This window comes from Dorea sp. AM58-8, from assembly GCF_003464045.1.
Lineage (GTDB): Bacteria > Bacillota > Clostridia > Lachnospirales > Lachnospiraceae > Claveliimonas > Claveliimonas ammoniilytica.
The window spans coordinates 1-51413 of the sequence record NZ_QSDM01000018.1 but is presented as its reverse complement, the minus strand read 5'-3'; the positions used below and the strand labels follow the sequence as shown (position 1 = coordinate 51413).

General features: G+C 44.4%; 41 protein-coding genes and 6 pseudogenes. 12 read left to right on the top strand and 35 right to left on the bottom strand.

The window, feature by feature from the left end:
- Nucleotides 1-113: 113 nt before the first annotated feature.
- The 10 genes and pseudogenes from DXA18_RS12285 to DXA18_RS12240 form a co-directional block, all read right to left on the bottom strand.
- Nucleotides 114-1325, bottom strand: coding sequence for an aspartate kinase (locus DXA18_RS12285; protein ID WP_118384140.1), 1212 nt, complete (start codon nt 1323-1325; stop codon nt 114-116).
- 9 nt (nt 1326-1334) lie between these two features.
- Entirely contained in the window at nt 1335-2537 is a 1203-nt protein-coding gene (locus tag DXA18_RS12280; RefSeq protein ID WP_118384139.1) for a cofactor-independent phosphoglycerate mutase, read from the bottom strand.
- A gap of 3 nt (nt 2538-2540) precedes the next feature.
- Nucleotides 2541-3761: a homoserine dehydrogenase gene (locus DXA18_RS12275; RefSeq protein ID WP_118384138.1), complete on the bottom strand. Its 1221-nt coding sequence runs from the start codon at nt 3759-3761 to the stop codon at nt 2541-2543.
- Between the two features lie 5 nt (nt 3762-3766).
- Nucleotides 3767-4877 (bottom strand): peptide chain release factor 2 gene (gene prfB / locus DXA18_RS12270; RefSeq protein ID WP_118384137.1). Its coding sequence is split into 2 segments (ribosomal slippage): nt 3767-4801 and nt 4803-4877, totalling 1110 coding nucleotides; the frame shifts between segments, so codons are not numbered across the junction.
- Between the two features lie 43 nt (nt 4878-4920).
- Nucleotides 4921-7483, bottom strand: a pseudogene (gene secA / locus DXA18_RS12265) (preprotein translocase subunit SecA).
- A 142-nt stretch (nt 7484-7625) separates the two neighbouring features.
- Nucleotides 7626-8399 (bottom strand): phosphoribosylformimino-5-aminoimidazole carboxamide ribotide isomerase, encoded by a 774-nt coding sequence (gene hisA, locus DXA18_RS12260; protein ID WP_118384136.1) that lies wholly within the window; start codon nt 8397-8399, stop codon nt 7626-7628.
- A 71-nt stretch (nt 8400-8470) separates the two neighbouring features.
- Nucleotides 8471-8746, bottom strand: a complete 276-nt coding sequence (locus tag DXA18_RS12255; RefSeq protein ID WP_118384135.1) for a hypothetical protein — start codon at nt 8744-8746, stop codon at nt 8471-8473.
- Nucleotides 8747-8871: 125 nt separating this feature from the next.
- Nucleotides 8872-9630 (bottom strand): 4-hydroxy-tetrahydrodipicolinate reductase, encoded by a 759-nt coding sequence (gene dapB, locus DXA18_RS12250; protein WP_118384134.1) that lies wholly within the window; start codon nt 9628-9630, stop codon nt 8872-8874.
- A gap of 80 nt (nt 9631-9710) precedes the next feature.
- The gene (gene dapA / locus DXA18_RS12245) at nt 9711-10601 is read right to left on the bottom strand and encodes a 4-hydroxy-tetrahydrodipicolinate synthase (protein ID WP_118384133.1); all 891 of its coding nucleotides are present in this window, start codon (nt 10599-10601) and stop codon (nt 9711-9713) included.
- A 116-nt stretch (nt 10602-10717) separates the two neighbouring features.
- Nucleotides 10718-11356 carry a single-stranded DNA-binding protein gene (locus DXA18_RS12240; protein WP_118384132.1) on the bottom strand — a complete coding sequence of 213 codons (639 nt, stop codon included), beginning with the start codon at nt 11354-11356 and terminating at the stop codon, nt 10718-10720.
- 235 nt (nt 11357-11591) lie between these two features.
- On the opposite strand from DXA18_RS12240, the gene typA reads away from it, so the two are divergent.
- From typA to hpf, 3 genes are all read left to right on the top strand, one after another.
- A complete protein-coding gene (typA, locus tag DXA18_RS12235; protein ID WP_118384131.1) occupies nt 11592-13424 on the top strand; it encodes a translational GTPase TypA in 1833 nt (610 codons plus the stop codon).
- A gap of 16 nt (nt 13425-13440) precedes the next feature.
- Nucleotides 13441-13866, top strand: a complete 426-nt coding sequence (locus tag DXA18_RS12230) for a hypothetical protein (RefSeq protein ID WP_118384130.1) — start codon at nt 13441-13443, stop codon at nt 13864-13866.
- Between the two features lie 118 nt (nt 13867-13984).
- Nucleotides 13985-14521: a ribosome hibernation-promoting factor, HPF/YfiA family gene (gene hpf / locus DXA18_RS12225; protein ID WP_118384144.1), complete on the top strand. Its 537-nt coding sequence runs from the start codon at nt 13985-13987 to the stop codon at nt 14519-14521.
- A gap of 105 nt (nt 14522-14626) precedes the next feature.
- Here the strand turns inward: hpf and DXA18_RS12220 are convergent, their stop codons facing one another.
- Nucleotides 14627-15229, bottom strand: a complete 603-nt coding sequence (locus tag DXA18_RS12220) for a YigZ family protein (RefSeq protein ID WP_118384129.1) — start codon at nt 15227-15229, stop codon at nt 14627-14629.
- 141 nt (nt 15230-15370) lie between these two features.
- Here DXA18_RS12220 and DXA18_RS12215 point away from each other — a divergent pair, with 141 nt between their 5' ends.
- The gene (locus DXA18_RS12215; protein ID WP_118384128.1) at nt 15371-17983 is read left to right on the top strand and encodes a transglycosylase domain-containing protein; all 2613 of its coding nucleotides are present in this window, start codon (nt 15371-15373) and stop codon (nt 17981-17983) included.
- Nucleotides 17984-18036: 53 nt separating this feature from the next.
- Here the strand turns inward: DXA18_RS12215 and DXA18_RS12210 are convergent, their stop codons facing one another.
- From DXA18_RS12210 to ftsH, 4 genes are all read right to left on the bottom strand, one after another.
- Entirely contained in the window at nt 18037-18969 is a 933-nt protein-coding gene (locus DXA18_RS12210) for an ROK family glucokinase (protein ID WP_118384127.1), read from the bottom strand.
- Nucleotides 18970-18973: 4 nt separating this feature from the next.
- Complete coding sequence (hprK, locus tag DXA18_RS12205; RefSeq protein WP_118384126.1) at nt 18974-19903, bottom strand: HPr(Ser) kinase/phosphatase; 930 nt, start codon at nt 19901-19903, stop codon at nt 18974-18976.
- Nucleotides 19904-20002: 99 nt separating this feature from the next.
- Nucleotides 20003-21850: an excinuclease ABC subunit UvrC gene (gene uvrC / locus DXA18_RS12200; RefSeq protein WP_118384143.1), complete on the bottom strand. Its 1848-nt coding sequence runs from the start codon at nt 21848-21850 to the stop codon at nt 20003-20005.
- Nucleotides 21851-21953: 103 nt separating this feature from the next.
- A complete protein-coding gene (gene ftsH, locus DXA18_RS12195) occupies nt 21954-23984 on the bottom strand; it encodes an ATP-dependent zinc metalloprotease FtsH (protein WP_118384125.1) in 2031 nt (676 codons plus the stop codon).
- A 171-nt stretch (nt 23985-24155) separates the two neighbouring features.
- Here ftsH and DXA18_RS17475 point away from each other — a divergent pair.
- Together DXA18_RS17475 and DXA18_RS12185 are read left to right on the top strand one after the other, a co-directional pair.
- A pseudogene (locus DXA18_RS17475) lies at nt 24156-25635 on the top strand (DUF1846 domain-containing protein).
- A 64-nt stretch (nt 25636-25699) separates the two neighbouring features.
- A complete protein-coding gene (locus DXA18_RS12185; protein ID WP_118384124.1) occupies nt 25700-27310 on the top strand; it encodes a CTP synthase in 1611 nt (536 codons plus the stop codon).
- 173 nt (nt 27311-27483) lie between these two features.
- Here DXA18_RS12185 and hemW read toward each other — a convergent pair whose 3' ends face one another.
- From hemW to argC, 15 genes and pseudogenes are all read right to left on the bottom strand, one after another.
- Nucleotides 27484-28632 carry a radical SAM family heme chaperone HemW gene (hemW, locus tag DXA18_RS12180; RefSeq protein WP_118384123.1) on the bottom strand — a complete coding sequence of 383 codons (1149 nt, stop codon included), beginning with the start codon at nt 28630-28632 and terminating at the stop codon, nt 27484-27486.
- Nucleotides 28632-30446, bottom strand: coding sequence for a translation elongation factor 4 (gene lepA, locus DXA18_RS12175; protein WP_118384142.1), 1815 nt, complete (start codon nt 30444-30446; stop codon nt 28632-28634). Before lepA ends, hemW begins: the two co-directional genes overlap by 1 nt.
- A gap of 62 nt (nt 30447-30508) precedes the next feature.
- A complete protein-coding gene (gene holA / locus DXA18_RS12170) occupies nt 30509-31504 on the bottom strand; it encodes a DNA polymerase III subunit delta (protein ID WP_118384122.1) in 996 nt (331 codons plus the stop codon).
- Nucleotides 31488-32339, bottom strand: a complete 852-nt coding sequence (locus DXA18_RS12165; protein WP_243007125.1) for a ComEC/Rec2 family competence protein — start codon at nt 32337-32339, stop codon at nt 31488-31490. Before DXA18_RS12165 ends, holA begins: the two co-directional genes overlap by 17 nt.
- A 159-nt stretch (nt 32340-32498) precedes the next feature.
- Nucleotides 32499-33754, bottom strand: a pseudogene (locus DXA18_RS12160) (ComEC/Rec2 family competence protein); the annotation flags it as partial.
- Between the two features lie 53 nt (nt 33755-33807).
- Nucleotides 33808-34281, bottom strand: a complete 474-nt coding sequence (locus DXA18_RS12155) for a GerMN domain-containing protein (RefSeq protein ID WP_118384119.1) — start codon at nt 34279-34281, stop codon at nt 33808-33810.
- A gap of 9 nt (nt 34282-34290) precedes the next feature.
- Nucleotides 34291-35756: pseudogene (locus DXA18_RS12150) on the bottom strand (sensor histidine kinase).
- Complete coding sequence (locus DXA18_RS12145; protein ID WP_118384141.1) at nt 35713-36399, bottom strand: response regulator transcription factor; 687 nt, start codon at nt 36397-36399, stop codon at nt 35713-35715. The pseudogene DXA18_RS12150 and the gene DXA18_RS12145 overlap by 44 nt, the downstream one beginning before the upstream one ends.
- A 17-nt stretch (nt 36400-36416) precedes the next feature.
- Nucleotides 36417-36656, bottom strand: coding sequence for a ComEA family DNA-binding protein (locus DXA18_RS16200; RefSeq protein WP_243007124.1), 240 nt, complete (start codon nt 36654-36656; stop codon nt 36417-36419).
- A complete protein-coding gene (locus DXA18_RS12140) occupies nt 36593-37072 on the bottom strand; it encodes an SLBB domain-containing protein (protein WP_243007123.1) in 480 nt (159 codons plus the stop codon). The genes DXA18_RS16200 and DXA18_RS12140 overlap by 64 nt, the downstream gene beginning before the upstream one ends.
- Nucleotides 37073-37138: 66 nt before the next feature.
- Nucleotides 37139-37570 (bottom strand): DMT family transporter, encoded by a 432-nt coding sequence (locus DXA18_RS12135; protein WP_118384118.1) that lies wholly within the window; start codon nt 37568-37570, stop codon nt 37139-37141.
- A 59-nt stretch (nt 37571-37629) separates the two neighbouring features.
- Entirely contained in the window at nt 37630-38526 is an 897-nt protein-coding gene (gene argB, locus DXA18_RS12130; RefSeq protein WP_118384117.1) for an acetylglutamate kinase, read from the bottom strand.
- Between the two features lie 11 nt (nt 38527-38537).
- Nucleotides 38538-39761: a bifunctional glutamate N-acetyltransferase/amino-acid acetyltransferase ArgJ gene (gene argJ / locus DXA18_RS12125; protein WP_118384116.1), complete on the bottom strand. Its 1224-nt coding sequence runs from the start codon at nt 39759-39761 to the stop codon at nt 38538-38540.
- Nucleotides 39762-39790: 29 nt separating this feature from the next.
- Nucleotides 39791-40240, bottom strand: a complete 450-nt coding sequence (locus DXA18_RS12120) for a GNAT family N-acetyltransferase (protein ID WP_118384115.1) — start codon at nt 40238-40240, stop codon at nt 39791-39793.
- A 53-nt stretch (nt 40241-40293) separates the two neighbouring features.
- Nucleotides 40294-41334, bottom strand: coding sequence for an N-acetyl-gamma-glutamyl-phosphate reductase (argC, locus tag DXA18_RS12115; RefSeq protein ID WP_118384114.1), 1041 nt, complete (start codon nt 41332-41334; stop codon nt 40294-40296).
- Nucleotides 41335-41640: 306 nt separating this feature from the next.
- On the opposite strand from argC, the gene DXA18_RS12110 reads away from it, so the two are divergent.
- From DXA18_RS12110 to metF, 4 genes and pseudogenes are all read left to right on the top strand, one after another.
- Entirely contained in the window at nt 41641-42867 is a 1227-nt protein-coding gene (locus DXA18_RS12110) for an argininosuccinate synthase (protein ID WP_118384113.1), read from the top strand.
- A gap of 355 nt (nt 42868-43222) precedes the next feature.
- Nucleotides 43223-43939 (top strand): gamma-glutamyl-gamma-aminobutyrate hydrolase family protein, encoded by a 717-nt coding sequence (locus DXA18_RS12105; RefSeq protein ID WP_118384112.1) that lies wholly within the window; start codon nt 43223-43225, stop codon nt 43937-43939.
- A 160-nt stretch (nt 43940-44099) separates the two neighbouring features.
- Complete coding sequence (locus tag DXA18_RS12100) at nt 44100-45386, top strand: aminotransferase class I/II-fold pyridoxal phosphate-dependent enzyme (RefSeq protein ID WP_118384111.1); 1287 nt, start codon at nt 44100-44102, stop codon at nt 45384-45386.
- Between the two features lie 154 nt (nt 45387-45540).
- A pseudogene (gene metF / locus DXA18_RS17470) lies at nt 45541-46409 on the top strand (methylenetetrahydrofolate reductase [NAD(P)H]).
- A 170-nt stretch (nt 46410-46579) separates the two neighbouring features.
- On the opposite strand, the gene DXA18_RS12090 reads toward metF, so the two are convergent.
- The 4 genes from DXA18_RS12090 to DXA18_RS12075 all read right to left on the bottom strand — a co-directional run bounded on the left by DXA18_RS12090 (nt 46580) and on the right by DXA18_RS12075 (nt 48858).
- Nucleotides 46580-46963 carry a hypothetical protein gene (locus DXA18_RS12090; RefSeq protein ID WP_199665580.1) on the bottom strand — a complete coding sequence of 128 codons (384 nt, stop codon included), beginning with the start codon at nt 46961-46963 and terminating at the stop codon, nt 46580-46582.
- A 238-nt stretch (nt 46964-47201) separates the two neighbouring features.
- Nucleotides 47202-47441, bottom strand: a complete 240-nt coding sequence (locus DXA18_RS12085) for a helix-turn-helix domain-containing protein (RefSeq protein ID WP_005946862.1) — start codon at nt 47439-47441, stop codon at nt 47202-47204.
- Nucleotides 47442-47445: 4 nt separating this feature from the next.
- Nucleotides 47446-47865 carry an RNA polymerase sigma factor gene (locus tag DXA18_RS12080; RefSeq protein ID WP_008728841.1) on the bottom strand — a complete coding sequence of 140 codons (420 nt, stop codon included), beginning with the start codon at nt 47863-47865 and terminating at the stop codon, nt 47446-47448.
- Between the two features lie 336 nt (nt 47866-48201).
- On the bottom strand, nt 48202-48858 hold the full coding sequence (locus DXA18_RS12075; RefSeq protein WP_330424566.1) for a conjugal transfer protein: 657 nt from the start codon (nt 48856-48858) through the stop codon (nt 48202-48204).
- Between the two features lie 177 nt (nt 48859-49035).
- Here DXA18_RS12075 and DXA18_RS12070 point away from each other — a divergent pair, with 177 nt between their 5' ends.
- The gene (locus DXA18_RS12070; protein WP_005946872.1) at nt 49036-49593 is read left to right on the top strand and encodes a TetR/AcrR family transcriptional regulator; all 558 of its coding nucleotides are present in this window, start codon (nt 49036-49038) and stop codon (nt 49591-49593) included.
- Between the two features lie 274 nt (nt 49594-49867).
- On the opposite strand, the gene DXA18_RS12065 is transcribed toward DXA18_RS12070, so the two are convergent.
- Nucleotides 49868-50503, bottom strand: a complete 636-nt coding sequence (locus DXA18_RS12065) for a helix-turn-helix domain-containing protein (RefSeq protein WP_005946876.1) — start codon at nt 50501-50503, stop codon at nt 49868-49870.
- 538 nt (nt 50504-51041) lie between these two features.
- Between DXA18_RS12065 and DXA18_RS12060 the strand changes: the two are divergent.
- Nucleotides 51042-51413 (top strand): annotated as a pseudogene (locus tag DXA18_RS12060) (replication initiation factor domain-containing protein); the annotation flags it as partial.

Below are 51413 nucleotides of genomic sequence, written 5' to 3'. Positions count from 1 at the left end.
TATTAGCCACCTTTTTCTCTTTTTATAGATAAAATTTAGGGGAGACAGATGAATCATTTCGATTCATCTGCCTCCCCCGTTTAGAACTGCCATTAACCGACAGCCCCTTTTCTTTATTCCAGCTGTCCGGCAAATCCGTCGTGTACAGCATTCAATGCTTTCTCTACATCCTTTTTGTCAACCAGTACTGTAATACGGATCTCAGATGTAGCAATCATATTGATGTTAATTCTCGCATTATAGAGAGTCTCGAACATCTTAGCAGCCACACCAGGATTACTCATCATACCGGCACCGACTACAGAAATCTTAGCCACATCTCTATTGCTTGTGATTTCTTTAATCGTCAGTGCTTCTTTGTGATCCTCCAGAATATGGATTGCATCATCCAGATCATCCTCGGATACAGTAAATGAAATATCCTTAGTTCCATCTCGTCCCACTGACTGCAGGATGATATCTACGTTCATATTATTCTTTGCAAGTGTATTGAAAATGCGGAATGCAGTTCCCGGCTGATCGTCTACTCCGATCACTGAGATTCTTGCAGTATTCGTGTCGGCTGCAACGCCTGTGATTAACATTTTTTCCATTTTGACTTTCTCCTTGATCACTGTACCTTCTGAACGGTTCAGGCTGGATCTTACCACCAGCTCTACGCCGTATTTTTTAGCCATTTCCACTGATCTGTTATGTAAGACTTTCGCTCCAAGAGAGGCTAACTCCAGCATCTCATCATAGGTCACTTCATCCAGTTTCATCGCATTCTTTACGATTCTCGGATCAGCTGTGTAGACACCGTCGACATCCGTAAATATCTCACACCTGTCAGCATGTAACGCTGCTGCCAGTGCCACTGCTGTGGTATCAGATCCACCTCGGCCAAGTGTCGTCAGATCATCATATTTATTAACGCCCTGAAAACCAGTCACGATTACAATCTTTCGTGAATCCAGCTCGTGGGTAATACGATCTGTATCAATCCTCTTGAATCTTGCATTGCCATACCGTTCTGTAGAATGCATCTGCACCTGAAACGCATTCAGCGATACTGCAGGTACATCCAGGCTCTGCATAGCCATAGCCATCAGGGATACGGATACCTGTTCTCCTGTGGTCAGGAGCATATCCAACTCTCTTTTCTTTGGATTAGCATGAATGCTATGTGCCATAGCGATCAGATCATCGGTCGTATCTCCCATTGCTGACAATACTACTACTACATCATGACCGGCTCTATAATCTTCGATGCACCTCTCTGCCACGCGAAATATTCTTTCTTTATTAGCCACAGAACTTCCGCCAAACTTCTTTACAATTAACATAGCTCCTCCTTAGCATTCCAGAAGATGATCGATCAATCGATAACCATCCTTCCAGATGCATGTGCTCTTTGCTGCTTCTTTTTCATTATATGTATAAATTCCGTCAATTGCCTTTCTACTGTCGTAAATCATATACGGAACCGGCTCAGATGTATGTGTTCTCACACAGATCGGCGTCGGATGATCCGGAAGTATCATTAGTCTGTAATCTTCTCCCGACCGGTCCATTGCTTCCGTGATCCTTGCCACAACACGACCGTCCACATTCTCAATCGCTGTAATCTTATCCGTCATAGAACCCATGTGTCCCATCTCATCCGGTGCTTCTACATGTACATAAGCAAAATCATAACCATCCTCTAACAATGCGTGGATTGCCGCATCTGCTTTGCCCTCATAATTGGTATGCAGTCCACCATTGGCACCTTCTACGATAATACGATCCATATCTGCACCGACTGCAATTCCTTTCAACAGATCCACCGCCGAGATCATCACACCCTTTTTGCCGGTCTTTTCTTCAAATGATGCAAGTGCCGGTCTGGTACCTGCACCCCAGAACCATGCAGAATTAGCCGGGTTCAGTCCCTGCTTCTTACGCTCTACATTGATCGGATGATCTTTCAATATCTCATAGCTCTTCTTCATCATGTCAAGAAGTACTGAATCCTTCGGCAGGTATTCTCCAACGGTCTTTGTCAGGATATCATGCGGCGCCGTAAGCTCTAACACTTTACCATGTTTCCAGATCAGAAGATGACGGTAACTGGTACCTGCGTAGAATTCATAACCTTCTCTTTTCAGGCCTTCTTTTAATGCCTCTAACAAAACGGTAGAATCTTCGGTACTGATCTCACTGGAACTATGATCGATGATCTTCTGATCTTCGTAAGCACCACCATCTTCCGTCAGTGTCACAAGATTACAGCGGAACGACACATCATCTGCTGCCATATCTACACCGATACTGAGTGCTTCTAACGGTGATCTTCCGGTATAATAAATCTTCGGATCATATCCCATTACTGACAGATTGGCAGTATCACTTCCCGGTGCCATTCCTTCCGGCACCATAGATGCCAGTCCGATCTCCGCTTTCTCTGCAAGGCGGTCAAAATTCGGTGTATCAGCAGCTTCCAGCGTTGTCTTACCGCCCAATTCCTCCAGCGATCTTCCTGCCATTCCGTCACTTAACACGATGATATATTTCATAAACTAGTCCTCCACGCGAATCATGCTGATAATATCTTCTGTATAATCAGACACTTTTTTCTCATATAAGCCCTCTTTCATGGATTCTGTCACAAATCCGAACTCTCCAGCAATCTCCGGAACTTCAACATACTGTAGCATTCCGAAGGATGCTTCCAGTTTCTGCTGAAGTTCTTCTTTCTTACCTTTGATACGCACAAAGAAACGATGCTCAACTTCTTCCTGTTTCTGAATTTGAAGTTTCTCCTCGCTCCATCCATAGCCAAGGTTATGACCGATATTCTTAACTGCTTCGACTATATCACCAACTACAGCACTGGCCGTTGGAAGCTTGCCTGCGCCACTTCCGTAAAACATCGCATCGCCCAGCATATTGCCATGTACAAATACTGAATTAAAGACTCCGTTAACACTGAACAGTGGATGAGCCTGACTCAGGAGACACGGAGATACCATGGCACTAAGCGTCTCACCATGTCTCTTGCATGTTGCAAGAAGCTTCACCGTTCTTCCCATTACCTTTGCATACTGCATATCTTCTACTGTTACTTTCGTAATACCTTCACAGTAAAGGTCTTCAAAATCTACCTGCTTACCGGAAATAATAGACGCCAGGATTGCAATCTTACGGCAGGCGTCATAGCCTTCCACATCTGCCTCCGGATTACGCTCTGCAAATCCATTGTCCTGTGCCTCTTTTAAGACATCATCGTATCCGGCGCCTTCATAAAACATCTTAGTCATCATATAGTTAGTTGTTCCATTCAGAATTCCCACAATCTCTTCGATCACGTCTCCGGTCAGAGATTCATACAAGCTTCTGAGGATTGGAATGCCTCCACCCACACTTGCTTCATAGAAGAAATTCACATTCTGCTCTTTTGCAACACGGATCAGCTCTGCGCCATGCTTTGCTACCAGTGCCTTATTCGAAGTAACAACATTCTTTCCTGCCAGAAGACTTCTCTTTACAAATGTATAAGCCGGTTCAATACCACCCATCACTTCTACAATGATCTGAACTTCTTCGTCATTTATGATCTCTTCAAAATCATGAGTGATTAACTCCTGTGCCGGATCTCCCGGAAAATCTTTCCGATCCAGTACATATTTTACTTCCAGTTCTTCTCCTGCTCTCTGTGCGATCACTTCACGGTTGGCACGGAGTACCTCATAGACTCCGGATCCTACTGTTCCATATCCAAGCACTGCTATCTTTGCCATATCTTCTACCCTTTCCTCTGTTCCTGTAAAAAAGCATTAATAAATGGTTCCAATGCTCCGTCCAGCACTGCGCCAACGTTGCTGCTCTCCGCACCTGTCCGGTGATCCTTCACCAACGTATACGGCTGCATAACGTATGAACGGATCTGATTGCCAAATCCGATCTCTTTGATCTCACCACGGATATCTGACACCTTATCCGCCTGCTCCTGCTCTTTCAGAAGCTTTAACTTCGCTTTCAGCATCTGCATTGCCTTATCACGGTTATGATGCTGTGAGCGTTCATTCTGGCACTGTACCACAATTCCTGTCGGCAGATGCGTGATACGGATTGCCGATGATGTCTTATTGACATGCTGACCACCCGCTCCACTGGCTCGATAGGTATCGATCTTCAGTTCATCATCACTGAGTTCAATATCATCAATATTATCCTCAATATCCGGAATCACATCACAGGATGCAAATGATGTCTGTCTCTTTCCTGCAGAATTAAATGGCGAAATACGCACCAGGCGGTGTACACCTTTTTCAGACTTAAAATATCCATAGGCATTCTCACCACTGACCTCAAACGTAACCGTTTTAATCCCTGCCACATCTCCTTCCAGAAAGTCCAGCACCTTCACACCGAATCCTTTGCGCTCTGCAAATCTGCTGTACATACGGTACAGCATGCTCGCCCAGTCACAGGACTCCGTTCCGCCAGCTCCTGCATGAAGTGTTACAATTGCATTATACTTATCATATTCGCCCGACAGAAGTGTCTGGATGCGCAGGCTCTCATAACCCTCTTCAAATGCATTCAGCTCTTCTTCTATCTCAGGAAGTACCGATTGGTCTTCTTCCTCATACGCCATCTCAATCAACAATCCAATATCTTCATAGCTCTGTTCCAGATGTCCCACTGTCTCCACCTGATCTTTCAGGTCTTTGAGCTCCTTCATAATCTTCTGGCTTACTTCCGGTTCATCCCAGAATCCCGGTTCTTCCATCTTACGTTCTAATTCTTCAATCCTCTGTTTCTTTCCAGGGATGTCAAAGTGAATCCCTCATTTCAGCAAGTGGGCTCTCGTAAGCACTGAGCCGTCCTTTATACTGGTCCAGTTCTACCACACTATCACCTCTTTCTACTTAAATACATGAAATACCGGGACGTTTATTTACGTCCGCAGCACTGTTTATACTTTTTACCACTTCCACATGGACATGGATCATTTGGATAGATTTTCTTATTCTCACGCTTTTTCGGTGCACGTACGGCACTTTCATCCTTATTCGTACCGGTTACCTTGGCTACTTCTTCGCGTTCTGCTTTCTGCTCGATCTTCACACGGTATAATGCACGGATCGTATCAGCAGAAATTGCTCTTGTCATCTCATCAAACATCTCATATCCGATCATCTTGTACTCAACCTTCGGATCTCTCTGACCATATGCCTGCAATCCAATACCCTGACGCAGCTGATCCATGTCATCGATATGATCCATCCATTTATTATCGATAACCTTCAGAAGAACCACTCGCTCCAGTTCACGGATATGCTCTGGTTCCGGGAACTCTGCTTCTTTCTGCTCATACAGCTTCACCGCACGCTCTTTCAGCATATGCTTCAGCTTCTTAGCATTCATATCCTTAACTTCTTCCGGTGCAACCGGCTTCATCGGGATCACATTACAGAGGCTTACATTAAAGTTCACCAAATCCCAGTCTTCCGGATCTGCATCTGCAGGAATATCACTGTCTACCAGATTCTCCACATATTCTGTGATCATATGGATGATAGAATCACGCATACTCTCGCCGTCCAGGACCTTCTTTCTCTCAGAGTAGATGATCTCTCTCTGCTCATTCATTACCTGGTCATATTCCAACAGGTTCTTACGAATACCAAAGTTGTTATTCTCAATCTTCTCCTGCGCCTTCTCAATTGCACTGGATAACATCTTATGCTCAATCTGTTCGCCATCTTCTACACCAAGTGCATTAAACACGCTCATCAGACGTTCAGAACCAAACAAACGCATCAGATCATCTTCCAGAGAAATGTAGAATCTGGATTCACCCGGATCTCCCTGTCGTCCGGCACGTCCACGGAGCTGATTGTCAATACGTCTGGACTCATGACGCTCTGTACCGATGATCTTAAGACCGCCAGCCTTTCTTGCCGCATCGTCCAGCTTAATATCCGTACCACGACCGGCCATATTAGTAGCGATCGTTACCGCTCCATGCTGACCTGCCTGCGCTACAATCTCAGCTTCCATCTCATGAAACTTGGCATTCAATACATTATGCTGTACACCTCTTCGCTTCAGCATACCACTCAGAAGTTCCGATACCTCGATCGTGATCGTACCAACCAGCACCGGCTGTCCTTTGGCATGTGCTTCTTCTACTGCATCGCAGACTGCTCTGTATTTTTCCTTTTGCGTCTTATATACGGCATCATCCAGATCCTGACGGATGACCGGCTTATTGGTCGGGATTTCTACAACGTCCATTCCGTAGATCTCACGGAACTCCTTCTCCTCTGTCAGCGCGGTACCTGTCATACCACTCTTCTTCTCGTATTTATTAAACAGATTCTGGAATGTAATGGTCGCCAGCGTCTTACTCTCACGTTTCACCTTTACATGTTCCTTCGCCTCAATCGCCTGATGCAGACCATCAGAATAACGGCGTCCCGGCATGATACGTCCGGTAAATTCATCTACGATCAGTACTTCATCATCCTTAACCACATAATCCTGGTCACGGAACATCAGGTTATGCGCACGGAGTGCCAGGATAATATTATGCTGGATTTCCAGGTTCTCCGGATCAGCCAGATTGTCCAGATGGAAGAACTTCTCTACCTTCTTCACACCATCTTCTGTCAGGTTGATGTTCTTTTCCTTCTCATCTACGATAAAGTCTCCGGTTTCCTCAATCTCTTCTCCCATGATGGCGTTGATCTTGGAGAACTCTCCGCTGGCTTCACCTTTTTCCATCTGTCTTGCAAGAATGTCACATGCTTCATAAAGCTTCGTTGACTTGCCGCTCTGTCCGGAAATGATCAGTGGTGTACGTGCTTCATCGATCAATACAGAGTCGACCTCATCGATAACAGCAAACTTCATGCCGCGCTGTACCAGCTGTTCCTTGTAAATGACCATGTTATCTCTCAGATAATCAAATCCGAGTTCGTTATTTGTTACGTAAGTAATGTCGCAGTTATAAGCAGCACGACGTTCTTCTTTGTCCATACTGTTCAGTACTACGCCGACTGTCAGTCCCAGAAATTCATGTACCTGTCCCATCCACTCTGAGTCACGCTTTGCCAGATAGTCATTGACCGTAACGATATGTACGCCTTCTCCTGTCAATGCATTCAGATATGCCGGAAGGTAGATACCAGTGTCTTACCTTCACCAGTCTTCATCTCAGCAATACGTCCCTGATGAAGAACGACACCGCCGACTAACTGTACACGGAAATGACGCATGCCAAGTACTCTGACAGACGCCTCTCTCACCGTCGCGTACGCCTCTGGAAGCAGGCATCCAAAGACTCTCCTTCTGCATAACGTTCTTTGTATTCACGGGTTTTGTCCCGAAGCTCTGCATCCGACAGCTTCTGCATCTCCGGCTCCAGTGCTTCTATGCGATCCACGATAGGATAAATTCGCTTTAATTCATTTTCACTATGTGTTCCAAACAACTTTTGTAATAAGCCCATATTGGTAACTCCTCGTTTTCATTAATTCTATAAAATAACTATTTTATTGTACCACTAACCTTCATCCAATTCAATCATTTCAACTACTGAAAGTACAGGATCAACCGTACAGATTCAGGGCATCAGACTCCCGCTATCATTCTTAATAATAATTCTTAACAACATTGTAAGCAACCTTTCCGCCAAAAAGGTCCAAAGCGCTGCCAATGGTAAAATCCAGTTTTCCTCCGGACTGCACTCGGAATCGTTCCAGATCTTCCAGAGTTCCGATTCCTCCCGCATAAGTAATCGGTCGCCCCTCACAGGATGCCAGAATGCTCACCAGATCCTCCGGTGCACCCGCTGATTTTCCTTCCACATCTACACCATGGATCAGAAATTCATCACAATAAGCGCCAAGCTTTCCCATGAGTTCCGAAGTAAGCTTCTCATCCGTAAATGTCTGCCAACGGTCAGTCACAATATAATATGCACCATCTTCCCGCTTCCTGCAGCTGAGATCCAGAACCAGATGCTCCCTCCCTGTTACCTGCAGAAGTTGTTCTAGCCTGTCCCAACGGATTCTTCCTTCTCGGAACACATAAGATGTCACAATCACGTGGCTTGCTCCTGCATCCAGATATTCTTTTGCATTCTCCGCTGTCACACCGCCACCGATCTGCATCCCTCCTGGGAATGCTTGAAGTGCTGCCAGTGCCTGCTTACGGGTTGCCTCGTAGTATTCGGATCCTGCCGGATTCAGCAGGATAATGTGTCCACCTCTCAAATTGTCCTTTTTGTACATTTTTGCATAAAAGGTACTGTCCTGTTCCGAAATATAATTCTCTTCTGCCTGATCTCCGGCATCTTTCAGGCTTCCGCCCACAATCTGTTTCACCTTTCCATTATGTATATCGATACATGGTCTGAACCGCATTCTCTTTCTCCCAATCTTTTTCCTTATATAAAGACAGACGGAGGAGCACATCCTCCGTCTGCTTAACTCTCTTATCTGTTAGTTCTGTTATCACTGTTGTTGTTCTGCACATCGCCATCCAGATCATCTGCGCCGTCACGAACTGCATCACCAGCATCGTCGACACCGTCCCGGATTGCATCACCAGCATCATCGGCACCGTCCCGAATCGCATCACCGGCATCATCAATTGTGCCATCATTTACCGTGCCGTTATCTGCAGCATCGCCACTGTTTCCACAACCGGTAAGTCCACACATCAATCCTGCACACAGCAGAATTGCCAGCGTTTTCTTTAACTGTTTCATAGATTAAATCTCCCTTTCATGTATATTCTTTGATAATCAAGTAATACTTGGTACCAGTAATATCTGCATTTTTTAAGAATATATACCATATCAGGCTCATTCCATGAATGGAAGTATCTGGAAAACTAGAACTGGATCACATCTGACATATCATAAAGTCCCGGCTCTTTTCCTGCCAGAAATGCTGCTGCGGACACTGCTCCCTTTGCAAAAATAGCTTTGGAATATGCAGTATGTTTGAATTCGATCACTTCATCTTCACCGGCGTAGATTACTTCATGTTCGCCTACGATCGTACCGCCGCGTACTGCCGCGATACCAATTTCCTTATCAGAACGTTTCTTTCTCTCCTGACTTCTATCGTAGGTATATGAGTATACATTGTCCATCGCTTCATTGATAGAATCTGCCAGCGCCAGTGCTGTACCGCTCGGTGCATCTACTTTCTGATTGTGATGTTTCTCTACGATCTCAATGTCATATCCTGCCGGAGCAAGCACCTTAGATGCATCCTTCAGAAGCTTCATCAACAGGTTCACTCCCAGAGACATATTAGCAGAACGAAGCACTGCAACTTTTTCCGAAGTCTTCTTAACCTTTGCTATCTGTTCTTCACTCAGTCCTGTAGTACACAGAACCACCGGTAGCCCTTTCTTCGCACATGCTTCCAGCAGGTCATCTACTGCTGCCGCATTGGAAAAATCGATCACTACATCTACCGGCACATCACACGCTTCCACGCTTTCAAATACCGGATATGGATTCTCTCTTCCAAGGAATCTGTCCACACCTGCAGCCAGTTCCATTCCTTCTGTCTCATCCACCATGCGGCTGACTACCTGTCCCATCTTGCCGTTACATCCATGCATTAATACTTTTATCATCAGAATCCTCCTATATGCTATGTAAGGACAGAGGGCGATCATCCCGCCGTCTGTCCTTGTTATATGACTTATTAACTCACTTATACAAGCTGAATACCAAAATCCTTCATGGCTTTTGCCAGGCTCTTCTCATGCTCTGCTGAAATATCTGTCAGAGGCATACGAAGTCCTCCGCATTCCATTCCCATCAGGTTCACTGCCTTCTTAACCGGGATCGGATTCACCTCACAGAATAACTGCTCAATCAACGGAATCGCCTTAAGTTGCATATCACATGCAGCCTTTACATCTCCCTCAAAGAACTTCGCACAGATATCGTGTGTATACTGTGGGGCTACATTAGAGAGTACCGAGATCACACCAATACCACCCAATGAAAGAAGCGGAACAATCTGATCATCATTACCGGAATACAGATCTATCTTTCCGTCTGTCAGATTCATGATCTTAGCCACCTGGCTGATATTACCGGATGCTTCTTTGATCGCTACGATATTATCCGTCTCTTTTACCAGTGTTGCTACCGTCTCAGGAGCAATATTCATGCCTGTACGGCTGGCTACGCTGTACATAATGATCGGAGCCTTTGCTTCCTTTGCAACTGCCTTATAGTGTGCGATCAAGCCATCCTGTGTCGCTTTGTTATAATATGGTGTCACCAGAAGAAGTCCGTCTACGCCATACTCTACTGCTTCTTTCGACATATCAATCGTTGTATAAGTAGCGTTGGAACCGGTACCTGCAATTACCGGAAGTCTCTTCCTGGTACGTTCTACCGCGAAGCGGATGCACTCCATATGTTCTTCTTCCGATAAAGTAGAAGATTCTCCTGTTGTTCCACATATAATAATACTGTCTGTACCATGTTCGCAATGGTAATCAATCAGCTCATCTAATTTGTCATAATTAACGCTTCCATCTTCATGAAAAGGTGTGACCAGTGCCACTCCTGCGCCTGTAAATATTGCCATATTATCCCTCCTGAACTGCTGAATATTTATATATGTACGAAATTTTAACATTATTCTTTTTTCGTGTCAATGGAGCGATTATGGCGTCTCTGTGACCGGAGCGAATTTAATCTTTATCATTCCTCTGCATCATCCATACATTCCAGCTTGCTGACAGATACTTCATAAGCCGTCCGTTTCTCTGTCTCAGTCTCTGACAGACGTTTCACATACTCTCTGCTTTGAATCCTTCCAAGCACCTGTACATGCTCTCCTACCTCAAAAGCGGAAGCGTACCTTGCATTGCGTCCCCAACAGATACACGGAATATAATCCGACTTACCATATGGTCTGTTAACTGCCAGTAACAGATCTGCGATCTCACGTCCTAACGGTGTTTTTCGATAGATCGGCTGTTTACAGATATAGCCATCAAGCAGCACTGAATTCGTCTTAGCACCGTCCGGTTCCTCACTGATAAATTCCACTTCCCGCACAAATACCGACAAGATCAGCCGGTTCTTCTGCTCTTCGTGACGATTATAGGAACGGAACTGTCCATTTACCATAATGTATTCACCCGTATAGTCCTGCGTCACATCCAAAAGTCTCTCTGAGATCATAAGCGGAATCTGATCTTCCGAGTTACTGAGTCGTCTGACCAACACATCTACCATATAAAAGCCTTCTCCGAAAACCTCATGGCTGAATACAAATTTTCCTGCGATCTCTCCGATAATTGTCACCTGGTTGTTTTCAATAATCTTATCTGACATCAATGTAATTCTCCCTTCCTCCGAAATGTATTTCAGGCTTCTTTGTCTCCCGGCATTACTCTGTCATTCACCGGGGTAATACCTAGTTTATGCATTCACATTTCTCTTTAGAACTGCTTTTCTTCCGGTTTTTCTTTTCTTTGATTAGTAGTTGTAATTTCAAAAAAATATGATACAATACTAAAGTTGAACACATTAAATAGGTAAAAGTATTGAATTGTAAAGGAAGATATTTATGAGACAAAAAAGAGAAGACGTCCGCAATATCGCGATCATTGCCCATGTCGATCATGGCAAGACGACACTTGTGGATGAATTGCTGAAACAGAGTGGTGTATTCCGTGAGAATCAGGAAGTTGCGGAACGTGTCATGGACTCCAACGACATCGAACGCGAGCGTGGTATTACCATCCTCTCCAAGAACACCGCCGTATATTATAAAGATACCAAAATCAATATCATCGACACACCGGGACATGCCGACTTCGGCGGCGAGGTAGAGCGTGTTCTCAAGATGGTAAATGGTGTTGTTCTGGTAGTAGATGCATTTGAAGGTGCCATGCCACAGACCAAGTTTGTACTGCGCAAAGCTCTGGAACTGAAACTGCCGGTTATCGTGTGCATCAATAAGATCGATCGTCCGGAAGCAAGACCGGAGGAAGTCATCGATGAAGTACTGGAACTCTTTATCGATTTGGATGCTGACGAGGAGCAGCTTGAATGCCCATTCGTATACGCTTCCGCTAAAAATGGTTACGCGATCCTGGAGCTGGATGACAGCCCGGACAACATGATTCCACTGTTCGAGACGATTCTGGACTATATTCCTGCACCAGAAGGTGATCCGGAAGCCGGCACACAGGTACTGATCAGCACCATCGATTATAACGAATACGTAGGACGTATCGGAATCGGTAAAGTTGATAACGGAACCATCCGTGTAAACCAGGATATGGTCGTAGTCAATGAACACAATCCGGATCGCCAGGAAAAGGTACGTATCAGTAAGCTGTACGAATTCGACGGACTGGACAAGATTGATGTCAAGGAAGCTACCATCGGTTCTATCGTGGCTGTATCCGGTATCTCAGACATTTCCATTGGTGATACCTTGTGCTCACCGGAGAATCCGCAGGCAATCCCATTCCAGAAAATCTCTGAGCCTACGATTGCAATGCAGTTTATCGTAAACGACAGTCCACTCGCAGGTCAGGAAGGTAAATACGTAACTTCCCGTCACATTCGTGACCGTCTGATGCGCGAGTTGAATACTGACGTCAGCCTCCGCGTAGAAGAGACAGACAATATGGATAGTTTTAAAGTATCCGGACGTGGTGAGCTTCACCTGTCTGTCCTGATCGAGAATATGCGCCGTGAAGGATATGAATTTGCAGTAAGTAAAGCTGAGGTTCTGTACAAAAAAGATGAAAAAGGCAAACTTCTGGAGCCAATGGAACTTGCATATATTGACGTACCGGACGAATTTACCGGAACTGTCATTGAGAAATTAGGTCAGCGAAAAGGTGAACTTCGCAACATGGATGCCAGCAGCGGTGCTTATACCCGTCTGGAATTTTCTATCCCTGCCCGTGGTCTGATCGGTTACCGTGGCGAATTCATGACTGACACCAAGGGAAATGGTATCATGAACACACTGTTCGACGGATATGCTCCATACAAGGGCGACATCCAGTATCGTAAACAGGGCTCCCTGATCTCATTCGAGACCGGAGAATCTGTTACTTACGGTCTGTTCAATGCTCAGGAACGTGGTACTCTCTTCATCGGTGCTGGTGAAAAAGTATACTCCGGTATGGTCATCGGACAGAATGGCAAGACTGACGACATCGAAGTAAATGTATGCAAGACCAAGCACCTGACCAACACCCGTTCATCTGGTGCTGATGACGCGCTTCGTCTGACCACACCAAAGGTACTGAGTCTGGAAGAAGCTCTGGACTTCATCGACACCGATGAATTACTGGAGGTAACACCTAAGAGTCTTCGTATCCGCAAGAAAATCCTGGATCCAAGACTCCGTAAGCGTGCTAACATGAAACAGAGTTAATCTGTGGAGGATGCCTATGAAAGAAAAATGTACTCTTATCATTTCCAGTCTTGCTTATGCACTGGAAATGATCATCACCATAGCCATGCTGATCGGCACCGGGCTCCTCTGCTTCCGTCTGATCTGTTCCATCTTTCACCTGATGGATGCTGATCCGTTCGAAGCATATGAGCATCTCCTTTCTTACAGCATGAACCTGATAATCTGTGTAGAACTGATCCGCATGATGTATTATCACACTTCTGATATGGTATTCGAACTGCTGGTATTTGCACTGGCAAGGCAGGTCATTATCGACCACACCTCAGCGATTACCAGCCTGATCGGTGTATGCGCCATTGCCGTACTGTTCGCCACAAGAAAGTTCCTGTTTACCACTCATGTACTCTCTGCCGATACCGATGACGAAGGCGACAAAAAGAGTGAAAAAGAAAATAAATAAAAACTATACAATGTCTGACAAACGTGCTATACTCAACATATCAGAAAGATTGTTGTTTGAAGTATCAATTGTCAGACATTTTATTTTTCTGAAAATCACTGTTAAAGGAGTGGATTTTATGAATTTTATCATCAGTGGAAAGAACATCGAAGTAACCCCTGGTCTGAAAGACAGCGTCATCAATAAGCTTGGTAAGCTGGAGAGGTATTTTACACCTGACACAGAAATCATCGTAACCTTAAGCGTTGAAAAAGACCGTCAGAAGATCGAGGTAACCATTCCGGTCAAAGGTGATATCATCCGTTCTGAGCAGACAAGCACAGATATGTATGTATCCATTGACCTCGTAGAAGAAGTGATCGAGCGTCAACTTCGCAAATATAAAAACAAACTGATAGCAAGGCATCAGGAAGGCGGAGCTTTCAAGCAGGAATTCTTTGAAGAAGAACCTGCCATCGACAGCAATGACGAGATTCAGATCGTGCGCACCAAGAAGTTTGGTATCAAGCCAATGTTCCCTGAAGATGCTTGTGTACAGATGGAACTTCTCGGACACGATTTCTTCGTATTCTCTAACGCAGAGACAGAAGAAGTTAATGTCGTGTACAAGAGAAAGAACGGTACATTTGGTCTGATCGAGCCTGAATTTCAGTAAACAATATGCATAATCGTTCAGAGATAATCCCTGATATCAAAAATCCTGGAGATCATTTCTCCAGGATTTTTATCTGTCCATTTATCTCTGCATAAAAGCAGGCTCCTATCTCTTCCATGGAGCTCTTGCTCCCGTCCCTTCTGTAATCTCTTCCTGTACCGCAGTAAGTTCCTCTACAGGAATCACGCAGGTCAATTGCACTTTGTCTGTGTACACAGAATCCAGAATGGTAATCTTTCGCTCCCCTAATATATATTGAATCTTACCAAGGTCTCCGTACTCGGTATCTACGGAAAGCTTTATTCCCCGAATCCGGGATATAATCTGTGAATGGGCCAGTCCCTCTTTCGTTGCTCCGGAATATGCTCTTACCAGTCCTCCCGTACCAAGCAGTGTACCTCCAAAATATCTGGTCACTACCACTGCTACATTATGGATATCCTCTCCCATCAGCACATCTAACATCGGCTTTCCCGCCGTACCTCCCGGCTCTCCGTCATCACTGAATCTGGCAAGTTCATGTCGGTCACCGATCACATATGCAAAGCAGTGATGTCTGGCATCCCAGTATTTCTTTTTAATATCAGCAATAAATGCCTGTGCTTCATCTTCACTTGACACCGGCATTACATCTGCGATAAAACGAGACTTTTTTTCTACAATTTCACCTGTTCCGCCTCTGTAGGCCAACTTGTATTCTTCTGGCATATTTTCACCTTTCCTTCTTGTCCTGAATACTACTATAACGGATTTATTAAGATTTTCCTACATAAATATGAAGATTTTAATTTTTTCTTTATTTAAATTATCAAGTTTGGTATAATACTGTGGATAAAGGAGGCTAAATTCATGAATTATGGAAGACGAAAAGCTTCAAAAAGGCAAAAAGAAATCACCTCCAAAGGTACCATGCAGGGAAAACGCATGGGAGTGCGATTATTCAAGGCCTTTTTGCTTTTGATACTTGTCGCCTGTGTAAGTGTGGGAGTAGGCGGCCTCATCTTTGTAAAAAAGATCATCAACGACTCGCCCGACATCTCTCCGGATGATGTACGTCCAAGTGGCTATACTACTTTTGTGTATGCAGATGACGGAACCACAGAGCTGGAACGTTTCGTTGCATCAGGCTCCAACCGTATCTACAAGTCGATTGATGAGATACCAACTGATCTGCAGCATGCATTTGTCGCAATTGAGGACGAACGTTTCTATGATCATAAGGGAATTGACCCACAGGGTATCCTGCGTGCCTTCGTTGTGGGTGTCGCACACGGTGGTAACTTCAGTGAGGGTGCCAGTACTCTTACCCAACAGCTGATCAAGAACAACGTATTCCCGAACTTCGTATCTGAAAATACATTTTCTGAAAAACTGGAACGTAAGATCCAGGAGCAGTACCTTGCCCTGAAGATTGAAAAGCAGATGTCCAAAGATGAAATCCTGGAGTGTTATATGAACACAATTAACCTTGGACAGAACACACTGGGTGTTCAGGCTGCTTCCAAACGCTATTTTAATAAGGATGTATCCGAACTTACGCTTTCGGAATCGGCAGTAATCGCAGGTATTACTCAGAATCCATCCGGTTATGATCCGGTCACTCAGCCGGAAGCCAATGCAAAGAGACGAAAAAAGGTTCTGGGCAATATGCTGAAGCAGGGATATATTGATCAGACTGCCTACGATGAGGCAATGGCAGATGATGTATATGCCAGAATCCAGACTGTTAACAGTGAGATTGGACAGGATTCTCCAAACAGCTACTTTGTAGATGCATTGTCCGAACAGGTAGTAAGTGATCTGATGGATCGTCTCGGCTACTCTGAGACACAGGCATACAATGCACTGTACAGCGGTGGACTCAGCATTTACTCTACTCAGAATGTAGAGATGCAGAAGATCTGCGATGAAGAAATGAATAATTCAGAAAACTATCCATGGCTGACAGAAGTTGGTATTGCCTACGCACTGACAGTAACCCGTGCCGATGGAACGGTTGAAAATTACGGCTCCAACGACCTGCGTAACTATGCGAAGAATGTCAAAGGTGACAAGCAGGGACTGCTTTATTCTTCTGAGGATGAAGCAAGAGCCTTTGTAGAGGAATGGAAATCCACCATTGCACAGGAAGGTGACACTTACGTAGAGAACCTTACTCTTACTCCACAGCCTCAGGCATCTGTCACACTGATGGATCAATCCAACGGACAGATCAAAGCAATGGTCGGCGGACGTGGCACCAAAACATCCAGCCTGAGCCTGAACCGTGCATACAAGGGTTCCCCTAGACAGCCGGGATCATGTTTCAAGATTCTTTCCACTTACGCGCCTGCGCTGGATGCATGTGGTCAGACACTGGCAACCATCATCCGCGATGAACCATGGCATTATTCCAATGGGGCTTCTCTGAAGAATGCATCCGGAAGTTATCTTGGTGACATTACCATGAGAAAAGCCATTGAACAGTCACAGAATGTATGCGCTGTTAAGACAATTGACGAAGTAACACCTGCACTGGGATATCAGTATGCTAAGAATTTCGGGATCACCACCCTGGAGGATTCTGACAAAGTAGAATCCATCGCACTTGGTGGTCTGACTAACGGTGTATATAACTATCAGCTCTGCGGAGCATTTGCAACGATTGCTAACGGCGGCGTATACAACACGCCAACTCTTTATACCAAGATCCTTGACCATGACGGTAATGTTCTTCTGGAAGGTAATAAAGAGACTAAGACCGTGATTAAGGATTCCACTGCCGCACTGCTCACCAGTGCCATGGAAGACGTTGTTACCAGCGGTACCGGACGTAATGCACAACTTGACAACATGCCGGTAGCCGGTAAGACCGGTACTACTGACCACGATCAGGACCTCTGGTTCTGTGCATTCACTCCATATTACACCTGTGCAGTATGGGGCGGATACGACGAGAACAAGTCACTGACAGGTATCGATACCCAGTATCGTTTCCGAATCTGGAAAAGCATTATGAGCAGAGTTCATGCAAATCTGGAAGAAAAAGATTTTACCATGCCTTCCAGTGTAGAAAAGAAATCTGTATGCTCGATCACCGGATATCTGGCAAGACCATCCTGCCCGACAGTAACGGAATATTTTGCAAAAGGTTCTGTACCTGATGAGACCTGTCCGGGACACGGTAATTATTATGAAGAAAGTGACTCTTCAGACGAAGAATCAACCGATAACAGTGAAAATAATTCCGGCAGCACCGGTAACACTGATAACAGTGGTAACACTGGCGGTAATTCTGGTGGTAACACTGGTGGTAACACTGGCGGTAATTCTGGTGGTAACACTGGTGGCAACACTGGCGGCAATACCGGTGGTAATACTGGTGGCGGTGAAAACGGAGGTGGAGAGACACCAACTCCGGAACAGCCTTCTGCGAGACTGCTCTTACCGAATCTGAGAGGTATCTACAAATTTAAAAGTTAACTCAAAAGGAGTGAAGTTCAATTGGAACTTCACTCCTTTTATGTATCGTGTATTTAATTCAAAATCAACCTTGCAGCTCCACAGATACCTGCATCATTGCCAAGTTCAGCTAATACAATCTTCGTATCTTTATTCGCAAAGAATGCTCTCTTCTGGAATTCCTTTTCCACAAACGGAATCAATACCGGACCTGCTTTTGACACACCGCCACCGATCACAAACACTGCCGGATCCACCACTACAGCAAGACTCGCCAATGCCGCTCCAAGATATCGTCCGAATTCATCCGCAATGCGAGTTGCAAGTGCATCTCCCGCTTTTACTGCATCAAACACATCTTTGGCACTTGGTTCTCCATGAAGCACAGTCTCTTCATGTTCCCCACTCAAGGCCTTTCTTGCCAGCTTTGCAATTCCAGTTGCAGATGCGTACTGTTCCAGACATCCATGCAGTCCACATCCACAGGCATCCTCTTCCTCACGGTTCACACAGATATGTCCGATCTCGCCGCCCGCGCCATGTTGCCCGACAATCATATGACCATTCACGATCACACCACCGCCAACACCTGTGCCAAGGGTTACCATGACAACATTTTTCTCGCCTCTTCCGGCCCCCAGCCACATCTCGCCCATAGCAGCTACATTGGCGTCATTCCCGGCTTCTACCCGCATACCGTCAAGCAGTTCGCTGAGTTCTCTTGTAACTTCCTTATATCCCCAGCCGACATTCGCTGTCTGCTGTACAACACCTTCTGAATCAACCGGTGCAGGGATTCCCATTCCTACTCCGGCCACATCTTCTCTCCGGATCTTCCTCTCCTCTAATTTCTTCAGAATCGATGCTGCCACATCCGGAAGAATCTGTTCCCCATGATTCTCCTTCCTGGTCGGAATTTCCCACTTGTCCAGCAGTTTGCCCTCTGTCTCGAAGAGACCAAGCTTCACACTGGTGCCCCCGACATCCACACCCATACAATATCTCATCCTTTTATTTTCCTTTCTTAGTCATACTTTCCTCTACACGCTTGTACAGCTCCTGAGCTGCATTATAACCCATCTGCTTCTGTCTGTGGTTAATTGCAGCGGTCTCTACGATAATCGCCAGATTACGTCCCGGACGGATCGGAAGCTGATGACATACGACTTTATTGCCAAGGAACTCTGTGTACTCCTCTTCCAGTCCCAGGCGTTCGTATGCTTTTTCACGGTTCCAGTCTTCCAGACGGATTACGAGATCAATATTCTGTGTCTCGCGTACACTTAAGACACCAAACAATGTCTTAACATCTACAATACCGATACCCCGCAGCTCGATGAAATGCCTTGTGATATCCGGTGCTGTACCCACCAGAGTATCATCGCTGACTCTGCGGATTTCTACCACATCATCACTGACCAGACGATGACCTCGCTTGATCAGCTCCAGAGCTGCCTCACTTTTACCAATACCACTTTCTCCTGTAATCAGCACACCGACACCATATACATCCACCAACACACCATGAATGGAAATACACGGTGCAAGCTGTACATTCAGCCAGCGTATTACTTCTGCCATGAATGCGGAGGTTACCTTTTCTGTAATAAATACCGGAATATCAGCTTTTTCTGCTTTCTCCACCAGTATCTTATCCGGCCTCATATTTCTGCAGAAGATCAGACACGGAATACGGCATGCAAGAAGCTGATCATAGATCCGCTCCTTTTCTTCCGGGTCCATCCGTTCCAGAAATGTATACTCTACATATCCGATGATCTGGATACGCTGATTGTCAAAATGATCAAAATAGCCGGTCAGCTGTAATGCCGGACGGTTCACTTCTGGTTCTTCCAGATAAATACCTGACAGATCCACATCCGGTGTCAGATTCTTAAGATCCATCTTCTCCACAAGCTTAGACATTTCTATTCTGGGCATAATTATTTCCTCCTGTATCTTTTGATGTTCGTTCCATAATAGAATGGCACAAAAAGATTTGCGCTCGTTAACGTTTATTATATCATACTTCCCTCCGTCTTACACCTTGGGATGGAAAAAATTGTAGACAGATTCGGCCGCTGCTTCGTTCATAGACGGCAGTTCTTTCAGTGTCTCCACATCCGCATTGCGGATAGCTTCCAGTCCCGGAAATCTCCGCATCAGATCCTTTCTTCTGGCAGGTCCGATACCTGGTATATCATCCAGTACAGAATGCACCTGTCCCTGTCCTCTAAGCTTCCTGTGATACTCAATTGCAAAGCGATGTGCTTCATCCTGAATCCTCGTGATCAGCTTAAATCCTTCCGAATTACGGTCGATCGGAATCTCCACATTATTATAATACAGCCCTCTCGTTCTGTGATTATCGTCCTTTACCATACCGCATACCGGAATATGGATCCGTAATTTATCTAATACTTCCAATGCAATATTTACCTGACCGCGTCCGCCGTCCATCAGGATCAGATCTGGAAATGCAGTAAAGCTGTTCTCCATGCTTCCTTCTTCACGTTCCCTTCTGCCATGTTCAAACCGGCGTGTCAGCACCTCTTCCATGCTGGCATAATCATCCGGTCCCTGCACGCTCTTAATCCGGAACTTACGATAGTCACTGCGCTTCGGCCGTCCTTTCTCATACACAACCATGGATCCTACCGATGCATAGCCGCTGATATTGGAAATGTCATAGGCTTCCATACGCACAACCTCTTTCATTCCAAGCAGATTTTCAATCTCCTTAACCGCACCGATTGTTCGACCCTCTTCCCGCTTCAAGCGTTCCTTATCCTTCGTCAGGATCAACGCCGCATTCCTCTGTGCCAGTTCGACCAGCTTTTCCTTGGATCCTTTCTTCGGCACCCGGATGTGTACCTTATGCCCCCGTTTTTCTGTCAGCCATTCTTCCAGCAACTCCATATCTCTCGGCTCTTCCTGCATCATCAGTTCCGCCGGCAGATACGATGTACCTGCATAGAACTGTTTGATAAAGCTGGACAGGATCTCGCTCTTGGTCTCCTCTCCTGTCAGTCGCAGGAAGAAGTGATCTCTGCCGATCAGTCTGCCATTACGCACAAAGAATACCTGCACGACTGCATCCTCCAGATCCTTCGCCATTGCCACAATATCTCTGTCATCCCCGGCCGTATCCGTAATCTTCTGCTTCTGCGCGATTTTCTGTACACTCTGCAGGAGATCCCGGTATTCAATCGCCCGTTCATATTCCATTGCCTCCGACGCCTCTTCCATCTTACGCTGCAGGTCTCCCAGGATCAGATCATAATTGCCGTTCAGAAACTGCAGTACCTGATCGATGGATTCCCGGTATTCCTGCTGATCCACATACCCCTGACAAGGTGCACCACACTGATGGATATGATAATTCAGGCATGGTCTCTCTAGCCCGATATCACGCGGAAGTCTCCGATTGCAGCTACGGATCTTATACAGTTTCCGGATCAGCTCAATCGTATCTCTCACCGCTCCTACACTGGTATACGGTCCAAAGTACTTCGCCTTATCCTTCTTCATCTGTCTTGCCATCATGATCCTCGGAAATGGCTCCTGCACCGTCACTTTAATAAATGGATAACTCTTGTCATCCATCAGCATAGTATTATATTTCGGTCTGTGCTCCTTGATCAGATTACACTCCAGCACCAGAGCTTCCAGCTCCGAATCTGTGATGATATATTCAAATCTGGTAATATGCGTTACCATCTGTTCAATCTTCGGCCCTTTATTCCTGCTGGATTGAAAATACTGCCGCACCCTGTTCTTCAGACTGATTGCTTTACCCACATAGATAATCTCGTCTTTCTCGCCATGCATCAGATATACGCCCGGTTTTCCCGGAAGCTTTTTCAATTCTTCCTGTATATCAAACATCTGTCTGCCTCTCTTTCCCCTCTCCATATTCTCTATTCTACATCATCTTCCCATATACTGAAAAGGGAGAAAGCAAATGCTTTCTCCCCATATACCTTTTATCTTATTCTACATCGGCTGATGACGACGTCTCAGGCACCGTCTTTTCTTCCGGTGTATCTTCTGCCACTGTCTTCTCTGCTACCAGATCTGCTTCAACTGCTTTCTCACGTCCCGGTACTGTTTTCATACCAATACGCTCTTCGGTCTTCTTCGGCGCATCCGGATCAATGCCTTCCACTTCATGGAAAATCTTCATGAATTCCTTACCGGTAATAGTCTCTTTCTCAATCAAGAATGCTGCGATCTTATCCAGAGCCTCTCTATGCTCTGTAAGAAGACGTTTCGCTTCATCGTATGCTTTCTTCAGCATCTCCATTACTTCCTGATCGATCTCAGCTGCTGTAGCCTCTCCACAGTTCATAACGGCTCTTCCGTCCAGATAACGGTTCTGAATAGATTCCAGTCCAATCAGTCCGAACTTTTCGCTCATACCATACTGTGTGATCATGGAACGTGCAATCTTGGTTGCCTTCTCAATATCATTCGAAGCACCTGTAGTAACCGTATCAAACACAATCTCTTCCGCAGCACGTCCACCAAGCATTCCGACAAGCATTGCTTCCAGCTCTTTCTTGGTATTCAGGAACTTCTCTTCCTCCGGTGTCTGCATTACATATCCGAGAGCACCCATGGTTCTCGGTACGATAGTAATCTTTTGTACAGGCTCTGAATCCTTCTGGAGAGCACTTACCAGTGCATGTCCTACCTCGTGGTAAGATACGATACGTCGCTCTTCCTGACTCATAATGCGGTCTTTCTTTTCTTTACCAACCAGTACCACTTCGACAGCCTCAAAGAGGTCTTTCTGCGATACTGCATTCCTTCCATGTTTAACTGCATTGATCGCAGCCTCGTTGATCATATTGGCAAGGTCTGAACCAACTGCTCCGGAAGTTGCCAGTGCGATCTCTTCCAGATCCACTGTCTCATCCATACGCACATCCTTGGCATGTACTTTCAGCACCTCTACACGTCCCTTCAGATCCGGACGTTCTACGATGATACGACGGTCGAAACGTCCCGGTCTCAGAAGAGCCGGATCCAGAATCTCCGGACGGTTCGTTGCTGCCAGAAGCAACAGTCCCTTGTTCGTATCAAATCCGTCCATCTCAGCCAGTAACTGGTTCAGGGTCTGCTCGCGTTCATCATTGCCACCCAACTGATTATCACGGCTCTTACCGATAGCATCGATCTCGTCGATAAAAATAATACATGGTGCCATCTGCTGTGCCTGCTTAAACAGGTCGCGCACTCTGGATGCACCTACACCTACGTACATTTCCACAAATGCTGATCCTGACAGCGAGAAAAACGGCACCTTCGCCTCTCCCGCTACTGCCTTCGCAAGCAGTGTCTTACCGGTTCCCGGAGGTCCTACTAACAGGGCTCCCTTCGGAAGCTTCGCTCCCACACCGGTGTATTTGCCAGGGTTATGCAGGAAATCTACGACTTCCTGCAAAGATTCCTTCGCTTCGTCTTGTCCCGCTACATCCTTAAATGTAACGCCGGTCTCTTTTTCTACATACATCTTGGCATTGCTCTTGCCAATACCCATCATGCCTCCACCCTTAGACATCCGCTTGAAGCTCCAGTAGAACATCGCCACGATCAGTACGACCGGCAGGAAGGTCGCAATCACATTCAATACCATCATCGAAGTCGTATCCGGTATCTCCTGTTCATATTTAATACCTGCCTCATACAGTCGTTCGGAAAGGGTATTATCATCCACAACTCCGGTATAATATTCCTTCGCTGTAGTCTCGCCTTTTTCCTTCTTGGCCTTGATCATGATCTTGTCACTGGAAATCGTAACTTCCTGCACCTTGTGATGCTTGATCATGTTCAGAAACTTGTCATACGTAATCTCTTCTGCAGATGATGTCTTCTGGAACTGATAGAGTGACAGCACCAGAAATGTAGTAATCAACGCGATCAGCAGGACAAAGGAGACACCCTGTCTGTCCGGTTTGTTATTCTTATTATCATTCTGATTATTTCTATTACTATTTCTGTTATTCTGATTATCCATAGTATAGTGGTCCTCCTGTGTTTATCAGTTCTAATTATAAATATCGACCCATTTAAAATCAACAAATAATTTATGAAAATATTGTAAACAGGATATAATTTGTAGTATACTTGGATTTGGAGTTTTTATCAGCAGGATAAAGCAATAACATTGGGGAAGAGGAATATACAAATGAAATTAGGATTTGACAACGACAAGTATCTGGAAATGCAGTCTGCTCACATCCGTGAGCGTATCAGCCACTTTGACAACAAACTGTATCTGGAATTCGGAGGCAAGCTTTTTGATGACTACCATGCATCCAGAGTACTGCCAGGCTTTCAGCCGGACAGCAAACTGCGCATGTTAAAAGAACTGGCCGACCAGGCTGAGATCGTTATCGTCATCAGTGCCGGAGACATTGAAAAGAATAAGGTACGTGGAGATCTGGGGATAACCTACGATACCGATGTAATCCGCCTCGTGAAGCTTATATGAATTCAGGTCTTTATGTGGGAAGTGTTGTCATTACCCAATATGCCGGACAGACTGCCGCTGATCTCTTCAAGCAGCGTCTGGAGCGTCTTGGCATCAAAGTGTATATTCATTATTTAATACCGGGATATCCGGCTAATGTCCCACTGATCGTCAGCGACGAGGGATATGGTAAGAATGATTACATCGAGACCACGCATCCTTTAGTCATTGTCACAGCACCGGGACCTGGAAGCGGAAAGATGGCGACCTGCCTTTCACAGCTCTATCATGAACACAAACGTGGGGTAAGAGCCGGCTACGCCAAATTCGAGACATTCCCGATCTGGAATATCCCATTGAATCATCCGGTCAACCTGGCATATGAAGCAGCTACCGCAGACCTGAACGACATCAACATGATCGATCCGTTCCATCTGGAAGCTTATGGAGAGACTACCGTTAACTACAATCGTGACGTAGAGATCTTCCCGGTACTGTGTGCCACATTTGAACGCATTTATGGTGAAAGCCCATACAAGTCACCGACTGACATGGGCGTTAATATGGCAGGTTTCTGCATCAGTGATGACGAAGCCTGCAGAGAAGCATCCCGTCAGGAGATCATCCGCCGCTACTACGATTCCCGCCGCAGATTTCTGTTAGGCGCATGTACGGAGAATGAAGTATACAAGATCGAGATGCTGATGAATCAGACCGGAATCACCGTTCACGACCGCCATGTTGTGGATGCCGCATTGAAACGTGCAGAAGAGACCGGCGCACCAGCCTCAGCGCTAGAACTGCCAGACGGACGTATCGTCACAGGCAAGACATCCGATCTGCTGGGAGCATCAGCTGCACTTCTTCTGAATGCATTAAAAGAACTTGCCGGTATTGATCACGAGAGGAAAGTCATTTCACCGGAGGCGATTGAGCTATCCAGAGATTAAAAGTTAATTATCTTGGAAGCAAGAATCCAAGGCTTCACACCGACGAAATATTGATCGCACTGTCCGTAAGTGCTGCCACAGACCCTACTGCCCAGGAAGTTCTGAAACAGCTTCCGAAGCTGAAAGGATGTCAGGCGCACACTTCTGTCATGGTCAGCAACGTAGACAGCAGAATGTTTAAAAAGTTGTCTATCCAGGCAACTTATGAAGCCAAATTTGAAAAAAATCCTGTATTTGCCAAATAATCCGGTGTATTATAGTATCAGATAACATGCAGGTATCCCCTGCATATATATGAAGGAGGAACACATGGCAGTAAAATACGTATTTGTTACAGGCGGAGTGGTATCCGGACTCGGTAAAGGAATCACAGCTGCTTCTCTGGGACGTCTTTTAAAAGCACGCGGTTACAAAGTAACCATGCAGAAATTCGATCCTTATATTAACATTGACCCAGGCACAATGAACCCGGTACAGCACGGCGAGGTATTTGTTACCGATGACGGAGCTGAGACTGACCTGGACCTGGGACATTATGAACGTTTTATAGATGAAAGCCTGACCAAGAATTCCAATGTTACCACTGGAAAGATCTACTGGTCTGTACTTCACAAAGAACGCCGCGGTGATTACGGCGGAGGTACCGTACAGGTAATTCCTCATATTACAAATGAAATCAAGAGCAGATTCCATCGGAATCCTGCTGCTAAGGATACAGAGATTGCCATCATCGAGGTCGGCGGCACGGTAGGCGATATCGAAAGCCAGCCTTTCCTGGAGGCAATCCGTCAGTTCCAACACGATAAAGGACATGAGAATGTCATCCTGATCCATGTTACATTGATTCCTTATCTGCGTGCATCTCAGGAAATGAAAACCAAGCCTACCCAGGCCAGCGTAAAAGATCTCCAGGGAATGGGTATCCAGCCGGACATCCTTGTCTGCCGTTCTGAACACCCGCTGACTGACGGCATCAAGGATAAGATCGCACTGTTCTGTAATGTACCGTCTAATCACGTACTGCAGAATCTGGACGTAGAATATCTGTATGAAGCACCACTCGCCATGGAAAAGGAGAATCTGGCCGGTGCTGTCTGCGAATGTCTGCACCTGGAATGCCCGGAACCGGATCTGAAAGACTGGACAGAGATGGTGGACTACCTGAAGCATCCGAATACTGATGTAACTGTTGCCCTGGTCGGCAAATATATCCAGCTTCACGATGCTTATATCAGTGTTGTAGAGGCATTGAAACACGGCGGTATCTTTAGCCGTGCTACGGTACACATCAAATGGATTGACTCTGAAACAGTGACTCCTGAGAATGCGGACGAGCTGTTCAGTGATGTAGATGGTATTCTGGTACCGGGAGGTTTCGGCGACCGCGGTATCGATGGTAAGATCGAGGCAATCCGCTATGCAAGAACCCACGGTCTCCCATTCCTGGGACTGTGTCTTGGTATGCAGCTTTCCATCGTAGAATTTGCAAGAGATGTAGTCGGACTGAAAGACGCACACAGCGTAGAACTTGATCCTCAGACAACGAACCCTGTCATTCACATCATGCCGGATCAGATCGGTATCGAGGATATCGGTGGTACACTGAGACTTGGTTCTTATCCATGTGTACTGAACAAGGAGTCAAAGGCATATCAGCTCTATGGTTCAGAAAATATCGAGGAACGTCATCGTCATCGTTACGAGGTTAATAATGACTACCGTGACCAGCTGGAAAAAGCAGGCATGATGCTCTCCGGGCTGTCACCGGACGGACGTATCGTAGAGATGGTAGAGATTCCGGAACATCCGTGGTTTATCGCCACTCAGGCACATCCGGAACTGAAGTCCAGACCAAACCGCCCGCATCCGTTATTCCGCGGATTCGTAGAGGCAGCTCTGGCTCACAAAGACGAACGGTAATATACAAGAACAAAGAATGTGCCTTGGCACATTCTCGCGCCTGCGGCGGTCGCTTGCGACATCTACCTTATCCGCCGCAGTGCGCATCCTCGCGGAGCGGTTTTTACTTTACAGAAAAGCAAATTCCTGTAAAGTAAAAAACACAGCCATGGAAGTTCCAGTGGCTGTGTTTTTTATTCCCCTAACAGGAACTGACTCAGTGCATAATTACTGAGATCAATTCCCCGGTCTGTCAGTCGGATCCGATCCTCTTCTCTTACTAGCAGTCCCTCTTTTATCAAATTTTCTATACTTTCTTTATAAATCTCGTCCATCGACACTCTGAATGACTTATAAAAATCATATTCCGACACTCCATTGATCTTACGCAGTCCCAGAAACATGAATTCTTCCATCTCGTCCTTCCTTCTGAGTCTGGTAAAGTCTTCCCGCTCTTCCAACACCAGTCCCGTACTCGGTCCGATATGATCCGGTTCCTTCCATCGGATATGATCCATCAGTGACGAAGCTCCTGCTCCAAGCCCCAGATATTCTTTCCTGTCCCAATAACCCAGATTGTGCCTGCATTCATAACCATCTTTCGCATAATTAGAGATCTCATAGCGATGATAACCATAGTCTTCCAGAATCTCTCCGGTGCGCACATACATCTGCCGTTCTATATCCTCATCCGGCAGTTCTTCTGCGTGTCTGCCTTCCCCATACCGCTCATAAAACGGCGTACCTTCCTCAATGATCAGACTGTATGCAGAAATGTGTTCTGGTTCGAGATCTGCTACCTTTCGAAGTGTATCTTCATAACTCTCCAGCGTCTGTCCCGGAATTGCCGACATGAGATCCACATTGATATTGGTAAATCCAGCCTCTCTCGCCCACTGATATACCTGCCTGAAATCCTCGTAGGTGTGGATTCGTCCCAGACACTTCAATTCTTCATTATCTGCTGACTGAAGCCCCATGCTCAGCCGATTGATTCCAAGCTCACGATACACCGGAAGCTTATCTTTCACATCGGTTCCCGGATTCATTTCCAGCGTGATCTCTGCGTCTTCCCTGATTGGGAAGCTCTCATGAACTGCTTCAAAAACTTGCGTGATCTGCGCTTCTGTCAGAATGGACGGAGTTCCCCCGCCCACAAATATACTGACGATCTCATATCCATAATTGTGTATCACATCCGACCAGTAACGGATCCTGCGGCATAACCGTTCGACATAGATCTGCCGTTGCTCTTCACCAGATGGTGCCGACAGAAAGTCACAGTACTTACATTTGCTTACACAAAAGGGAATATGCAGATATAATTCTAATTCTTTTTTCATTAATTCTCATCCAGCTTCAATACACTCATAAATGCTTCCTGCGGGATCTCTACATTGCCCACCTGACGCATACGCTTCTTACCTTCCTTCTGTTTCTCCAGCAGCTTACGCTTACGCGAAATATCACCGCCATAGCACTTGGCAAGTACGTCCTTACGCATCGCTTTTACCGTCTCTCTGGCAATGATCTTGCTTCCCACTGCTGCCTGGATCGGAATCTCAAAGAGATGTCTCGGAATCTCTTCTTTCAGCTTCTCACACATCTTTCTTCCGCGCTCATAGGCACTGCCTTCGAATACAATAAATGATAATGCATCCACTGTTTCTTTATTAATCAGAATATCCAGTTTCACAAGGTTCGACTGCTGATAGCCAAGCATCTCATAATCGAACGATGCATAACCTCTGGAACGGGATTTCAGCGCATCAAAGAAATCGTAAATGATCTCATTCAGCGGCAGATGATAATGCAATACTGCTCTGGTCTCTTCGATATATTCCATGCCCTGATAGATACCTCTGCGTTCCTGACACAGATCCATGATCGTTCCGATATATTCTGACGTCACCATGATCTCTGCCTTTACCATCGGCTCTTCCATGTATTCAATCTCAGATGGGTCTGGCAGGTTCGACGGATTCGTCAGATCCATGACCTCTCCATTGGTCTTATGCACCTTGTAAATAACGCCCGGTGCTGTTGTTACCAGATCCAGATTATATTCTCTCTCCAGACGCTCCTGAATGATCTCTAAATGCAAAAGTCCCAGGAAGCCGCAGCGGAATCCAAATCCCAATGCAATTGATGTCTCTGGCTCAAACTGCAGTGATGCATCATTTAACTGTAACTTTTCCAGTGCGTCACGAAGATCCGGATACTTGGCTCCGTCCGCCGGATAGAGTCCGCAGTATACCATCGGATTCACCTTCTTATATCCCGGCAATGGCTCTGCGCAAGGATCCTGCGCATTCGTGATCGTATCACCCACACGAGTGTCCTTTACATTCTTCAGACTGGCGGTCACATAGCCTACCATACCTGCACTCAGTTCGTCACATGGAATAAATTGTCCTGCTCCGAAATATCCCACTTCAACAACCTCTGCCTCTGCTCCGGTCGCCATCATGCGGATCGGCGTACCCTTCTTTATCGTACCTTCCATCAACCGGCAAAATACGATAACTCCCTTATATGCATCATATAAAGAGTCAAAGATCAGTGCCTGCAGCGGTGCCTTTGGATCTCCGCCCGGAGCCGGAATCTTCTCTACGATCTGCTCCAGTACTTCCTCTACATTCAGTCCGGTCTTGGCAGAAATACGTGGTGCATCCTCTGCTTCAATACCGATCACATCTTCAATTTCTTCAATTACACGCTCCGGCTCTGCACTCGGAAGATCAATCTTATTGATCACAGGCATCACATCCAGATCGTGATCCAGTGCCAGATATACATTGGCGAGGGTCTGTGCTTCCACGCCCTGCGCTGCATCTACTACAAGAATTGCGCCATCACAGGCCGCCAGACTTCTGGATACCTCATAATTAAAGTCTACGTGTCCCGGAGTGTCGATCAGATTAAAGATATACTCTTCCCCATCTTTCGCCTTATACACCGTACGCACTGCCTGAGACTTGATTGTGATACCACGTTCTCGCTCAAGATCCATATTATCCAGTACCTGCGCCTGCATCTCCCGGCTGGTCAGAAGTCCTGTCATCTCAATAATACGGTCTGCCAGGGTAGATTTCCCGTGGTCAATATGCGCTATAATACAAAAGTTACGAATTTTACTCTGGTCTGTTCCTGCCATGTTTTTCTTATCTTCCTTCCATCTTCTTCTAAATTCTTCTGCTCTATCTTCGCCAAACTGTTCTAAGCTCTCTGCTGTCCACCGATCTGCGGAGACAGTATAAATAATTCCACACAAGTCGTATCCTTCATACGCCCTGTCTTAACGTCTGTTTCCAATTCTACTCCAAGTTCCAGAATATCCCTTAGCTGATCCTGGCTGAAACTTCGGCATTGTCGCATGCATTTGCCTGCTACAAATGGATGAAGCCCCGCTTCAGAAGCAACCTGCTTCTGTGCCATGCCCCGCCGCATCAGTGACTGTACCACCAGAAGTGACCGGAACTGCTTGGTCAGCATGTATAAGATACGCATCGGTGGCTCCTTAAGTGCCAGCAGATCATAATAATAATCCAGGGCTTTCTTCTTATCCCCAACCGCTACTGCATCTACCATTTCAAAAATATGTCCTTCAATCTGTGCGGTACACACCGCATCCACATCCTCGTCTGTAATCTCATCCTGATCGATCGTATAGGTAAAAAGCTTCTCCATCTCTGTCTCAAGATTCTTCATATCCGTGCCTGTCCGATCCAAGATGTGCCGGATCGTGGACTCTCGGATCTGCTTGCCTTCCTTACGGATCAGTCCCATCAGCCAGATTGTCAACGTCTTCTCATCCTGACGCGCCATCTCTACCACGCGCCCTTTATCCTTCACTGTTTTGTATAACTTGTTCCGCTTGTCGATTTCATTCTCCACAAACAGAAAACATGTAGTCTCCGGCAGATTCTTTATATAATCCGCAAACTCCGCCGCACTGCTCTTAAACAGCCCGGAATCCTCGATCACGATCAGTCTGCGTTCTGCAAAAAACGGCATCGTCTCAGCCAGATCAATGATTTCTCCGACAGGAAGCCCCTTACCTTCATAATGGGCATAATTCACAGTATCGCCCTCCGGCAGCATCGCTTTTACCAGACGGTCCCTGTACTGCTTTTTCAGATAATCCTCTTCCCCGTACAGCAGATATATATTCTTAAATTGTCCCTGCTTAATATCTTCATTCAAACTTTTCATAGAACCTATTATACTGGATAATCCGCAAATTTACCACCTCTTTTCCAGTCTGTCTGAGAGTAATCGCACCGCATTCTGCCGTATTCAAAATACTGCATCCTTCCGCCGTTAACCGTTCTATCGTCTCCACATGTGGATGCCCATACCGATTCTCCCGTCCTGCTGAAATAATGGCAAGCCTCGGTTCCGATTTCTTAAGAAATGCTTCTGAAGTAGAATTTCTTGATCCATGATGAGCCACTTTTAATACCGTACAGTCTTCCTTCATATCTTCTGTCAATATATCCTCTCCCTCACCTTCTACATCTCCGGTAAACAGCACCTTCAACTCTCCATACTGTAATTCCAGTACCATAGAAGCTGCATTACCCGATATCTCACCACTTGCTTCTTTAAACCTCTCTGCACACGGTTCCAGACAGGTAAGCGTCACATCTTCCCATGAAATCTCCTGACCTTTCTGTATTGTTACAACACGGATTCCATTGAATGTCGCCAGCTCGTAAAGCTGTTCCAGCTTTTCATCCCATAACTTCTGCTCCGGCAGTACCATACAACCAATAGTTATACCTTCCTGCTGCCGCTCAAGCAGCTCTTCCAGGCCATTGATATGATCCAGATCTCCGTGACTGACAAATACATAGTCAAGCCTTCCCACTCCTCTGCATTTGAGAAATGGCTCAATCTGATATCGCCCCACCTTCTTGGTATCACTACTGCCTCCATCGATCAGACAGGTTCTCCCATCTTCCGTCCGCACAAAGGCACAGTCTCCCTGTCCTACGTCCAGAAATGTGATTTCCAGCCCCGTGTGACGGAACGCAGGACAATTCATCACCAATGCAAAAATGCCTGCTGCCAGTAAAATGAGCCGCAAGCCTGTCCCCGGCATGAGGTGCACGTCCTTCACTTCTTCACACACTTCTTTCTGCTTGCGGTACCAGAACACAACGATTGCTGATATCACATAATACAAAATGATTCCGACTACTCCCGGTCTTCCGGTTGTGAGTCTTCTTCCGGGAAGCTGTTCCGTCCCTTTGCACAATAACTCAAAAAAATCCAGGATATATCCACATCCATACAGCATACTGATTCCTGCCGGACGTATCAGCATAAGTCCCATACTGCCCAGAAACCCAAGTAACAGCACCAGACTCATAAGTGGAATCACGATCAAATTCAATAACACCGACCAGGTCGCAGTTCGTAATAATGATACAGGATCACCGGAACTGTAATCAGTTCAATACTAAGACTGACCAACAGACTCTCTGCCAGTTTCCCAAACGTATTCTTCCCTGACGTGATCAGCGGATAAAGAAACAGCACTGCTCCTACTGCACCGAAGGACAGCTGAAAGCCTGCATCAAAAAATGCCAGCGGTCTCCACCAGATCACAGTTGCCATAGCAAGTGTATACGCAGTCAGTCTGTCATTCACTCTGCCCGTCATATCAGCTCCCACCTGCATACAGAACATAATTACCGCCCGGACTGCCGATACCGTACAACCGATCATCACGATATACATTAACAGAAATGTAATCCCTGCCAAGCCTCCCGCCAGATACGAGCCACTTGTTCTGCGCACAAAACGATAAAAGCCAAGTCCGACAAAAGAAAGATGAAGTCCGGATATTGCCAGAATATGGGCAATCCCATTTACCTGATACTGCTCTTTTATCTCATCATCCATCTGCTGTTTATCTCCCAGAAGCATAGCATTCAGTATCCCGCCTTTTTTCGCTCCCAGGATCTGCAGGACGGCTTCCGACCATCTCTTTCTTAAGAGCCTCAGCCTTTCCCTGAACAGATTAGTATTCCTATTTACAAGTTCTGCTTCTTCTGCCCAGATACAGGCAGGGATTCCTTGTGTTCGATAATACTTCTTTCTGGAAAAAGCGCCGGGATTTCTTTCATTCTCAAAGAATTCCAGAGATCCGGACGCCTTTATCTTATTGCCAAGTGCAAAGGAATGATTTCCTTTGACATATGCAAGAAAATATCGCTCCTGTATGTTCTGTCTGCCATCACTGATTCCAACCCTTTTCAGATACAATGTCTGATACTCTTCCGTTTCGTCTATCCGAAACACCTCACCCGTTACCGTCACCAATCTTCCGTTTTCCACTGTATCCACCGGAAATGTAACAAATATTCCTGCACCAGTCATCATTTCACGACTTACCATAACCAGCATAATGACCAGATACAGCACACATAGAGCAAATAGTTTTCTTTTATTTATTTTATCTTTTATCTTATTAATGATTTTTCGTATAATCTTTTCTATCAGTTCTCTTATTTCTGCACAAAGTCCTCACTGCGCAGATAACCTACCTCATTGCCATGATGATCTTTCAGCACCTCGTCGGCTACATGGAACTGTACTCGCTCCACTCCGTCAAGCTGTGTCACAGTCCGTACTACCGCTGCCTGCAGCAGTGCCTCTGATGCTGCATCCAGAATCTCATACTCCTCGCTGAAATACAGATCAAGCCTTCCGTCTTCCAGACGAATGTCTGTGATCATCAAGTCTGTCGGAATTGCAGGCACGCATTCTACCGAATCCTTTGGATTCTGCATCTTCTTCAGTACTTCCTCTACCTGATCTTCTGCTTTATCAGAGTTCAGATTATATCCCTCGGTATTCAATGCTGTTTCTTCTGAATTGAGATAATAGATTTGCATATCATAAAATTCTTCCTTATGGCATCCCACTGTCAGAAGACAACCGAACATAAGCAATGTAATCATCCATCCACTCTTTTTCATACCTGCCTCCTAACCTGCATAATTGATCGGGATTCTTACGGAAAATGTCGTACCTTCCCCCGGCTGGCTGAACACCTTGATTGCGCCACGGTGCATAACTACTGCATTGCGCGCAATGGAAAGTCCAAGTCCGCTACCGCCGATCTCTCTGGAATGCGACTTATCCACCCGATAGAATCGTTCAAATATATGCTCCGTCTCTGTCTCCGGAATACCGATGCCAGAATCTGCCACTTCTATATAGACATACTTATGATCTGCATTTAAAGAGACATGCACCCAGCCATTCTCCCGGTTATACTTAATCGCATTCTCTACCAGATTGGAAATTGCAAGCGACAGCTTTACTTCATCCACCTCTGCCGTTACCGGACGAAGCTTTCGTATACAACTTCCACATTTGCCTCCGATGCGAGCGGTTGCAGACGCTTCAGAATCTTTTCAATCAGTTCATTGATATTCTCTGACCGGATATTCATGGTTGCTGCCGTCTTATCCATTTTCACCAAAGACAGCAGATCGTTAATAATCTTATTCTCACGCTCGATCTCTTCTGACAGATCCCCCATAAATTCGCGGTACAGTTCCACCGGAACTTCCTCCTGCGACAGCAGAGAATCCGACAGCACCTTCATAGATGTCAATGGTGTCTTCAGCTCATGAGACACGTTGGACACAAATTCCTGACGGGAATCATCCAGCTTCTTCAATCTTCCAAGCATCTGGTTAAATGCATCTGAGATCAGAGTAGTCTCTTTATAGGTATACACGTGCAGATAATCCGCATCATATCCATCCTGAAGATCTCCAATGGATCTGGTAATCCTTGCAAACGGACGCACCATGATCGTTCCCAGGAAAATTGCTGCGATCACTACGATCAGAATAATCGCAAGCTCTGCAATATTCGCTTTCTTTGCCAGCAGTGCTTTGGTCGCTGCAATCGTATCGGTTGATACACTGACAAGCACCACTCCTGTGATCTCACTGTCTTCTGACACTCGGATGGGCGCAGTCACTTCGATAAAACGGTTATCCCTGTCATAGCAAAAAGCCTTGTCCCCGCGGAAACATTTCACTACAGATTCTGCCACCATCTTCCGTCCCACGTCCTTATCATCCGTGTCACTCATGATGCAGAAATCATTGTCAATGACCATAATCCGCCCATGATATACATTTGCAAGCTGTGTAAGCTCTGATTGAATAATGTCTGAAATGCCATTGTCCTGATAATTAGAATTGCTGAGCTGACTGCACAGAATCGTGCACTGATTCTGGATTTCGGCAGTACGCACTTCGACTGCTCTGGTCTCATAGCTTTTAAGAACCAGCCCCTTAAGCACCAGGCACGGAATGATGCCGACAAGCATCAAAAGCACCGTAATATACAGGCGCAGGCTCTTGAATACTCTGATTCTGATATAACGTTTAAGCCTTGAAATAATAACCAACTCCCCACTTTGTATACACATACTTTGGATCGCTTGGATGTGTCTCAATCTTCTCTCTCAGTCTCCGGATATGTACATCCACTGTTCTTGCGTCCCCCGGATATTCGTAGCCCCAGACCATATTCAACAGATTCTCTCTGCTGTATACTTTATTCGGATTCTTTGCCAGAAGCTCCAAAAGATCGAATTCCTTGGCCGTCAGATTCACTTCCCTGTCAGCGATAAACACTCTCCGGCTCTCACAATCAATCTTCATATCCCTGTGAACCAGCAGCTTCTCATCTTCTGATGCATCTTTTCGTCCGATTCTCCTGAAAATCGCCTTGATCCTTGCTTTCACTTCCAGAATATTAAACGGCTTGGTAATGTAATCATCTGCACCGTAATCCAGTCCCAGGATCTTATCCATGTCATCCCCTTTTGCTGTCAGCATGATAATCGGCACATCCGAAAACTCCCGGATCTGTCTGCACACTTCGAATCCGTCAAGTTTCGGAAGCATAATATCCAGCAGGATCATATCATACGTATTCTCTCTGGCATACTTCAGCGCCTCCTCGCCGTCATACGCACAATCTACCTTCATATCATCCTGTTCCAGACTGAAGCGGATTCCCTTTACGATCAGCTTCTCATCGTCTACAACCAGCACTCTTTTATTCATCATGTTACTCTCACCCTCTATATCACAATACTATCTTTGATCTTATTATAAGTTCCTTCTTTAATTCCTTCCACCTGCATCAGTTCATCTACAGAATGGAAACCGCCATTAGATTCCCGGTATCGGATAATGGCGTCTGCTTTCTTCTCTCCGATTCCGGTCAGAGTCATAAGTTCTTCCCTGGATGCCGCATTCAGATGCACTTTTCCATCGGTTCCCTCTGCCGATGATGTCTCCTGCGTCTGACCTTCTGGCATTGTCTCCGCTTCTTCTGTCGATGGTACATAAATCTTCTGCCATCCTCTGCTGTCTCAGCCTGATTCACCCAGTCCGTTGATGCTGTGTCAAGCATCCCGCCTGCTGCATCGATTGCCTGACAGATTCTGCTTCCTTCCGGGAGCTCATAGACCCCGGGACTTGCCACCTGCCCGCATACAAATACATAGATCACACCTTCGCTCCCTGCTTTGTTCACAGGTTCTGTATCTACCGTCTGCTCCGTCTCATCTGCCTTGTTTTCCGTCTCATCTGACACTTCTACAGACTCGGTTTTCTCTCTCTGCTGCACTTCTTCCAGCGTATCTGAACTCTTCTCTTTACTGCATCCCGACACCACCACAAGCAGAATGCAAATCATTATGACTACTGTTATTCTCTTTTTCCTGTCCCGCATATTTGCTCCTTTACAGCTGTCGACACTGTAAATACCCTCTTTCTATGCTCAGGTAAGAATATTCTACTATTTCCACTGGAAAATTGCAACTCCAATCAGCGCCAGCACCATACCGCCTACCTTCCTCCATTCCAATGGTTCTTTCTCTATGCCAAAGAGCCCCAGAAGTTCAATTACGTAAGCCACAATGAGCTGTGAAATAACGATCAGAAGTGCTGCTTTTGCAGGTCCCAGCTGATCCATGCTCTTAATAACTGTCCAAGTAATCCCCGCACCGATGGCACCTCCTAGCAGCATATATTTGGGTTCGACTTCTGCGATCGTACGGATCTCATCCCGTCCTGCGATTAGCCATGCTACTGCACACACGAGAAAAGCACTGAACTGTACCCAGCCGTTGCTTACCCACATACCTGTCGTCTTCGTCACCTGTGTGTTAAATACCCCTTGAACGCTCATCAGAGCACCCGAAAGAAGCGCAATCAAAAAACCAATCATAGATCTACCTCCTGTTATCCTACAGTTAGTATATCCACTGATTGGTTTTTTAGACGACTCTATTTGTTAGAATACATTTCATCGCCATCTTTCAGGATAGCGGTTCCGATTCCTTTGTTCGTAAAGATCTCCAGCAGCAGACAGTGCGGAATTCTTCCATCCAGGATATGTACTCTGGATACGCCATTCTCAATGGCGTCAATGCAGTTATTCAGCTTCGGCAGCATACCGCCTCCGATATAACCTTTTTCGATAAATTCCTTTGCCTCAGAAATCTGAAGTTCTGAGATCAGCGTAGACGGATCGTTTGGATCTTTGTACACGCCTTCGATATCTGTCAGAAATGCAAGCTTCTCTGCATTCATTGCACGGGCAATGGCACATGCCGCATCATCTGCATTGATATTATAGGTATGGAAGCTGTCATCCAGACCGATCGGACATACGATCGGAAGAAAATCTTTGTCCAGAAGATCCCACAGAATATCTGCATTTACCTTCTGTACCTCCCCTACGTATCCGATATCTTCGCCATTGGAATATTTCTTCGTAACATTCAAAAGTCCACCATCCTTGCCACTGAGACCGATGGCGCGTACGCCCAGACTCTCTACCATCTGTACCAGCTCTTTGTTGACCTTTCCCAGTACCATCTCAGCCAGTTCCATGGTAGGTTCATCTGTAACGCGAAGACCGTTGATGAATTTCGGTTCCATGCCAACCTTGCTTACCCAGCGGCTGATCTCCTTACCACCGCCATGTACAATGATCGGTTTAAATCCAACCAGCTTCAGCAGTGTCACATCTTCGATGACACGCTTTTTCAGATTCTCATCTACCATCGCACTTCCGCCGTATTTTACAACGATAACCTTACGGTTAAACTTCTGGATATATGGCAACGCCTCGATCAACACCTCTGCCTTATCCAGATACTGCTTCATATTTTTATCCATTTTCCCGTCTCCTAACTTCTGTAATCTGCATTGATCTCAATATAGCCATGTGTCAGATCACATCCCCATGCCGTTGCCTCTGCATCACCCATTTTCACATCAGCAATTGCTGTTACTTCCGGCTGTGAAAGAATCTCCGTTGCCTTCTCTTCGCTGAAATCAAGTGCTACGCCATCTTCTGCAATCTGGATCTTGCCTGCTTTGCTCTCGAAGAACAGATCTACTTTCTCAGGATCAAACTGTGCTCCGGAATAACCCATCGCACATACGATTCTTCCCCAGTTGGCATCGTGACCTGCAATAGCTGTCTTGGTAAGGTTAGAACATGCGATTGACTTGGCAAGCACTTTAGCTGCTTCCACACTCTCAGCACCCTTTACTTTGACTTCAAAAAGTGCTGTTGCACCTTCACCATCTCCTGCAATCTGCTTTGCAAGATATTCATTGATCTCGTGAAGCGCAGCCTTGAATGTCTGATAATCTTCTGTACCATACTCGATCACAGGGTTCTCGGCCATACCATTTGCCAGCACAAGTGCCGTATCATTGGTTGAGGTATCTCCATCTACAGAGATCATATTATAAGTATCTACAACATCTTCACTCAGTGCTTTCTGCAGTGCTTCCTTTGTAATAACAGCATCTGTTGTAACAAATGCAAGCATAGTGCACATATTTGGATGGATCATGCCGGAACCTTTCGCCATACCTCCGATAGTTACGGTCTTACCACCCACCTGAATAGTCACTGCCAGTTCTTTCTCATGAGTGTCTGTAGTCATAATAGCTTTGGCAGCCTCTGTACCATTCTCAATACTGTCATTCTTCTTACCAGCCAGTACTTCGATGCCTGCTGTCAGCCTATCGATTGGCATCTGCTTACCGATGACGCCGGTAGAACCAATCAGAACTCCTTCTGCATCTACGGACAGATATTTAGCTGCTGCTTCTGCTGTATCCTTGCAATATCCAAAACCCTCTGCTCCGGTACATGCATTAGCTATGCCTGAGTTCACGATCACTGCCTGCGCTTTCTTGCCGCTGTCTACGACCTGGCGATCCCATTTCACAGGCGCTGCTTTTACCACATTAGTAGTAAATGTTCCTGCCGCCTCGCATGGTACCTGACTGTAGATCAGTGCCATATCTGTTCTGTCTTTATATTTAATACCTGCTGCTGTACTTGCTGCTTCAAATCCTTTTGCTGCGGTAACTCCACCTTTGATTTTCTCCATGTTCTTTCCCTTTCTTATTATCTGTTCGTTTATACGCCCTGATTAAATGCAGTAATATTCTCTGCATTCAGTGTAAAATCATAGTAATTCAGATCCAGTCTTCTGGTCCAGCCAATCGTATTCCAAAATGCATTACCACCATCGTTACTGGTAAATGCGATCAGGCATACTTTATTGATATGCTCTGCTTTCAGTGCTTCCATAGACGCTACTACCATTGCCTTGCCAATTCCATGTCTACGATAATTCTCATCCACGCATACATGATAGAAACAGCCCCGTCTTCCGTCATGTCCGCAAAGGATGCTTCCGACAATCCTGCCATCCTTCTCAGCAACCACACTGGTCGTAGGATTCCGCTTCAGAAACCGGTCCACGCCTTTCCTGGAATCGTCGATACTGCGAATGCCAAATCCGCGGATTTTCTTCCACAACGCATATACTTCATCATAATCTTCGATAGTCATTACCCTTATCATTATTCTTCTCCATTCTGTCCCGTAATCGGATCTGTGCCCTGTATCACACGATACTATGGGAACATCGGCACAAGGTTCAGTCCTTCTGCTTCATCCAGTCCAAACATCAGGTTCATATTCTGAACAGCCTGTCCTGCTGCTCCTTTTACCAGATTATCGATGGCTCCCATCATGATAATCCGATTCGTACGCGGATCAATCTTGAAATTAATATCCACATAATTACTGCCCTCTACCCATTTGGTCTCCGGCAGTTCGTTCTCCTTCAGCACACGGACAAACTTCTCATCTGCATAGTATTTATCATAAATTGCTTTTACATCTTCATAAGTAACATCTTTTTTCAGAGATGCATATTCCGTAGCCAGAATACCACGGTTCATCGGCACAAGATGCGGTGTGAAATTGATCACTACTTTTTCACCGGATGCATATCCAAGCTGCTCCTCGATCTCCGGTGTATGTCTATGCGTAGCCACACCGTAAGGCTTCATATTCTCATTAACTTCACAGAACAGATTCGGAAGCTTTGCTCCTCTTCCTGCTCCGGAAGTACCGGACTTGGCATCTACGATCAATGTGCTCATATCAATGATGCCTTCTTTTGCCAATGGATATGCAGTCAAAATAGAGCATGTGGTATAGCATCCCGGATTAGCTACCAGTCTTGCTCCCTTTACCTTATCTCTGTTGATCTCGCACAATCCATATACCGCCTCGTTGATAAACTCTGGACTCTTATGCTCAATGCCGTACCATTTCTCATAGACCGATACATCTTTAATACGAAAGTCCGCACTCAGATCGATGATCTTTGTCTTCGATAATATATCTTCATTCACCAGAGAGGCGCACAGTCCCTGTGGTGTAGCTGTAAAGATCACATCCACCTGTCTGGCAAGTTCATCCATATTATCATCCATACAAGCGGCATCCACGATCTGGAACATATTGCGGTATACATCCGCATACTGTTTGTCCACATAACTTCTCGAACCATACCACACAATCTCTGCTTCTTTATGTCCTGTAAGTATTCTTACAAGCTCTGCTCCAGCATAACCAGTAGAACCTATAATTCCAACTTTAATCATATTGTTACCCTCTCTTTCGCAATATCGATGTTTTAATACATAGTTTAGACCACTATTTGTCCATTGTAAATACTCTGCCTTTGATTTTTATATTTTTTGTGCATATTAATTCATTTTTCACGCATATTATTCATCTCTATTTACAGTATTTACCTTGCATATTTATAAATTTTAGTGTATAGTTGGTGTTGTCATTTGATAAAGCAAGCATAACCGTTCGAAATATCCGGTCTGTCTGACCAGGTTTTTGAACAGTTATATTTATTAAACATTAACACACATTTACAAATCGGAGGGTATTTAATTATGAAAGAAAAAGTTGTTCTTGCATATTCTGGCGGACTTGATACAACAGCGATCATTCCGTGGCTGAAAGAAACATTTGATTACGACGTTGTCTGCTGCTGTATCGACTGTGGACAGGCAGAAGAGCTTGACGGACTGGAAGAGCGTGCTAAAATGTCCGGCGCTTCCAAATTATATATTGAAGATATCGTAGACGATTTCTGCGACAATTACATTGTACCATGTGTACAGGCACACGCTGTATACGAGGACAAATATCTGTTAGGTACATCTATGGCTCGTCCTGCTATCGCTAAGAAACTGGTAGAGATTGCCAGAAAAGAAGGCGCTGTTGCAATCTGCCACGGTGCTACCGGTAAAGGAAATGACCAGATCCGTTTCGAACTTGGTATCAAAGCTCTGGCTCCGGACATCAAGATCATTGCTCCTTGGAGAATGACAGATGTATGGACCATGCAGTCACGCGAAGATGAAATCGAATACTGTAAAGCACATGGCATCGACCTTCCATTTGACGCAAGCCACAGCTACAGCCGCGACCGTAACATCTGGCATATCAGCCACGAAGGTCTGGAACTGGAAGATCCGGCTAACGAACCTAATTACGATCACCTGCTGGTACTTGGTGTTACACCAGAAAAGGCACCAGATGAGCCGGAATACGTTACAATGACATTTGAAAAAGGTGTACCGAAAAGCGTTAACGGCGTAGAAATGAAGGTATCTGACATCATCCGCAAGCTGAACGAACTTGGCGGCAAGCATGGTATCGGTATCATCGATATCGTTGAGAACCGTGTTGTAGGTATGAAATCTCGTGGTGTATACGAGACACCTGGCGGAACCATCCTGTACGAAGCACATCAGCAGCTGGAAGAACTGGTATTAGACCGTGCTACTTATGAAGTAAAAGAAGAGATGGGCAATAAGCTGTCTCAGGTAGTATATGAAGGAAAATGGTTCACACCACTGCGCGAAGCAATCCAGGCATTCATCGAAAGCACACAGGAATATGTGACAGGTGAAGTAAAATTCAAACTGTACAAAGGTAATATCACAAAAGCCGGTACTACTTCTCCATACTCACTGTACAGCGAGTCTCTTGCAAGCTTCACAACCGGTGATCTGTATGACCACCACGATGCAGACGGATTCATCAATCTGTTCGGTCTGCCGTTAAAGGTTCGTGCTATGAAGATGCAGGAAGCAAAAAATCACACCAACTAATCTTCATATCTATGAAGCAGCTTGATAAGCTGGCTATGATTTTATCAGGAGCACTGCATAAGCAGTGCTCCTTTTGCATATATTACGATGCCAGGGTCAAAAGATCTAAATCCACATGAGCTTGCTCATACGTGGATAAAAGATCTTGGGACCCGCCCCAATATGAGCTTAAAAGTGGGATGACAATCCCACGATATGCGAATAATTGGAAGGATTGCGGGAGTGCATAGCACGAAGCAATCCGTGGCATCTTAGCCGTAATCACATCGCATGCAATCCGTGGCATCTTAGCTGTAATCACATTGCATGCAATCCGTGGCATCTTAGCCGTAATCACATCATTAAAGGAGCCTTCATGAAACCAGTCATCGGTATCGCAGTCTGCGGATTCTCAGAATCCCCAAGCGCGCAGCGTCAGTTTGTATCCACACCTTATATTCATGCCATTGAGGCTTCCGGCGGTATCCCTGTACTGCTTCCGATCACCGATATCTGCCCTTCTATGGATGAGCTGTCTTTCTGTGACGGTTTCCTGTTCTGCGGCGGTAACGATATCACTCCCGCTCTTCTTGGCGAAGATCCTTTGCCGGGTATTGGCACAACAGACCTAGCCACTGATATATTTCATCTAGCCCTGATCCGGTCAGTTCTTTCCTATAACAGACCTCTTCTTGCAATCTGCCGTGGTATGCAAGTCTTAAACGCTGCACTTGGCGGAAGTATTTACCAGGACATCTCACTTACCCAAGAGCCTTGCATCAGTCATTTTCAGCAGACATTCCATCGAAGTGACCCTTCCCACAAAGTAACATTTACGAAAAACAGTATACTCCACAGGCTCTTTGGCTCTTATACCTTCACTAATTCTTATCACCATCAGATTATCCAAGCCCCTGCACCGCATCTGATCCCATCTGCCTTTACCGATGACGGTGTGATCGAAGCGCTGGAGTCTGATGCCCACACATTTGCCCTGGGTGTCCAGTGGCATCCGGAATGCATGTACGATACCAATCCCGATATGTGTGCTTTATTTGATCTTTTCATAACAATTTCTTGCAAAAATGAATAAAATTTGCATTTACATTTCACATACATTCATTTTTATCGCCAAAATTGAAGTTTTTATAATTTATTTTGCAAGAAATAATTGACGATTTTTCAATTTATGGTAAAATTATACACGTTGATGTTATCACATAAGTATATAAGTAATTGGAGGATGTGTTGAAGTGACTGCGTATAAGGATTTATCAAAAGAAGAATTGTTAAGCTTAAAAAGTAATCTGGAGAAAGAATTCAAGAAAGTAAAAGCCAAAGGCATCAAGTTGGATATGTCACGTGGTAAGCCATCTACCGAACAGCTGAATCTGTCTATGGGTATGATGGATGTACTCACAAGTGACTCAGACCTTGTGTGTGAAGAAGGTGTTGACTGCCGTAACTATGGTGTTTTGGACGGAATCAAAGAAGCCAAACAGCTTCTTGCAGATATGATGGAAGTCCCAAAAGACAATATTATCATCTTCGGCAATTCCAGTCTGAATGTTATGTACGACACCATTGCACGTTCTATGACACACGGTGTTATGGGAAGCACTCCATGGTGCAAACTGGACAAGGTTAAGTTCTTATGTCCGGTACCTGGATACGACCGTCACTTTGCCATTACCGAATACTTTGGAATAGAAATGATCAATATCCCGATGACTCCAACCGGTCCTGACATGGATATGGTCGAAGAATACGTTAATAATGATCCTGCTGTAAAGGGTATCTGGTGTGTACCGAAATACTCCAACCCGCAGGGAATCACATACTCAGACGAGACAGTTCACCGTTTCGCCAAACTGAATCCGGCTGCTGAAGACTTCCGTATCTTCTGGGACAATGCATACGGTATTCATCACCTGTATGAGGACAAGCAGGATTACCTGATCGAGATCCTGATGGAATGTAAGAAAGAAGGACACCCTGACATGGTATACAAATTCGCTTCTACTTCCAAGATCAGCTTCCCAGGTTCCGGTATCGGTGCTATCGCTGCATCAGATGCCAACCTTGCTGACATCCGCAAGCAGATGAAAATCCAGACCATCGGTCATGACAAATTAAATCAGCTGCGCCACGCAAGATTCTTTGGAGATATCCACGGCATGGTTCAGCATATGAAGAAACACGCAGACATCATGCGTCCAAAGTTCGACGCTGTACTTGATACTCTGGAAACAGAGCTTGGCGGACTGGAGATTGGTTCCTGGATCGCACCGCGCGGAGGATATTTCATTTCCTTCGATTCCATGGACGGATGCGCTAAGGCAATCGTAGCCAAGGCAAAAGAAGCAGGTCTTGTAATGACCGGTGCAGGTGCTACATTCCCATACGGCAAGGATCCAAAAGATTCCAACATCCGTATTGCACCTTCTTATCCGACACTGCAAGAGATCCGGGAAGCTGCTAAAATCTTCGTACTCAGCGTGAAACTGGTAAGCATTGACAAGTTGCTTGAAAATAAGTAACTACGCAGCAGTGAGAAAGCACGTGTTATCGTGCGGTTTTGCGAATGCATGAGTGGGTTCTGAACAGTTACGCAAATAAACCCTAACCTAAAAGCATAGAAAGACAGCAGATCATAATGGTCTGCTGTTTTTCAGACAACGAGGTATACATACGATGAAAATAAGAGAATTACTCAGACAAGAACAGACCTCCTTATCCTTCGAGGTCTTTCCTCCAAAAAAAGATACTGATTTTGCCAATGTAGAAACTGCCACTCTCGGCATCGCCAAACTGCAGCCAAGCTACATGAGCGTTACTTACGGTGCCGGTGGAAGCACAAAGGGCAATACGATCCAGCTTGCAAGCGAGATTCAGCAGAAATACAACGTACCTGCTATCTCACATCTGACCTGCGTATGTGCAAGCAAAGAAAACATCAAAACTGCACTGAATGAAATGAAATCCGCAGGCATCGAGAATATCCTTGCACTCAGAGGCGACTTGCCAAATAACTTCGAGGGTGAAGTATTTACTGACTTTGCCCACGCTTCCGAACTGGTAGCATTTATCAAAGAAAACGGTGACTTCTGTGTCGGCGGAGCTGCTACCCGGAAGTACACCCGGATTCTCCGACCAAAGCAGATGACCTTGAAGGTTTAAAAAGAAAAGTTGAAGCCGGATGCGAATATCTCACAACCCAGATGTTCTTCGATAACAATATCTTCTTCAACTTCATGTACCGCGTAAGAGAAGCCGGAATCACCGTTCCGATCATCCCGGGTATCATGCCGATCACCAGACGCGCTCAGGTAAAGAATGCTGTGAAACTCTCTGGCTGTAACGTACCGGAGCGTTTCAAGAACATCGTAGACCGTTTTGGCGACAACGAAGCTGCCATGAAACAGGCCGGCATTGCTTACGCTACAGACCAGATCATCGATCTGCTGGCAAATGGAGTAAAGCATATCCATGTATACTCTATGAATAAACCGGAGATTGCTGCAGGTATCCAGGCAAATCTGTCAGAGATATTAAAAGCATAGAATGTTACTTAAGAAAATCCAGCAGACCTGACCGGTCCGCTGGATTTTAACTTAACATATATACGTTATTCTCTTGCATTACAATAAATAGTTTTCATTCACCAAGTACATATACATCCACCTGTGTCTGATCAATCACATCTATATCCTTCCATTCCGCCTTACGTATTCTAATCATCATTCATCTTTTCCTTTATCTGTTCAATCTCTTCATCTGTAACATCATAAAATTCTTTAATTTCGGCATTTGAATAATTCTTTTTGATCATTTTATATATTATTTCAAGCTTGGCTTCTTCTCGCACTTCATCACGCATCTTTTCCATTTCCTTACACATAATCTCCACTCCTTTCACGTCTTCCTTGAAATAACGAACTCTATTTGCTAATACTGTATTATACATATCCCCCGCATCTGTACACCAGAAATCGTGCATCAATCTGCCAAGCGTCGTTTCGTCAGCAATCCTGGAATTCACATATATGATATGCTCTTCATCATAAAACAACTCTCCATTTTCCAGAATAACACGTTCAATATGATATATCGGCAAATTACCTTTTAAAACATCATTTTCTGTGATAAATATTACATACGTTTATCCTTAAATTTTATATCTGATTTTTGATTATCCGCATAAACACTATACTTTCAAACATTTTGAAGTATAGAAAACTATTCATTTTACCACGAATTTACCACGATTGAATGAGCCTTGATATGACACAAAAACAACATGGGAGATAGCACAAATATCTGTGTATCTCCCGTTTTTCATTCATGTAGTATGATTATTTTACTCTGATTTCAAATTTCAAGATTGCTTTCATCATTTCTGTATGGATTTGACCTTTTAATTCTTCATCAACCTGCATAATGATTTTACCACTTTCAGAGTGGTAAAACGGACGCAAGCATAATTTACATATATAAGCGTCATAAAACTTCAAAATCTCTCTTATGGCAGTTTCATTTCCAGCAGACGCTTGACATATTACTTTTAATGTAGGGTAGCCATATTCTTTTTTCATTGGTTCAATTCCTTTCTTTCAATACTGTTTTTAGTTTCTTCAATCCGTTACTTCTTCTGCGATAAATAGCAGAACGTGATACATGATATAATTCGGCTATTTCTTGGTCGCTCATACTTTGAAAATAGCGTAATAGAATTACATCACGCTCTTTATTCGATAACTTATATAAAGCAACAGCAAGTTTCTCATTTGATATTTGAATTGTAAAATTCAAGACTTCAAACGAAATGTAATCACAAGAATAGTTATCCTTAGTTACACATTCAACATTTTTCGTATCTGATAATTCACAGAATAAAACTTCACGCTTAGAACGTCTTGCAAACTGTCTGTTTCTGTTTTTTACTGTGCATTTAATAACAGTCATCATCAAAGCATTAAACTGTATTCTAACGATATGCTCGAAAGAAGATGGGTTCATAATCTCACCTCCTTTCCGCATACGCTGAAATATATAAACGGAGATACCGTCTATATCTTTGGAAAATACAAAAAGAAGAACAAGAAAAAAGTCCGTACAAAATATACCGTCTGTACGAACTTTTAATATTGTAAAATATTTAGTTGTTGATAAAATGCTGTTAGGTAGTGCATAATCGTATAAGATTATTCCTAAAACTTTCCACAGCAGTTACTTTCAATGCTTTTATATCTTGCTTTTTTAGTCCTATCATAATAACCTTTCTTATCATAATTGCAAATTTATAAATTCATTAGTATTAAAACTGAAATTCAAATACATTACTAAAATCATTGTTCAAGACATAATAAACTTTATTTTTTCTGTAGAATATACAAATGAAACCCTAGTTGCCCACAAGTCTTTTTGAGAAACAGATTTTAATACTTTAAATGCGTCATTTACTGAAAAATCTTTATCATATCCTGCCAATAACTCTTTAGCCACTTCGTATCTTGTATCCCCAGAAACAATGTACGGCTTTGTTATATCTGGTTTTAGAATAGAATAATTTGTAATAAGTGAAAAATTTTCTTGTTCATATCTATACCCAATTCCGGGTTCAATAATTAAAACTCGTCCTTTTTTATCAGAAAGCATAGCTTGCATAGTAGCATCTGGTGCATAAATAATTTTTTTCTTTTTAACAATGTCCAAGGCTTTATCAAAAGAAATCTCTGCCTTAATGAATTTTTCTGTTAATTCAGATATTGTAATACAATCCTCGCTTTCTATATACCTTGCATTTTCATTACCATGAACATAAAGAAGTGTTCCTACATTACCATTTTTATTTATCCCATGAAATGAATGATACATACCGTCAGGCATTTTAATACCAATATAAAATCTATTTTCTTCGGTAATTACAGTATGATCCCATACAGAAAGGTCAATATCAAAATTAAAACCAACAATTTTATCTATACCATTGTAAACAAATCTTGTACACATATACTCACTCCTCAAAATACTACTTCAAATAGTTATTTAACTAATTCAATTAGTATTTTAAAATGTTTTTGTAGGAAAGTCAATAAATAATCATAATTTTCTAATTGTGTTATTGACTACACTAATTCAATTAGCTAGAATTGTGTTTGTATGATATTTTGAATGAGGTGCATAACTATGAAAACCACTAAAGAAGCAGTAATAAAAGCAACATCAGACTTAGCAGATGAAAAAGGATTAAATAACGTTTCGTTAAAAGCTGTTGCTCAAAAATTAAACATTCGTACACCATCTTTATATAATCACATAGAAAGTTTAGATAATCTTCTTTTAGAAGTTGCTCATAATGGTATGCGTGACATGAATGAAAGAATGATGAAAATTGCCGTTGGAAAAATAGGGAAAGAAGCAATTAAGTTAGTTTCTATCGAATACCTAAACTATATGATTGAACACCCCGGAGTTTATGAAACAATTCAATGGGCTGTGTGGCACGGAACAGAGGAAACAGCAACCATTTTTAACAACTATCTTTCATTATTAACTACTCTTATCCAATCGTGCAGTCTTAACAAAGACAAAACACTTGAAATATTAAATATGCTTACTGGAATAATTCACGGTTATACAACTTTGCAATTAGGAAACGCTTTTTCTGCCTCAGATAAAGTTAGATTTGAATTAGCTGAAGCGATAGATACTTTATTAGTCGGGATTTTCCAGAAGTATAAATAATATATTTAGGCTTGCAAATCAATACAGAACTGCAAGCCTTTTTCTTTTATCCAACAATCTTCCAGTTACTATTCCTTATATAGCCCAAACTTGTACCGTGACAATTTCATTGATATTATCCGATTTACCACAAATCAAATTTTATCTTTTCTTCCTCTTGATTACCCTCCACAGAAAAGAAAAAGCCCTGTCAAGAGCCTTGCCACCATTGGTGGTGCTTTGCACTCTTTACTGGGCTTTTTGTTTGCTGTATCTTCTACAAAGAGGAAAAAAGTTATTCGTCCTCATCATCAAAATGGTTATTTTTCAATACTTCCCGTAATAATTCCATATCTTCTTTTGAATTGGGGTTTATCATTTTTACGACTTGATAAGGTGTCCTATATTTATGTCCCTCTATGCTTTCCCCGAACATATCCATGCTGTATAAATCATCATAGCGGTCTAACAGTTTTTGAAACTTCAAATGCTGGATAAATTCTTTGATTGGATAAAGGTCGGACGCTACAATACTTTTCCCGTTGATGTAGTCGGTAATATATTCCCGTAACTTTTCCAACTCATATTCCAGCCATTCTTCCTCGCTGTCAAAGAAGTTGTCATAATGTCCATGTTTTAGTTCTGCATTTAATCGTTCTTCAATTCTTAAAAACTGGCAGACTTCCTTTTCGGATTGATTAACATACTTCCATTCTCCCGATAATAATTCATTGGGCATTACACCCAGCACGTCCATTATCTTTTCTAATGTATCAAAGGTAGGAAAATTCACACCTCGTTCAATCTTGGAAAGGCTCTGCATATTGATACCGATTTTATCCGCAAGTTCCTGTTGTTTCATTCCTCTGTGTTTTCTTATGGTCTGTATGTTCTCTCCTAAGAAACTGATTTTCTTTTCATAATGCTCCATAACTTAGTATAACCGCTCCTTTCGTTGCTTTTCTTGGTATTTATAAGCATATCATACTTAATCTACATCTAAAAGTCAACAAAAACTTCTTGACAAGTAATTCTAATGGCGTTATTATCGTATCAGATAGAGTGATTAAGCACGATAGGGTCAATCACACGCTTGAGTAAGCATAGAGAAGATACATTTTCACTTTGATAGCATGAATAAGCATGGACTATCAGACCGAAAATAGTGGTTTCCAAAAGGGGCTGGCTGGACGGGGCACGTCCCCCAGACGTGTTCGGACAGACAGTTCCTTTTGGAAAAGGAACGCCTAAAGGCGTTCGCAGAGGGCGTATATGTAACACCGCACTGCGCATACATGTCATAGTACCTAGAAACTGTGATAAATAAAGGACAAAACACGATTTTTACCCCGCAAAAAAACGGGGGCATACGAAAGGAGCAATGCACTATAACTACACACAAAAATTTATCCGTTAAGATTGATTACATCAGTATTGTATTTGATACTGCAACCGCTGAAGATATCATCATGCACATTTTAGGTTTACCGACTGATATTTTCAATGTCTATCCGGCAAGCATTAAATACAAAACCTATCAAGCACGCTGGCAGATTGGAGATATTTATGTATCGGGGGACGCAAGGAAAACAGAGGACAACCCACAAGGGTTAGGCTGTTATCTTGTTATGACCGGCAGAGGTTGTGATGATATTTTCCGTATTCTCGACAGTAGGATTATACCTTTGGGGATATGTTCAAACATTGTGAGCGAAGATACGGACGGGATAACTTCCACTTCACAAGGCTTGATATTGCCATTGACGATAAAAACGAAAAGCCATTTTTTACCATAGAGCAGATAAAGAAGAAATGCGAAAAAGAGGAATTTATCTCGAATA

Excerpts from the sequence above, each read along its gene's own strand:
- DXA18_RS12285 (WP_118384140.1), bottom strand. The coding sequence starts at position 1,325 with ATGTTAATTGTAAAGAAGTTTGGCGGAAGTTCTGTGGCTAATAAAGAA.
- DXA18_RS12280 (WP_118384139.1), bottom strand. The coding sequence starts at position 2,537 with ATGAAATATATCATCGTGTTAAGTGACGGAATGGCAGGAAGATCGCTG.
- DXA18_RS12275 (WP_118384138.1), bottom strand. The coding sequence starts at position 3,761 with ATGGCAAAGATAGCAGTGCTTGGATATGGAACAGTAGGATCCGGAGTC.
- hisA (WP_118384136.1), bottom strand. The coding sequence starts at position 8,399 with ATGCGGTTCAGACCATGTATCGATATACATAATGGAAAGGTGAAACAG.
- DXA18_RS12255 (WP_118384135.1), bottom strand. The coding sequence starts at position 8,746 with ATGAAACAGTTAAAGAAAACGCTGGCAATTCTGCTGTGTGCAGGATTG.
- dapB (WP_118384134.1), bottom strand. The coding sequence starts at position 9,630 with ATGATAAAAGTATTAATGCATGGATGTAACGGCAAGATGGGACAGGTA.
- dapA (WP_118384133.1), bottom strand. The coding sequence starts at position 10,601 with ATGGCAATATTTACAGGCGCAGGAGTGGCACTGGTCACACCTTTTCAT.
- DXA18_RS12240 (WP_118384132.1), bottom strand. The coding sequence starts at position 11,356 with ATGTCAGATAAGATTATTGAAAACAACCAGGTGACAATTATCGGAGAG.
- typA (WP_118384131.1), top strand. The coding sequence starts at position 11,592 with ATGAGACAAAAAAGAGAAGACGTCCGCAATATCGCGATCATTGCCCAT.
- DXA18_RS12230 (WP_118384130.1), top strand. The coding sequence starts at position 13,441 with ATGAAAGAAAAATGTACTCTTATCATTTCCAGTCTTGCTTATGCACTG.
- hpf (WP_118384144.1), top strand. The coding sequence starts at position 13,985 with ATGAATTTTATCATCAGTGGAAAGAACATCGAAGTAACCCCTGGTCTG.
- DXA18_RS12220 (WP_118384129.1), bottom strand. The coding sequence starts at position 15,229 with ATGCCAGAAGAATACAAGTTGGCCTACAGAGGCGGAACAGGTGAAATT.
- DXA18_RS12215 (WP_118384128.1), top strand. The coding sequence starts at position 15,371 with ATGAATTATGGAAGACGAAAAGCTTCAAAAAGGCAAAAAGAAATCACC.
- DXA18_RS12210 (WP_118384127.1), bottom strand. The coding sequence starts at position 18,969 with ATGAGATATTGTATGGGTGTGGATGTCGGGGGCACCAGTGTGAAGCTT.
- hprK (WP_118384126.1), bottom strand. The coding sequence starts at position 19,903 with ATGCCCAGAATAGAAATGTCTAAGCTTGTGGAGAAGATGGATCTTAAG.
- uvrC (WP_118384143.1), bottom strand. The coding sequence starts at position 21,850 with ATGTTTGATATACAGGAAGAATTGAAAAAGCTTCCGGGAAAACCGGGC.
- ftsH (WP_118384125.1), bottom strand. The coding sequence starts at position 23,984 with ATGGATAATCAGAATAACAGAAATAGTAATAGAAATAATCAGAATGAT.
- DXA18_RS12185 (WP_118384124.1), top strand. The coding sequence starts at position 25,700 with ATGGCAGTAAAATACGTATTTGTTACAGGCGGAGTGGTATCCGGACTC.
- hemW (WP_118384123.1), bottom strand. The coding sequence starts at position 28,632 with ATGAAAAAAGAATTAGAATTATATCTGCATATTCCCTTTTGTGTAAGC.
- lepA (WP_118384142.1), bottom strand. The coding sequence starts at position 30,446 with ATGGCAGGAACAGACCAGAGTAAAATTCGTAACTTTTGTATTATAGCG.
- holA (WP_118384122.1), bottom strand. The coding sequence starts at position 31,504 with ATGAAAAGTTTGAATGAAGATATTAAGCAGGGACAATTTAAGAATATA.
- DXA18_RS12165 (WP_243007125.1), bottom strand. The coding sequence starts at position 32,339 with ATGAATTGTCCTGCGTTCCGTCACACGGGGCTGGAAATCACATTTCTG.
- DXA18_RS12155 (WP_118384119.1), bottom strand. The coding sequence starts at position 34,281 with ATGAAAAAGAGTGGATGGATGATTACATTGCTTATGTTCGGTTGTCTT.
- DXA18_RS12145 (WP_118384141.1), bottom strand. The coding sequence starts at position 36,399 with ATGAATAAAAGAGTGCTGGTTGTAGACGATGAGAAGCTGATCGTAAAG.
- DXA18_RS16200 (WP_243007124.1), bottom strand. The coding sequence starts at position 36,656 with ATGCCAGAAGGTCAGACGCAGGAGACATCATCGGCAGAGGGAACCGAT.
- DXA18_RS12140 (WP_243007123.1), bottom strand. The coding sequence starts at position 37,072 with ATGCGGGACAGGAAAAAGAGAATAACAGTAGTCATAATGATTTGCATT.
- DXA18_RS12135 (WP_118384118.1), bottom strand. The coding sequence starts at position 37,570 with ATGATTGGTTTTTTGATTGCGCTTCTTTCGGGTGCTCTGATGAGCGTT.
- argB (WP_118384117.1), bottom strand. The coding sequence starts at position 38,526 with ATGGATAAAAATATGAAGCAGTATCTGGATAAGGCAGAGGTGTTGATC.
- argJ (WP_118384116.1), bottom strand. The coding sequence starts at position 39,761 with ATGGAGAAAATCAAAGGTGGAGTTACCGCAGCAAAAGGATTTGAAGCA.
- DXA18_RS12120 (WP_118384115.1), bottom strand. The coding sequence starts at position 40,240 with ATGATAAGGGTAATGACTATCGAAGATTATGATGAAGTATATGCGTTG.
- argC (WP_118384114.1), bottom strand. The coding sequence starts at position 41,334 with ATGATTAAAGTTGGAATTATAGGTTCTACTGGTTATGCTGGAGCAGAG.
- DXA18_RS12110 (WP_118384113.1), top strand. The coding sequence starts at position 41,641 with ATGAAAGAAAAAGTTGTTCTTGCATATTCTGGCGGACTTGATACAACA.
- DXA18_RS12105 (WP_118384112.1), top strand. The coding sequence starts at position 43,223 with ATGAAACCAGTCATCGGTATCGCAGTCTGCGGATTCTCAGAATCCCCA.
- DXA18_RS12085 (WP_005946862.1), bottom strand. The coding sequence starts at position 47,441 with ATGAAAAAAGAATATGGCTACCCTACATTAAAAGTAATATGTCAAGCG.
- DXA18_RS12080 (WP_008728841.1), bottom strand. The coding sequence starts at position 47,865 with ATGAACCCATCTTCTTTCGAGCATATCGTTAGAATACAGTTTAATGCT.
- DXA18_RS12075 (WP_330424566.1), bottom strand. The coding sequence starts at position 48,858 with ATGTGTACAAGATTTGTTTACAATGGTATAGATAAAATTGTTGGTTTT.
- DXA18_RS12070 (WP_005946872.1), top strand. The coding sequence starts at position 49,036 with ATGAAAACCACTAAAGAAGCAGTAATAAAAGCAACATCAGACTTAGCA.
- DXA18_RS12065 (WP_005946876.1), bottom strand. The coding sequence starts at position 50,503 with ATGGAGCATTATGAAAAGAAAATCAGTTTCTTAGGAGAGAACATACAG.